Origin of the sequence: Nonomuraea sp. NPDC001636 (genome assembly GCF_040298265.1) — a bacterium.
Classification (GTDB): domain Bacteria; phylum Actinomycetota; class Actinomycetes; order Streptosporangiales; family Streptosporangiaceae; genus Nonomuraea.
The window spans coordinates 619,991-676,674 of record NZ_JBEOZT010000001.1 but is presented as its reverse complement, the minus strand read 5'-3'; the positions used below and the strand labels follow the sequence as shown (position 1 = coordinate 676,674).

55 protein-coding genes (2 of these 55 running past the window's edge) are annotated in these 56,684 nt (G+C 71.2%); 20 read left to right on the top strand and 35 right to left on the bottom strand.

Annotated features, from left to right (window positions below):
• The 3 genes in view from ABT158_RS03150 to ABT158_RS03140 are tightly spaced (each overlapping or abutting the next) and all read left to right on the top strand, a layout consistent with a single transcriptional unit that may run on beyond the window.
• Positions 1-458 carry the 3' portion of an ABC transporter substrate-binding protein gene (locus ABT158_RS03150; protein ID WP_352350286.1) on the top strand. The gene continues 418 nt to the left of window position 1, outside the view, so the window shows 458 of its 876 coding nt (coding positions 419-876); the start codon falls outside the window, past its left edge; the stop codon is at positions 456-458.
• Complete coding sequence (locus ABT158_RS03145; RefSeq protein ID WP_352350284.1) at positions 455-1,270, top strand: ABC transporter permease; 816 nt, start codon at positions 455-457, stop codon at positions 1,268-1,270. The genes ABT158_RS03150 and ABT158_RS03145 overlap by 4 nt, the downstream gene beginning before the upstream one ends.
• Entirely contained in the window at positions 1,267-2,097 is an 831-nt protein-coding gene (locus ABT158_RS03140) for an ABC transporter permease (RefSeq protein WP_352350282.1), read from the top strand. Before ABT158_RS03145 ends, ABT158_RS03140 begins: the two co-directional genes overlap by 4 nt.
• On the opposite strand, the gene ABT158_RS03135 is transcribed toward ABT158_RS03140, so the two are convergent.
• Positions 2,084-2,518, bottom strand: a complete 435-nt coding sequence (locus tag ABT158_RS03135; RefSeq protein WP_352350280.1) for a pyridoxamine 5'-phosphate oxidase family protein — start codon at positions 2,516-2,518, stop codon at positions 2,084-2,086. The genes ABT158_RS03140 and ABT158_RS03135 overlap by 14 nt on opposite strands.
• 82 nt (positions 2,519-2,600) lie before the next feature.
• On the opposite strand from ABT158_RS03135, the gene ABT158_RS03130 reads away from it, so the two are divergent.
• Together ABT158_RS03130 and ABT158_RS03125 are read left to right on the top strand one after the other, a co-directional pair.
• The gene (locus tag ABT158_RS03130) at positions 2,601-3,893 is read left to right on the top strand and encodes a flavin-dependent oxidoreductase (protein ID WP_352350278.1); all 1,293 of its coding nucleotides are present in this window, start codon (positions 2,601-2,603) and stop codon (positions 3,891-3,893) included.
• Between the two features lie 105 nt (positions 3,894-3,998).
• Entirely contained in the window at positions 3,999-4,772 is a 774-nt protein-coding gene (locus ABT158_RS03125) for an ABC transporter ATP-binding protein (protein WP_352350276.1), read from the top strand.
• A gap of 48 nt (positions 4,773-4,820) precedes the next feature.
• On the opposite strand, the gene ABT158_RS03120 is transcribed toward ABT158_RS03125, so the two are convergent.
• From ABT158_RS03120 to ABT158_RS03095, 6 genes are all read right to left on the bottom strand, one after another.
• Positions 4,821-5,372, bottom strand: coding sequence for a GTP-binding protein (locus ABT158_RS03120; RefSeq protein ID WP_352350489.1), 552 nt, complete (start codon positions 5,370-5,372; stop codon positions 4,821-4,823).
• A 7-nt stretch (positions 5,373-5,379) separates the two neighbouring features.
• Positions 5,380-5,784 (bottom strand): DUF742 domain-containing protein, encoded by a 405-nt coding sequence (locus ABT158_RS03115; protein ID WP_055507219.1) that lies wholly within the window; start codon positions 5,782-5,784, stop codon positions 5,380-5,382.
• 19 nt (positions 5,785-5,803) lie between these two features.
• A complete protein-coding gene (locus tag ABT158_RS03110; protein WP_090935862.1) occupies positions 5,804-6,226 on the bottom strand; it encodes a roadblock/LC7 domain-containing protein in 423 nt (140 codons plus the stop codon).
• Positions 6,223-9,510, bottom strand: a complete 3,288-nt coding sequence (locus tag ABT158_RS03105; protein ID WP_352350274.1) for a sensor histidine kinase — start codon at positions 9,508-9,510, stop codon at positions 6,223-6,225. The genes ABT158_RS03110 and ABT158_RS03105 overlap by 4 nt, the downstream gene beginning before the upstream one ends.
• Before the next feature lie 251 nt (positions 9,511-9,761).
• Entirely contained in the window at positions 9,762-11,159 is a 1,398-nt protein-coding gene (locus ABT158_RS03100) for an aminobutyraldehyde dehydrogenase (protein ID WP_352350272.1), read from the bottom strand.
• An 18-nt stretch (positions 11,160-11,177) separates the two neighbouring features.
• Positions 11,178-12,449 carry a glycosyltransferase gene (locus tag ABT158_RS03095; protein WP_352350270.1) on the bottom strand — a complete coding sequence of 424 codons (1,272 nt, stop codon included), beginning with the start codon at positions 12,447-12,449 and terminating at the stop codon, positions 11,178-11,180.
• A gap of 128 nt (positions 12,450-12,577) precedes the next feature.
• Here ABT158_RS03095 and ABT158_RS03090 point away from each other — a divergent pair, with 128 nt between their 5' ends.
• Positions 12,578-13,183, top strand: a complete 606-nt coding sequence (locus ABT158_RS03090; protein ID WP_352350268.1) for a TetR/AcrR family transcriptional regulator — start codon at positions 12,578-12,580, stop codon at positions 13,181-13,183.
• Here ABT158_RS03090 and ABT158_RS03085 read toward each other — a convergent pair.
• From ABT158_RS03085 to ABT158_RS03070, 4 genes are all read right to left on the bottom strand, one after another.
• Positions 13,177-14,226, bottom strand: a complete 1,050-nt coding sequence (locus ABT158_RS03085; RefSeq protein ID WP_352350266.1) for an ABC transporter ATP-binding protein — start codon at positions 14,224-14,226, stop codon at positions 13,177-13,179. The genes ABT158_RS03090 and ABT158_RS03085 overlap by 7 nt on opposite strands.
• Complete coding sequence (locus ABT158_RS03080; protein WP_352350264.1) at positions 14,213-15,019, bottom strand: ABC transporter permease; 807 nt, start codon at positions 15,017-15,019, stop codon at positions 14,213-14,215. Before ABT158_RS03080 ends, ABT158_RS03085 begins: the two co-directional genes overlap by 14 nt.
• The gene (locus tag ABT158_RS03075; RefSeq protein ID WP_352350262.1) at positions 15,012-15,770 is read right to left on the bottom strand and encodes an ABC transporter permease; all 759 of its coding nucleotides are present in this window, start codon (positions 15,768-15,770) and stop codon (positions 15,012-15,014) included. Before ABT158_RS03075 ends, ABT158_RS03080 begins: the two co-directional genes overlap by 8 nt.
• Positions 15,771-15,877: 107 nt before the next feature.
• Complete coding sequence (locus ABT158_RS03070; protein WP_352350260.1) at positions 15,878-16,999, bottom strand: polyamine ABC transporter substrate-binding protein; 1,122 nt, start codon at positions 16,997-16,999, stop codon at positions 15,878-15,880.
• A 545-nt stretch (positions 17,000-17,544) separates the two neighbouring features.
• Here ABT158_RS03070 and ABT158_RS03065 point away from each other — a divergent pair.
• Complete coding sequence (locus ABT158_RS03065) at positions 17,545-18,654, top strand: hypothetical protein (protein WP_352350258.1); 1,110 nt, start codon at positions 17,545-17,547, stop codon at positions 18,652-18,654.
• Positions 18,651-19,610: an SIS domain-containing protein gene (locus ABT158_RS03060; protein ID WP_352350256.1), complete on the top strand. Its 960-nt coding sequence runs from the start codon at positions 18,651-18,653 to the stop codon at positions 19,608-19,610. Before ABT158_RS03065 ends, ABT158_RS03060 begins: the two co-directional genes overlap by 4 nt.
• Here the strand turns inward: ABT158_RS03060 and ABT158_RS03055 are convergent.
• From ABT158_RS03055 to ABT158_RS03040, 4 genes are all read right to left on the bottom strand, one after another.
• Positions 19,604-20,173, bottom strand: coding sequence for a GTP-binding protein (locus tag ABT158_RS03055; RefSeq protein ID WP_352350254.1), 570 nt, complete (start codon positions 20,171-20,173; stop codon positions 19,604-19,606). The genes ABT158_RS03060 and ABT158_RS03055 overlap by 7 nt on opposite strands.
• The gene (locus ABT158_RS03050; RefSeq protein WP_229824241.1) at positions 20,154-20,468 is read right to left on the bottom strand and encodes a DUF742 domain-containing protein; all 315 of its coding nucleotides are present in this window, start codon (positions 20,466-20,468) and stop codon (positions 20,154-20,156) included. Before ABT158_RS03050 ends, ABT158_RS03055 begins: the two co-directional genes overlap by 20 nt.
• Positions 20,469-20,534: 66 nt before the next feature.
• Positions 20,535-20,957, bottom strand: coding sequence for a roadblock/LC7 domain-containing protein (locus ABT158_RS03045; RefSeq protein WP_352321436.1), 423 nt, complete (start codon positions 20,955-20,957; stop codon positions 20,535-20,537).
• Complete coding sequence (locus tag ABT158_RS03040; protein ID WP_352350251.1) at positions 20,957-23,689, bottom strand: nitrate- and nitrite sensing domain-containing protein; 2,733 nt, start codon at positions 23,687-23,689, stop codon at positions 20,957-20,959. The genes ABT158_RS03045 and ABT158_RS03040 overlap by 1 nt, the downstream gene beginning before the upstream one ends.
• A gap of 415 nt (positions 23,690-24,104) precedes the next feature.
• On the opposite strand from ABT158_RS03040, the gene ABT158_RS03035 reads away from it, so the two are divergent.
• From ABT158_RS03035 to betA, 5 genes are all read left to right on the top strand, one after another.
• Complete coding sequence (locus ABT158_RS03035) at positions 24,105-25,085, top strand: quaternary amine ABC transporter ATP-binding protein (protein ID WP_352350250.1); 981 nt, start codon at positions 24,105-24,107, stop codon at positions 25,083-25,085.
• Positions 25,082-26,995 (top strand): ABC transporter permease, encoded by a 1,914-nt coding sequence (locus tag ABT158_RS03030; RefSeq protein ID WP_352350248.1) that lies wholly within the window; start codon positions 25,082-25,084, stop codon positions 26,993-26,995. Before ABT158_RS03035 ends, ABT158_RS03030 begins: the two co-directional genes overlap by 4 nt.
• On the top strand, positions 26,992-27,969 hold the full coding sequence (locus tag ABT158_RS03025) for an ABC transporter substrate-binding protein (RefSeq protein ID WP_352350246.1): 978 nt from the start codon (positions 26,992-26,994) through the stop codon (positions 27,967-27,969). The genes ABT158_RS03030 and ABT158_RS03025 overlap by 4 nt, the downstream gene beginning before the upstream one ends.
• A 71-nt stretch (positions 27,970-28,040) precedes the next feature.
• Entirely contained in the window at positions 28,041-28,976 is a 936-nt protein-coding gene (locus ABT158_RS03020; protein WP_352350244.1) for an ABC transporter substrate-binding protein, read from the top strand.
• Complete coding sequence (gene betA, locus ABT158_RS03015; RefSeq protein WP_352350242.1) at positions 28,952-30,598, top strand: choline dehydrogenase; 1,647 nt, start codon at positions 28,952-28,954, stop codon at positions 30,596-30,598. Before ABT158_RS03020 ends, betA begins: the two co-directional genes overlap by 25 nt.
• 6 nt (positions 30,599-30,604) lie before the next feature.
• On the opposite strand, the gene ABT158_RS03010 is transcribed toward betA, so the two are convergent.
• Both ABT158_RS03010 and ABT158_RS03005 read right to left on the bottom strand, forming a co-directional pair.
• The gene (locus ABT158_RS03010) at positions 30,605-31,393 is read right to left on the bottom strand and encodes an ABC transporter permease (RefSeq protein ID WP_352350240.1); all 789 of its coding nucleotides are present in this window, start codon (positions 31,391-31,393) and stop codon (positions 30,605-30,607) included.
• Entirely contained in the window at positions 31,390-32,328 is a 939-nt protein-coding gene (locus tag ABT158_RS03005; protein WP_352350238.1) for an ATP-binding cassette domain-containing protein, read from the bottom strand. Before ABT158_RS03005 ends, ABT158_RS03010 begins: the two co-directional genes overlap by 4 nt.
• An 80-nt stretch (positions 32,329-32,408) precedes the next feature.
• On the opposite strand from ABT158_RS03005, the gene ABT158_RS03000 reads away from it, so the two are divergent.
• Positions 32,409-33,176, top strand: a complete 768-nt coding sequence (locus ABT158_RS03000) for a TetR/AcrR family transcriptional regulator (protein WP_352350236.1) — start codon at positions 32,409-32,411, stop codon at positions 33,174-33,176.
• Here ABT158_RS03000 and ABT158_RS02995 read toward each other — a convergent pair.
• Entirely contained in the window at positions 33,165-33,617 is a 453-nt protein-coding gene (locus ABT158_RS02995; protein WP_352350234.1) for a MarR family winged helix-turn-helix transcriptional regulator, read from the bottom strand. The two genes, ABT158_RS03000 and ABT158_RS02995, sit on opposite strands and share 12 nt — an antisense overlap.
• A 74-nt stretch (positions 33,618-33,691) precedes the next feature.
• Between ABT158_RS02995 and ABT158_RS02990 the strand changes: the two genes are divergently transcribed.
• Complete coding sequence (locus ABT158_RS02990; RefSeq protein ID WP_352350232.1) at positions 33,692-34,093, top strand: hemerythrin domain-containing protein; 402 nt, start codon at positions 33,692-33,694, stop codon at positions 34,091-34,093.
• Here the strand turns inward: ABT158_RS02990 and ABT158_RS02985 are convergent.
• From ABT158_RS02985 to ABT158_RS02955, 7 genes are all read right to left on the bottom strand, one after another.
• Positions 34,090-34,668, bottom strand: coding sequence for a GTP-binding protein (locus tag ABT158_RS02985; RefSeq protein WP_352321413.1), 579 nt, complete (start codon positions 34,666-34,668; stop codon positions 34,090-34,092). The genes ABT158_RS02990 and ABT158_RS02985 overlap by 4 nt on opposite strands.
• Entirely contained in the window at positions 34,649-35,011 is a 363-nt protein-coding gene (locus ABT158_RS02980) for a DUF742 domain-containing protein (RefSeq protein ID WP_125631446.1), read from the bottom strand. Before ABT158_RS02980 ends, ABT158_RS02985 begins: the two co-directional genes overlap by 20 nt.
• Before the next feature lie 26 nt (positions 35,012-35,037).
• Positions 35,038-35,460, bottom strand: a complete 423-nt coding sequence (locus ABT158_RS02975) for a roadblock/LC7 domain-containing protein (protein ID WP_185844483.1) — start codon at positions 35,458-35,460, stop codon at positions 35,038-35,040.
• Between the two features lie 21 nt (positions 35,461-35,481).
• The gene (locus ABT158_RS02970; protein WP_352350229.1) at positions 35,482-38,325 is read right to left on the bottom strand and encodes a sensor histidine kinase; all 2,844 of its coding nucleotides are present in this window, start codon (positions 38,323-38,325) and stop codon (positions 35,482-35,484) included.
• Positions 38,326-38,549: 224 nt separating this feature from the next.
• Positions 38,550-40,775 (bottom strand): [protein-PII] uridylyltransferase, encoded by a 2,226-nt coding sequence (locus ABT158_RS02965; protein ID WP_352350227.1) that lies wholly within the window; start codon positions 40,773-40,775, stop codon positions 38,550-38,552.
• Positions 40,772-41,110 carry a P-II family nitrogen regulator gene (locus ABT158_RS02960; protein ID WP_352321406.1) on the bottom strand — a complete coding sequence of 113 codons (339 nt, stop codon included), beginning with the start codon at positions 41,108-41,110 and terminating at the stop codon, positions 40,772-40,774. The genes ABT158_RS02965 and ABT158_RS02960 overlap by 4 nt, the downstream gene beginning before the upstream one ends.
• Entirely contained in the window at positions 41,107-42,423 is a 1,317-nt protein-coding gene (locus ABT158_RS02955; protein ID WP_352350225.1) for an ammonium transporter, read from the bottom strand. The genes ABT158_RS02960 and ABT158_RS02955 overlap by 4 nt, the downstream gene beginning before the upstream one ends.
• Positions 42,424-42,615: 192 nt before the next feature.
• Here ABT158_RS02955 and ABT158_RS02950 point away from each other — a divergent pair, with 192 nt between their 5' ends.
• Positions 42,616-43,536 carry an ABC transporter substrate-binding protein gene (locus ABT158_RS02950; protein WP_352350223.1) on the top strand — a complete coding sequence of 307 codons (921 nt, stop codon included), beginning with the start codon at positions 42,616-42,618 and terminating at the stop codon, positions 43,534-43,536.
• Here ABT158_RS02950 and ABT158_RS02945 read toward each other — a convergent pair.
• Positions 43,520-44,284: an MOSC domain-containing protein gene (locus ABT158_RS02945; RefSeq protein WP_352350221.1), complete on the bottom strand. Its 765-nt coding sequence runs from the start codon at positions 44,282-44,284 to the stop codon at positions 43,520-43,522. The two genes, ABT158_RS02950 and ABT158_RS02945, sit on opposite strands and share 17 nt — an antisense overlap.
• 10 nt (positions 44,285-44,294) lie before the next feature.
• A complete protein-coding gene (locus tag ABT158_RS02940; protein WP_352350219.1) occupies positions 44,295-45,098 on the bottom strand; it encodes an alpha/beta fold hydrolase in 804 nt (267 codons plus the stop codon).
• Between the two features lie 79 nt (positions 45,099-45,177).
• On the opposite strand from ABT158_RS02940, the gene ABT158_RS02935 reads away from it, so the two are divergent.
• Complete coding sequence (locus ABT158_RS02935) at positions 45,178-45,744, top strand: TetR/AcrR family transcriptional regulator (RefSeq protein WP_352350217.1); 567 nt, start codon at positions 45,178-45,180, stop codon at positions 45,742-45,744.
• Between the two features lie 120 nt (positions 45,745-45,864).
• On the opposite strand, the gene ABT158_RS02930 is transcribed toward ABT158_RS02935, so the two are convergent.
• The 5 genes from ABT158_RS02930 to ABT158_RS02910 all read right to left on the bottom strand — a co-directional run bounded on the left by ABT158_RS02930 (position 45,865) and on the right by ABT158_RS02910 (position 51,257).
• On the bottom strand, positions 45,865-46,806 hold the full coding sequence (locus tag ABT158_RS02930) for a sigma-70 family RNA polymerase sigma factor (RefSeq protein ID WP_352350215.1): 942 nt from the start codon (positions 46,804-46,806) through the stop codon (positions 45,865-45,867).
• Positions 46,807-46,912: 106 nt separating this feature from the next.
• Positions 46,913-48,058 (bottom strand): imidazolonepropionase, encoded by a 1,146-nt coding sequence (gene hutI, locus ABT158_RS02925; RefSeq protein WP_352350213.1) that lies wholly within the window; start codon positions 48,056-48,058, stop codon positions 46,913-46,915.
• Positions 48,055-49,377, bottom strand: a complete 1,323-nt coding sequence (locus ABT158_RS02920; protein ID WP_352326836.1) for a formimidoylglutamate deiminase — start codon at positions 49,375-49,377, stop codon at positions 48,055-48,057. The genes hutI and ABT158_RS02920 overlap by 4 nt, the downstream gene beginning before the upstream one ends.
• On the bottom strand, positions 49,368-50,537 hold the full coding sequence (locus tag ABT158_RS02915; RefSeq protein WP_352350210.1) for an allantoate amidohydrolase: 1,170 nt from the start codon (positions 50,535-50,537) through the stop codon (positions 49,368-49,370). The genes ABT158_RS02920 and ABT158_RS02915 overlap by 10 nt, the downstream gene beginning before the upstream one ends.
• A gap of 33 nt (positions 50,538-50,570) precedes the next feature.
• Positions 50,571-51,257: an SDR family oxidoreductase gene (locus ABT158_RS02910; RefSeq protein WP_352350208.1), complete on the bottom strand. Its 687-nt coding sequence runs from the start codon at positions 51,255-51,257 to the stop codon at positions 50,571-50,573.
• 55 nt (positions 51,258-51,312) lie between these two features.
• Between ABT158_RS02910 and ABT158_RS02905 the strand changes: the two genes are divergently transcribed.
• From ABT158_RS02905 to ABT158_RS02895, 3 genes are read left to right on the top strand one after another with little or no spacing between them, the layout of a single operon-like run.
• Positions 51,313-51,846 (top strand): PadR family transcriptional regulator, encoded by a 534-nt coding sequence (locus ABT158_RS02905; protein WP_352350206.1) that lies wholly within the window; start codon positions 51,313-51,315, stop codon positions 51,844-51,846.
• A gap of 11 nt (positions 51,847-51,857) precedes the next feature.
• Positions 51,858-52,808, top strand: a complete 951-nt coding sequence (locus tag ABT158_RS02900) for an ATP-binding cassette domain-containing protein (RefSeq protein WP_502911473.1) — start codon at positions 51,858-51,860, stop codon at positions 52,806-52,808.
• Positions 52,805-53,554: an ABC transporter permease gene (locus ABT158_RS02895; protein ID WP_352326831.1), complete on the top strand. Its 750-nt coding sequence runs from the start codon at positions 52,805-52,807 to the stop codon at positions 53,552-53,554. The genes ABT158_RS02900 and ABT158_RS02895 overlap by 4 nt, the downstream gene beginning before the upstream one ends.
• On the opposite strand, the gene ABT158_RS02890 is transcribed toward ABT158_RS02895, so the two are convergent.
• The 3 genes from ABT158_RS02890 to ABT158_RS02880 form a co-directional block, all read right to left on the bottom strand.
• Entirely contained in the window at positions 53,534-54,370 is an 837-nt protein-coding gene (locus ABT158_RS02890; protein WP_352350202.1) for a MurR/RpiR family transcriptional regulator, read from the bottom strand. The genes ABT158_RS02895 and ABT158_RS02890 overlap by 21 nt on opposite strands.
• Positions 54,371-54,438: 68 nt before the next feature.
• Entirely contained in the window at positions 54,439-56,088 is a 1,650-nt protein-coding gene (gene hutU / locus ABT158_RS02885; protein WP_352350200.1) for a urocanate hydratase, read from the bottom strand.
• 238 nt (positions 56,089-56,326) lie between these two features.
• Positions 56,327-56,684: the 3' end of an ABC transporter ATP-binding protein gene (locus tag ABT158_RS02880; protein ID WP_352350198.1), read on the bottom strand. 1,349 nt of this gene lie beyond the right edge of the window; only the last 358 of its 1,707 coding nucleotides appear in the window; its start codon lies off the right edge, out of view — the gene reads right to left on this strand; it ends in the stop codon at positions 56,327-56,329.

Sequence of the window (56,684 nt, the reverse complement as noted above, 5' to 3'; positions counted from 1 at the left end):
ACGTCCCCGTGACGTTCCAGAACATCATGGCCTCGTGGAAGAGCGGCCAGATCGACGCCGCCTACCTGGGCGAGCCGCTGGTCACCGCGGCGACCTCGTCGATGGGCGCGCGCAAGATCCTCGACCCGGCCTCCGGGCCGGCCGCGGAGTTCCCGATCTCGGGATACATCAGCACCCAGGACTGGTACGACAAGAACCCGCGCACGGCGGCGGCCTTCCAGCGGGCCATCCACAACGCGGCCAAGCTGATGGAGAACAACCGTGAGGTGGTGGCCAAGGTGCTGCCGAACTTCACGCAGATCGACGCGTCCACGGCGGCGACGGTCACCTTCCCCTACTTCTCCAGCTCCGACAACCCGGTGCGGCTGCAGCGGGTGGCCGACTGGATGTGGGAGGCCAAGTGGCTGGGCAAGGAGATCGACGTCAAGACGTTGATGTCGCCGACGACGTCGGGGTGAGCAGCACGACGACGGTCGTCCGCCGTCCGGCCGGCGCCGCCACGCGGTGGTCGCGCCGGGCGGCGGGGGCGGCCGGCTTCGCCGTCCTCGTCGAGCTGCTGAGCCGGTCGGGGCTGGTGGACGCCGAGGTGCTGCCGCCGGCCACCCGGATCGTCGGGCGCGGCCTGGCGCTGCTCGCCGATCCGGCCTTCCTGACCCACGCCCGCACCAGCCTGCTGGCCTGGGCCTTCGGGCTCGGCCTCGCGGTGCTGGTGGCGGTGCCGCTCGGCCTGCTGCTCGGCAGCGTGCCGGTGATCGACGCCGCCACCCGCTCGGTGGTGGAGTTCCTGCGGCCGATCCCGTCGGTGGCGCTGATCCCGCTGGTCGCCCTCGTGATCGGCACCGGCCTGCAGCTCCGCGTCACGCTCGTGCTCTACGCCGCCATGTGGCCCGTCCTCTACAACACCATGTACGGCCTGCGCGGCGTCGACCCCGTCGCCAAGGAGACCCTGCGCTCCTACGGCTTCGGCCCGCTGTCGGTGCTGCTGCGCGTCAGCCTGCCGTCGGCGGCGCCGTTCATCACCACGGGCGTGCGGCTGGCGGCGTCCGTGGCGCTCATCCTGACCGTCAGCACCGAGATCGTGGCCGGGCGCGGGGAGGGCATCGGCGTGTTCATCTTCTTCGCCGGGATCGCGGTCCCGGCCAGGATGACCGACATCCTGGCCGGGGTGTTCTGGGTGGGACTGTTCGGCGTGCTGGTCAACGCGCTGCTGGTGGCGGCCGAGCAGCGCGCCTTCCGCTGGCACCACGCCCGGCTGACGGAGGGGTCGTGACCGGGGCCCGGCGCGGGCCGTCGGCGCGCGACCGCACGCGCGGCACGGCGTTCCGGGTGGCCGTGCTGGCCGGGCTGGTCCTGGCCTGGGAGGCGGGCACGCAGCTGGCGGGCAGCTCGTTCTTCCCGCCGCCGACGACGATCGTGGCCCGGATGCACCAGATGTGGTTCTCCGGCCCGCCCGGCAGCCTGTTCCTGACCGGCGCGGCGATGGACGACGTCCTGCCGAGCCTGGGCCGGATGGCCGCCGGGTTCGCGGGCGGGGCGGTGGCCGGGGTGGTGCTCGGGCTGGCCTTCGGGCTGTCGGCGCGGGTCTACGACTATCTCGACGGCGTGCTGCAGTTCCTGCGCGCGATCCCGCCGCCCGCGCTGGTCACCGTGTTCCTGGTGGTGTTCGGGTTCGGGCTGCGCATGCAGCTGGCGTTCATCATGTTCAGCGTCGTGTGGCCGGTGCTGCTCAACACCGCCGACGGCGCGCGGGCGGTCGATCCGCTGCACCTGGACACCGGGCGGGTGTTCCGGCTGTCGGGGACCGAACGCCTGCTGCGGGTCGTCCTGCCGTCGGCGCTGCCGAAGATGTTCGCCGGGCTGCGGCTGTCGTTGTCGTTGTCGCTGATCGTCATGGTCTTCGCCGAGTTGCTGCCGGGGGCCTCCAACGGCATCGGGTTCCAGCTCACCACCGCGTACTCGACGTTCGACCTGCCCGCGATGTGGGCCGGGATCGTGCTGCTCGGCGTGCTGGGCTACCTGCTCAACGAGCTGTTCCTGGTGGCCGAGCGGCGGGTGCTGGCCTGGCACCTCGGCGCGCAGCGGCTCACGGAGCAGTGAACGTGCCGGCGGCGACCGGGCGGCTGCGCGGCGGCTCGTAGGCGCCCGAGTCGATGCCCCACGACGCGACGGCCAGCGGCATGATCTCCACCCATACGGGCTCGTACCCGGGTTTCAGCCGCTCGCCGCCCTTGGCGTGGACCCGCCCGACCCCCTGGACGAGGACGCCGCGCGGCCCGTCCTCGGTGAAGTCGTCCACGACGAGCGACACCTCGGGGTTGTCCCTGACGTCACGGCGGTACCGCCGGGGACGCACGCCGCCGGGCAGCAGGCGGGAGCCGACCGCGATCATGCCGCGGTCCGGCTGGAGATGGATCCGCACGGGCACGACGTGCGGCGTTCCCCCGGCTCCCGCCGTGGCGAGTCGCGCCAGGTCGTGCTCGACCAGGTAGGCGAACTCCCCGTCACTGAATCCGCGCATCACACACCTCACACCCAGATAGGAACGAGGTTAATGGGATAAGTCTGGTCTTCGGCCTGCAAAGGGCGAGAAACTTATCGTCATGTTCCCCGTCAGGGACACGTGGGACCGGATCGAGACCACTGGGGGCGACGTGAGGACGATGGTCGTGGGCGCCGGGATCGGCGGGCTCACCACCGCGCTCAGCCTGGCGGCGGCCGGGCTGGAGTGCGTGGTCGTGGAGGCGGCCGCCACGTTGAGGCCGCTCGGCGTCGGGATCAACCTGCAACCGCACGCCGTACGGGAGCTGACCGAGCTGGGGCTGGCCGGCGAGCTGGCCGCGCTCGGCGTGGAGACGACCTTCATGACCTTCGCCGACCGGCACGGCAACGTGATCCTGGCGCTGCCGCGCGGGCGCTCGGCCGGCTACCGCTGGCCGCAGTACAGCATCCACCGGGGCGAGCTGCAGATGGCGCTGCTGGCCGCGGTCGAGGAACGGGCCGTCCCGGTGCGGACGGGCGTCCGCCTGGAGGGCTTCGACCAGGACGGCGAGGAGGTCCTCGTCCGGCTCCGGCAGGGCGGCGAGCTCGTGGAGGAACGCGTGGACGTGCTCGTCGGCGCGGACGGCGTGCAGTCCACGGTACGGGCGCTGCTGCACCCGTCGGACGACCCGCTGCTGTGGTCCGGCATCAGGATGTGGCGCGGGGTGGCCGAGGCCGGCCCCGTCCTGGACGGCGCCACCGTGCTGGTGGGCGGCTCCAACCGGGCCGGGAAGTTCGTCACCTATCACATCTCGGCCCGCAACCCCCGGCTGGTCAACTGGGTGGCCGAGGTCAAGGTGGCCGAGCCCGGCGTCGCCGCGGAGGCCGACTGGTCGCGCGCGGGCCGGCTGGAGGAGGTGGCCGCGCACTTCGCCGGCTGGCGGTACCGGCCGGCCGACGTCCAGGGGTTGCTCGCGGCCTCCCCGCGCATCCTGGAGTACCCGATGGTGGACCGGGACCCGCTGCCCGTCTGGGGAGCGGGCCGGGTGACGCTGCTGGGCGACGCCGCGCACCCGATGTACCCGATCGGCTCGAACGGCGGCTCGCAGGCGGTGCTCGACGCGCGGGTGCTGGCCCGCTGCCTGGCGACGTCCGGGGACCCGGTCACGGCGCTCAAGGCGTACGAGGAGGAACGGCGTCCGCCCACGTCGGCGCTGGTGGTGGCGCATCGGGCGCTGCCCATCGAGGATACGATCGGGCTGGTGACCGAGCGCGCGCCCGACGGGTTCGCCGACATCGCCGACGTGCTGACGGAGGCCGAGCTGGCCGCCATGGCCGGGGCGCAGCGGCGCATCTCCGACGCTGACGTCCGGGCGCTGAACGAGCGGGAGTCGTGGAGCGTACGCATCCCATGACAGCCGCGAAGACTCAAGGGTAAGATCCGACACCGTAGAGCCATACCGACATTTCCGGCTTCCCGAGTCGGTCCTCCGCTCGCGGCCTCGCCCCCTAGGACATCCATGCTCGAGATAGAGAACCTCTCCCACGTGTACGGCGGCGGTGGCCCCAACGCTCACCACGCCATCGAAGGGCTGAACCTGAGCGTCGCCGCGGGCGAGCTGCTGTGCATCGTCGGGCCGTCGGGAGCCGGGAAGTCGACCCTGCTGCGCTCCATCGCCGGGCTGATCAGGCCGACCGGCGGCGAGGTCAGGGTCGAGGGCGAGCTGGTGCGGCAGACCCCTGACAACCTGGCGGTGGTCTTCCAGGACTACAGCCGCTCGCTGTTCCCATGGATGTCGGTGGCCGACAACGTGGCCCTGCCGCTGCGCCGCCGGGGCATGGACAAGCAGCAGCGCCGCGAGGCAGCCCAGGAGGCGCTGGAGTCGGTCGGGCTCCAGGGCGCCGAGAAGAAGTACCCGTTCCAGCTCTCCGGCGGCATGCAGCAGCGGGTGGCGATCGCGCGGGCGCTGGCCTACCGGCCCTCGCTCATGCTCATGGACGAGCCGTTCGGCTCGGTCGACGCCCAGACCCGCGAAGACCTGGAAGACCTCGTGCTGAAGGTGCGCGGCCACCACCAGATGACGATCGTGCTCATCACCCACGACATCGACGAGAGCGTCTACGTCGGCGACCGCGTCGTGGTGTTGTCGAAGGCGCCCGCGCACGTGGTCGGCGACCTCAAGGTCGACCTGCCCGCGCCGCGCGACCAGATCACCACCCGCGAGCACCCCGACTTCGTGCACCTCCGCGCCGAGGTCGGCCGCCTGGTGCGCGGCCACGCCGCCACCGTCTGACCCGCGGGCGGGCGCCCGGCCTCAGCCGGGCGCCCGGGGCGCGCCGGGCTATACCGGCGTGTGGGAGTGGCGGGTGAGCGCGTGCTCCACCAGCGTGATCAGGGTGGATTTCACCGCGTCGCGCTGGCGGGCGTCGAGGCGGACGATCGGGATGTGCCCGCCGACGGACAGCGCCTCGCGGATCTCGTCCTCCGCGTGGGCGAACTGGCCGTCCCAGCCGTTGATGCCGATGACGAAGGGCAGCTTGGCCTCTTCGAAGTAGTCGATGGCGGGGAAGCTGTCCGCCAGACGGCGCGTGTCCACCAGGACGACGGCGCCGATCGCGCCGCGCACGAGGTCGTCCCACATGAACCAGAACCGGTGCTGTCCGGGGGTGCCGAACAGGTAGAGGATCAGGTCGCGATCCAGCGACACACGTCCGAAGTCCATCGCCACGGTCGTGGTCGTCTTGTTCGGCGTGAGCGAGACATCGTCGACGTGGGCCGAGGCGTCCGTCATGACCGCTTCCGTGGTGAGCGGCAGGATCTCCGAGACCGCTCCCACGAACGTCGTCTTCCCCACGCCGAAGCCCCCGGCCACGACGATCTTCGTCGAGGTCAGACCGGGGCTAGAGCCTGCGAAGTCCACTGAGCACCCTTTCGAGCAAGTTGAGGTCCGGCTTTCCCGCGTCCAGCGCAGGCTGGTGCACGCGGATCAGGCCCTCCGACGCCATGTCGGCGATCAGCACCCGGACCACACCAAGGGGCTGGCGTAAAAGGGCGGAGATCTCGGCAACCGACCGGACGTTCCGGGTCAGCTGAATGATCGCCTGATACTCCGGACTCAGTAGGGAAATGTCTTGGTATTCCGACGTCACGGAGGACACCAAAGCCTCCATGGCGAACTTCATCCGCGGCGCGGTGCGCCCCCCGGTCACGGCATAGGGCCGTACCAGGGAACTCGGCTTCTGCGGACGAGGGGCCGCCGGATGCGGCGGAGTGCTATCACCAGCCCAACCCTGACCTGACACCATGATCTCCTGTCACCGCCCGCTAGCGGGGGCGGGCCGCTTGCAGCTCTGCGCGTACGGCCGGGGTGAGCACCTGACCGGCGCGCTCGACCAGCAGCGTCATCTGGTACGCCACGAGGCCCATGTCACAGTCGGGAGCCGCGAGGACGGCCAGACAGGACCCGTCGCTGATGGACATGATCATCAACAGCCCGCGCTGCATCTCGATGACGGTCTGGGTGACCATGCCGCCCTCGAAGACCCGCGCGGCGCCCTGCGTCAAACTGATCACGCCCGAGGCGACCGCGGCGAGCTGGTCGGCCCGGTCCTTGGGGAAACCCTCCGAGAAGGCCAGCGGCAGGCCGTCGGACGACACCACGACGGTGTGCGCGACGCCCGGCACGTTGTTCACGAAGTCGGTGATCAGCCAGCTGATGCCACGCGCTCCCTGGCTCATCTCTCTCATTTGTCCTCCTCATTCTCTTCTCCGCGGGTGAACGCGCGGCCTTGCCGCACTCCCTGCTGGAAGCTGGAGAGCCTGCTGCGCAACCGCTCGGGCGAGATCTGCGGCGGCGGTGACGTGGGCTGCGGCTCGGCGAGACTGGCCGTACCGGGCACGAGGTTGGCCTTGGGCACCCGGCGCGGCAGGCCCGAGGACGTCGTGCCGGCCTGGGCGGGCTGCGCGGCGGCCTGGGCCGCCTGGAAACCGGAGTCGGCGGGCGAGGACCACGACGCGCCGGCGCCCGACTGGCCGGGCCTGCGCTGCGGCAGCCCGGACCGGCCCAACGCCGGGGCGGCGGGCGGCGCGGCCGCCGGCGGGTCGGCGGGCACGGCCGGGTGCACGGCGGTGATCTCGTGCTCGGGCTCCTGCTCCTGCTGGCGCAGCTGCTCGGGGTCGGGCCTGCGGAACCAGTCCGAGCCGACGGACGAGAAGATCGGCAGGAACTCCTCGCTCTGCTCCTCCAGGGGCGAGGTGCGCACCACGGGGAGCGGGCCGGTCAGGTCCTGGGAGGAGTAGTCGCCCTGGCCGAACGGGCCATAGGCGCCCGGACGGCCCTGCTCGTACTGGTCGGCGGGCTTGGGCTCCTCCGCGCCGTACCCCGGCAGGTCGCCGAACGCCGCGCGGTAGGGCTCCTCGCCGAACGCCGAGGGGCGCGGCCGGTCGACCGACTCGAACAGGGACCGCCGCGGCGGCTCCTCGTTGAAGGCCGACTGGCCGAGCGAGGTGTCGCCGAAGGACGGCGAGCCGAAGGAGGACCAGCGGGGCTCCTCCGTCCCGCTCTGCGGCGGCTCGGTGGCGAAGGACGGCCAGCGGGGCTCGTCGTCCTGCAGCGGCGGCGGCTGCTCGGCGAAGGAGGGCCAGCGCTGCTCGCCCCACGGGGACTGGGCCTGCGGCTGCGGCTCGGGCTGGGCCGCGGGCGGCTCGTCGGCGAAGAACGGCTTGGGCTCGTCACCGAAGGACGGCTTGGGCCCGTCGGCGAAGGACGGCTTCGGCTCGTCGCTGAAGAACGGCTTCGGCTCGTCGGCGAAGAAGGGCTTGGGCTCGTCGCCGAAGGACGGCTTGGGCTCCTCGGCGAACGACGGCCAGCGCGGCTCGTCCCGGCCCGGCTCCTCGGCGAAGGATCCCCAGCGGGTCTCCTCCTGGGCCGACTCGTCGGCGAAGGACGGCCAGTTGCCGGTGCCCGGCGCGGGCAGCGAGCCCGGCCACTGGGTGTCCAGCACGCGGTCGGCCGCGTCGGGGGCGGAGACGGGGGCGCCGTTCTGGCTCGCCTCGGCGGGCGCGGCGGCGACGCCGAACTGGCTCGGGTCGAACGTGGTGAACGCCTCGTACTGGCTGCCGGCCTGCTGCGGCATGCCGGGGCCGCCGCTGATGAGCATGTCGGGCATCATCACCAGCGCGCTCAGGCCGCCGGTCTCCCGCATGCTGAGCTGGACGCGGATGCCGTGGCGCAGGGCCAGGCGGCCAACCACGAACAGGCCCATGCGGCGGGAGACGCCGACGTCCACGACGGGCGGGTTGGCCAGACGCCAGTTGGCCTCGGCGAGCTCCTCGGGGCTCATGCCGATGCCCAGGTCGTTGATGGAGATCATGACGCCGCCGTCGGCGGCCACGCTGGAGACCTCGACCTTGCTCTCGCGCGGCGAGAAGGAGATCGCGTTCTCGATCAGCTCGGCGAGCAGGTGGACGGCGTCGGTGACGGCCGGGCCGACGATCAGCGTGCCGGACGGGATCTTGATCTGGACCCGCTCGTAGTTCTCGACCTCCGACAGCGAGGCGCGGGCGATGTCGACCAGCGGCACCGGCTCGCTCCACTTGCGCGCGGCCTCCTGGCCGGCGAGGACCAGGAGGTTCTCGCTGTTGCGGCGCATGCGGGTGGCCAGGTGGTCGAGGCGGAAGAGGTTCGCGAGCCGCTGCTCGTCCTCCTCGCCCTGCTCCAGGCCCTCGATGAGCTGCAGCTGCCGTTCGACCAGCGTCTGGCTGCGGCGGGAGAGGTTGACGAACATGGCGTTGACGTTGGCGCGCAGCTTGGCCTCGTCGCCGGCCAGCCGGAGCGCCTCGCGGTGGACCTCGTCGAAGGCCCTCGCCACTTCACCGATCTCGTCGCGGGTGTTGACGCCGACCGAGGGCACCTCGGGCATCTGCGCGCCGTCGCCGGACTCGCGCAGGATGCGGACGGTCTCGGGCAGCCGGGTGGTGGCCACCTGGAGCGCCTCGGCGCGCAGCCGGCGCAGCGGGCGGACCAGCGAACCGGCCACCCGGGTGGTGATGATCAGGACCAGCAGCAGCAGGACGAGGATGGTCGCGCCGCTGATGATGGCGTTGCGCTGCTCGGTGTCGCTCAGCTCGCGGGCCCTGGCCACGATCTTGGTGGCCAGGGAGTCCTCGACCTTGCGCATGGTGTTGCCGGCCAGCGTGGTGCTGTCGTACCAGCGGCTCAGGTCGCGGGCGGAGGTGACGTCGAGGTCACGGATCCGGTTGTACTCGCGGACCTGGGCCAGGGCGCGCTGCCGCATGGCGTCGGCGCGGTCGATGTCCGGCCCGCGCATGCTCTTCTGGTACGCCCGCAGGTCCGCCGGGTCGGCCTCCCGCTCGAAGGCGGTCAGCTCGGCCTGCTGGCGGCTCCAGGAGCCGAGGAACTCCGACAGGTCGTCGTAGTCCAGCTCACGCTCGATGAGCGCGATCATGAGAATGGCCTGCTGCCTGGAGACTTCTTCCTTGACCCGCTGCAGCGAGCCGAGGGCGGCCACGTCACCCTGGAGGTCGTCGTCGTTCACGCCGTCGCCCAGGTCGCCCTGGATCGCGGAGAAGACGCCGATCATGGTGGTGTACGTGGTGATCGCGGCTCGCGGGGGCGTGCCCTCGGCCACCATCGACGTGCGAAGGCTGTCGAGGCCGGTGAGCCACCGGCGCATGTTCTCCACACCGTCGCGGATACGGGCCGAGTGCGCGGCGTCGATGGCGTTGGCCGAGGCCAGCACCTTCTTCTTGGCCGCGTCGACGGCCGCGCGCTGGGTCTTCAGCTGGACGAACCGCCCCGCCTTCGACTGGTCGGTCACGTACCACGCGGTGAGCGTGCGCTCCTTGGCCAGCTCGTGGTTGAGCCCGCCGATGCGCTGCACCAGCTCGGCGACCTGGGTCAGCCGGCGGTACTCGGAGCTCGTCCCGATGGCGTTGGCGAGCTGCACGCCCGCGAGGAGCACACCCACGATGGTGGGGATGAGGATCAGCGCGATCAACCTCGAGCGCACACGCCAGTTCCCCAGCCGGAACCTTCCGCCTGTGTACTCCCCTGACCTCGTGTGCCTGGGGTTTTCCGTCCTCACTGACTCTCGCTACCTCTCGCCGGTACGTGCTCGAAAGAAATCAGACACGCGTGTGGCGCATGGGATTCTGTCCGGCTGGGTAATTGGAACACAGTCCGTACCAGACGGCCAACCGCACATTTCCCACTAAATGCACCCAAAGCGACACTTTGGGCGTCATATCGCCGTACACGTTTTCAGGCGGGCCGGAACGAATCCCGCTCCACGGGCGCCGCGTGCTTGACCATGAGGTGACGCGTCACCGAATACTCCTGCACCGCCTCCTGGCTCATGTCCTTGCCGAACCCGCTGCCCTTCACGCCGCCGTGCGGCGCCTCGCTGGCGATCGGCAGGTGATCGTTCACCCAGGTCACGCCCACGTCGAGCCGATGGGACACGCGCATCGCCCGCGCGACGTCACGCGACCACACCGACGAGGCCAGCCCGTACGGGGTGTCGTTGGCCAGCCGGACGGCCTCGTCCTCGCCGTCGAACGGCAGCGCCACAAGGACCGGTCCGAAAAGTTCACCTTGGACGATCTCGCTGTCCTGTGCGACATCGGTCACAAGCGTCGGCGGGTAGAAGAACCCGGGCCCCTCGACGGGCGCGCCGCCGTGCACGATCCGGCCGCCCGAGCGCGCGACGAAGCCGTGCACGCGCTCGCGGTGGGCGGCCGAGATCAGCGGGCCGATGTCCGTCGCCGGGTCCCAGGGGTCGCCCACGGTGATCTCCGCGAGCGTCGCCCGGATGGCCTCCACGGCGTCGTCGTAGATCTCGCGGGCGACGTAGACCCGGGTGGCCGCGGTGCAGTCCTGGCCGGTGTTGTACGTGGCGCCCATGGCCACGCCGCGGGCCATCTCGGCCAGGTCGGCGTCCTGGAAGACCAGGGCGGGCGCCTTGCCGCCGAGTTCGAGGTGCACCCGCTTGAGCGTGGCCGCCGCGCCGGTCATGACCGCCCGGCCGGTGCCGGTCGAGCCGGTGACGCTGACCATGTCCACGCCCGGGTCGGTCACCAGCGCCTGGCCGACCTCGGCGTCGCCGGTGACCGCCTGGACGAGCCCCTCGGGCGCGCCCGCCTTGGCGAACAGCTCGGCCAGGCGCAGCGTCGTCCGCGGCGTCTGCGGCGCCGGCTTGATGACCACGGCGTTCCCGGCGGCCACGGCCGGGCCGACCTTCCACACCGCCATGACGAACGGGAAGTTCCACGGCGCGATCGACCCCACCACCCCGACCGGACGGCGCAGCAGCACCGAGGTGTAACCGGCGCTGAACACCCCGGCCCCCGACCCTTCGAGCGAACGGGCGGCGCCGGCGAAGAAGCGCAGGTTGTCGACGGCGAAGGGCAGCTCGCCGTCCCTGAACACGGCCGCCGGCTTGCCGGTCTCCTCCACCTCCAGCCGGGTCAGCTCCTCGGCGTCGGCCTCCACCAGGTCGGCCAGGCGCAGCAGCAGCCGCTGGCGCTCGGCGGGGGTGGTCTGCGCCCACTCCTCGAACGCGCCCCGGGCGGTCCGGACGGCCGCCGCCACGTCGGCCACCGGGGTGTCCGGGATCTCGGAGCACGGGAGGCCGGTGGCGGGGTTGATCAGTTCACGCATGGAAAGTCCTCGAAATCCCTACTGGCCGAGCTGTTCGATCAGGTCGGCGGCCTTGCGCAGGCCGTCGCGGCGGCGGATCTCCTCGCCGGCGGCGGCGAGCCTCGCGCGCATCTCGGTGTCGCCGAGCAGGCGCTCCACGGCGCCGGTCAGCTCCTCGTCGGTGAAGGTGTAGGTGGAGAGCCTGACACCGTAGCCCAGTTCGTCCACCCGCTGGGCGTTGTCGTACTGGTCCCAGAACAGCGGCAGCACGATCATCGGCTTGCCGAAGTGCGCCGCCTCGGTGGTGGTGTTGTTGCCGCCGTGCGTGATGACCAGGTCGCACAGGGGGATGATCTTCGTCTGCGGCAGGAACTCGGCGCCGTACATGTTGTCGGCGAGCTTGATCTCCTCGTGCAGCGGGCCCTTGGAGACGATGTACTGGTGCCGGGTGCCGGCCAGGATGTCGATCACGCGCTGCATCAGCTCCACGTCGGAGGAGCCGAGCGAGCCGAGCGAGAAGTAGATCAGCGAGCCGTCATTACGCTTGAAGGGCAGTGTGAAGTCCTCGTCGGTCTCGCGCACCGAAGAGTCGAGCCGGTGCCAGCTCGGGCCGAGCGGGCGGGCGTCGGTGTAGTCGAGGATCTCGGGGAAGACGTAGAGGTTCAGGTCGCCCTCGTGGATGAAGTCCAGGTCGGGCAGCGGGGCGGTGCCCTGCTCGACGCACCACTCGTTGAAGGCGGTCCAGATCTCGCGGTGGGTGCGGTCGTACTCGGCGCGGAAGGCGTCCCAGCCGGAGCGGTCATCGGCGGGCAGGCCGGAGAAGACCGGCGCGACGTTCTCGCCGCGCACCTCCAGCGGGTTGCAGGAGACGATCCGGACGAACTTCTTGCCCGCCGTGAGCAGCGCCGGGAACGTGATCACGTTGTCCTCGACGATCACGTCCGGGTTCACCCGCTCGATGATGGCCTTGAGCTGCGGCTCGCAGTACTTGGCGCCGTCGATGAGGGAGTCCCAGATGGGCTTGATGACGGTGTCGAGCTGCTCCTGCGTGCTCTTGCGGTACTCCGGCGCGGTCTCGCGGATGAAGTCCTTCCAGAACTGGCCGGCGTCCTGCTCCTCGGCGTTCTCGGGCGGCGGGGCCAGGTCGACGAGGTCCTCCTCGAAGCCGAGCGCTTCGAGCTTGCCCTTCCAGGACGACTCCGCGGCGAAGACGACGCGGTGCCCGCGACGGCGGAGAATGTCGCCGATGCCGATGCAGTTGTTCGTGGGGCCGTACGCGCTCTCTGGCATGAACAGGATGGTGAGGGACATCGTGAACTCCGGGGGAACTCGTCAAATTGAAGAGGAATTCAAATACTCATCTAGCGTGAAGCGCAAGTTAAGTGCACTATGGTCACGGCCGATCTGAATGGTGACCAAACGCACGGGGGGTGGTGGTCGTGGCCCAGCGCAAAAGCCGTAGTGACCGGCGCATCGACTTGATCGAGGCCGCGCGCCGAGCCATCATCCGCCATGGCATTGACGGAGTACAGCTCTCGCACGTCGCCGAGGAGGCCGGTCTGACCTCCGGCGCCGTGCTCTACCACTACCCCGACCTGGGCGAACTGCTGGTCGAGGCACAACACGCGGGCATGGAGCGGTTCTACGAGCTGCGCATGCGCCGCCTGGCCGACTTCACCGACCCGGTCGAGAAGCTGGTCGTCACGATCCGGTCGGGGTTGCCGACCGGGCCGCTCGACCCCGACGTCCGCCTGCTCAACGAGCTGGGCGGCGCCGCGGGCCGCAACCGGGTCTACGGCGTGCTGCTCACCTCGCTGTACGACCGCCAGGTGTCGATGTACCAGGCGATCCTGGACACCGGGGCCGCGCTCGGGGTCTTCCGGCTGACGGCCGACTCCGTGACCGTCGCGCGCAACCTGGTGGCCCTGGAGGACGCCTACGGCTACCGCATCACCGCCAGGCACCCGCTGATCGGCCCCGACGAGGCGGCCGAGCTGATCCTGTCGTACGCGCGGGCGGCGACGGGCAACGACCTGGCTCATTGATCGACCGCCATGATGACGGCGTCCTGGGCCTCCCAGCGCACCTTCACCTTGGCGCCGGGCTGCACCGTGCTCGCCCCCTGCACCGCGGCGAGCACGGGCTTGGCCCGTCCTGGCACGTCCACGGAGATGTGCGAGACGCCGCCGTAGAAGCTCACGTCCAGGACGCTGCCCTTCAGGCCCCGCGCCGCGTTCTCGTCGGCCAGCTCGATCTTCTCGGGCCGCACCGCGAGCAGCCCCTTGGTGTCGGCGGCCAGCTCTTCGAGCGGCGTGCCGGCCAGCATGCCGAACTCCTCGCTCTTGATCCCGTCCAGGCCGGTGCAGACGCCCTCGAACAGGTTGTTCGCCCCGACGAAGTCGGCCACGAACGGCGAGCGCGGGCGCTCGTACAGGGCCACGGGGGCGTCCACCTGGCGCACGCTGCCGCTGTCGAAGACCGCGATGCGGTCGGCCAGCGACATGGCCTCCTCCTGGTCGTGCGTGACGACCACGAAGGTGATGCCGACCTCGCTCTGCAGCCGCTTGAGCTCCAGCTGCATGTCCGCGCGGACCTTCTTGTCCAGGGCCGACAGCGGTTCGTCGAGCAGCAGCAGCCGCGGCCGCTTGACGATGGAGCGGGCCAGCGCGACCCGCTGCCGCTGGCCGCCGGACAGCTGCGCGGGCTTGCGCGAGGCGTGCGCCGACAGGCCCACGGTCTCCAGCACCTCGCCGACCCGCTGCTTGATCTCCTGCCGGGGCAGCTTCTCCCGCTCCAGGCCGTAGGCCACGTTCTTGGCCACGGTCATGTGCGGGAACAGCGCGTACGACTGGAACATGAGGCTGATCGGCCGCCGGTTGGGCTGCTTGGACAGCAGGTCCTCGCTGTCGAGCGTGACCGTGCCGGCGTCCGGCGTCTCGAACCCGGCGATGATGCGCAGCAGGGTGGTCTTGCCGCAGCCTGAGGGGCCGAGCAGGGCGAAGAACTCGCCCTGCTCGATCTCCAGCGAGACGCCGTCGAGCGCGGTGACGTCACCGAACCTGCGGGTGACCCCGTCAATCCTGAGCACGTGATTTCCCGATCTTGGTCATCCGCTGCCCGGCGATCACCGCCGTGAAGCTCACGAGGAGCAGGATCGCGGCCAGCGCGTTGATCTTCGGGGTCACCCCGAAACGAACCATTGAGTAGATGACGATCGGCAGCGTCGGCTCGGCGTTGCCGATCGTGAAGAAGGCGATCACGAACTCGTCCAGCGACAGCGTGAACGCCAGCAGCGCCCCGGCCACGATCCCGGGCACCAGCTGCGGCAGCGTGACCCTCATGAACGTGACCACCGGCCCGGCCCCCAGGTCGCGCGAGGCCTCCTCCAGCGAGGTGTCGGCGTTGGTGAGCCGGGTGCGCACCACCGCCGCCACGAACGCCATCGAGAACACGGCGTGCGCGATGGTCACCGTGGGCAGGCCGAGCGCGAACTGGGCGTCCCACTGGGCCAGGAAGGTGTTGATCAGGGCGTACAGGACCAGCAGCCCGATCCCGAGCACCAGGTCGGGCAGCACGGCCGGCATGAGCGAGATCGCGTCGAGGAGCTTCGACCTGGTGTACCGGGCCAGGCCGACGGCCAGCAGCGTGCCGAGCACCGTGGCGATCGCCGTCGAGCCCAGGGCCACGATCAGGGTGTTGACCAGGCCCTCCCTAATCTTCTCGTCGGCGGCCAGCTCGCCGTACCACTTGAGGCTGAAGCCCTCGTAGGTGTAGGCCGACTTGCCGGAGTTGAACGACATGACGACCAGGACGATGATCGGCACGTACAGGAAGGCGTAGGTCGCCCAGAACGGCACGTACAGCAGCTTGGGTCTACGCACGGCGGGCCGCCCACGCCTGCACGAGCAGCAGCAGGATCAGCACCGCGATCAGCGCCAGCACCAGCGCCGAGCCGAACGGCCAGTCGCGCGCGACCAGGAACTGGTTGCGGATCAGGTTCCCCACCATGATGGACTTGTTGCCGCCGAGCATCTCGGGGATGACGAAGTTGCCGAAGCTCGGCACGAACACGAACATCGCCCCGGTCAGCGCGCCGGGCAGGGTGAGCGGCAGCGTCACCTTCCGGAACGTGGTGAACGCCGAGGCGCCGAGGTTCGCCGACGCCTCGCGCAACTGCGGGTCGAGCTTCTCGATCGAGGAGTACAACGGCAGCACCATGAGCGGCAGGTAGGAGTAGAGCAGCCCGGTGACGATCGCGCCCTGGGTGTACAGCAGCTCCATCTCCTTGCCCAGCAGGGAGCTGAGCAGCCCCTGGCTGCTCAGCATGATGATCCACGCGTAGACGCGGATGATGAAGTTCGTCCAGAAGGGCAGCACGACCGCCACCAGGGCGATCGTCTTCCACTTCGACGGGAGCTGGGCGATCAGGTACGCCGTCGGGTAGCCGAGCAGCAACGCGATCAGCGTGGCGATCGTGGCCATCTTCAGCGAGTCGCCGACGACGTTCAGATAGAGCGAGTCGAACAGGCGCTGGAAGTTCTCCAGCGTGAACTCGTAGACGATGCCCCCGAAGCGCCCCCGCTGGAAGACGGTGTAGCTGAGCACCAGCGCCAGCGGCACGAGAAGCAGCACGACCAGGTACGTCAGACCTGGCGAAAGGAAAACGAACGCGCCCAGCCGGCGACCCCGCTTACGGGACACCGGCCGGGCCTTGACCTCGGATCTCACTGCACCAACGACTATCCGGCCGTGACTTCCTGCGACAGGCGGCTGAACTTGGTCGACGCCTGTCCCAGGTCGATGATCGACTCACCGTTGAGCAGTTCCGCCGGCTTGATGTCCAGCAGCGAGCCCTTGGGGATGGTCACCTTGTCCATGGCGGCCTTGTTGGGAACCTTGTAGTTGATGTTCTCGGCCGCCCAGCGGTGGATCTCCGGGTCGAGGATCATGTTGATGAAGGCGTGCGCCGCCTCCTTGTTCTTGGAGGACTTCATGATCACCATGGTGTCCACCCAGAGGTCGCTGCCCTCCTTCGGCACCACGAACTTGATGTTCTGCTTCTCGTCCGTGGTGGGGCACCAGCCGTCCCACGCCTCGACCATGATGGCCTCGCCGGACTTCAGCCGGTCGCCGAAGGTGGTGTCGTCGTAGCGCAGCAGGTGCGGCTTCTGCGAGACCAGGAGCTCCTTGGCCTTGGCGATCTCCTCGTCCTTCTCGGTGTTGACCGAGTAGCCGAGCGCCTTGAGCGCGGGCAGGACCAGCCAGCGCTCGGTGGTCATCATGGTGACCTTCTTCTCGGCCCAGGGCGCGGGCTTGAGGATGTCGTTCCAGCTCGTCGGCGGCGTCTTCACCAGGTCGCTGCGGTAGCAGATGCCGGTGGTGCCCCAGGTGTAGGGCACCGAGTACTTGTTGCCCTTGTCGTAGGAGAGCTGGGTGGCCTCGGGGTAGAGATTGGCCAGGTTGGGGATCAGCTCGGCGTGGATGGGCTCCAGCAGGCCCTGGGCGTTGAGCGCCTGGGCGTACTGGCCGGACACGAAGGCCACGTCGATGCCGCTGTCGCCGGAGGCGGTCAGCTTGGCCATCGCCAGCTCGTTCGTGTCGTGGTTGGTGATCCCCATCTCCTTGACCTTGAGCTGCTGCTTGACCTTCTCGGGCAGCTCCTCCGGGGTGTAGCCCGGCCAGACGGTCACCTGGAGCGACTGCTTGGTCAGGTCGGCGTTGGGCTGGAGCTGTTCGGCCTTGGCCGCGGTCGTGCCGTCTGAGCTGCTCGACGACCCACCGCCGCACGCCGCGACGGCTAGCGCGAGGCCGGCCACCGCCACGGCGGCCGGAAGACGACGGGTGAACCGGTTACGGGACACGGCCGCTACTCCTTCTGGTGCTGAGGATTGAGGGGTCGCGCGACCTTACTGGACACGGCAGACCAGAGCAGGAGTGTTGCAGCAGAAATCAACATGAGCAAGACTTTTCCCGACATTGCTACCAGGAAGTTTGATCAGAGTGTTGAATTGAGATTCAATAACGGAGTCGCCTCATCCCGGTCCGTGAGGGACCTCTCACCTCGCGTACGGACCGCCTTTGGGCCGCGCTCTTCGCGCCATCTCTCCCAGCCGTAATCTATCGGCTCCGGAGCGCGCGATCCCTGGCGGGTGCTCAGGAAACGGGCGAAGGATCCGGATCCGCTCAGGGCGGGTTGTCGGTCGGCGGTGACACCGCGCGGGCCCGCCCGCGCATGGAGGCAGGGGCGGCCCGGAGAGAGCACCTGGAGCGGGACCGTACCCTCCTGACCGGCGCAGGCGCTTTTCCCCTAATGCGCGGACGGGCTCCGAAGAGGGCGAAGTTGCAGCGGATATCAACATGAGCGAGACTTCCTTCCACACGTCGATCGGGAACCATGGTCAATCTGTTGAACTGGGATTCAATTGCGCCCCGGCTCGCCGCGCTCGCGGCGGAGCCCGTCTCCGACCGGGATCACGGCCTGTCCACGAGCCTGCTGCGGGCGCTCGCGCACGACCCGCCGCACCCGTTCGCCGTCCGCCGGTTCCATGAGCTTCCCGCCCTCGCGGCGACGGCCGCCGAGCGCGACTTCGGGCCGCACGTCGACCAGACCAACCACTCGGTCGTGGTGGACGAGCGGATGGTCGTGAAGTGGCTGGCCCCGCCGGTCCCGCTGCCCCACCCGACGCCCGAGATCTTCGCCCACCTCGTCGAGGTCGGCTTCACCGGCACCGCTCCCCCGTACCTGGCCCTGACCCGCGCCACCGACGCCGGCGAGGAGCTGCTCGCCCTGGTGACCGGCTACCTGCCCGAGGCGCGCGACGGCTGGGAGTGGTGCGTGGACGAGGCCGAGTCCGGCGGCACGCAGTTCGCCGGCGAGCTCGGCCGGCTGGCCGCCGACCTGCACGTCGCGCTGTCCACCCTGCCCGGCGGCTCGTCCGCGCGGCAGGCGGACCCGGCGGCGCGGGCCGCGGACGCGCTGGCCGAGGCGCTCGCCCTCACCGGCGGCGAAGACGGCGAGTGGCTGGCCACGCGGGCCGGCGCCCTGGCCGGCGAGCTGGAGCCGCTGCGCGCGGGCTTCGCCGGCCCGGTGATCAGGATCCACGGCGACCTGCACGTGGGCCAGATCCTGCGGTGGCGCGACGGCTACGCCGTGATCGACTTCGACGGCAACCCGACCGTGGCCGACACCGGCGTGCGCCAGCCGGCCGCCAGGGACGTCGCCCAGCTCACCACGAGCCTGGAGCACGTGGCCCAGATCGCCGTCAAACGCCGGGGCACCCCGCCCGCCCACGCCGCGGCCTGGGTGGCGCGGGCCCGGTCCGGCCTGCTGGACGCCTACCGCGACCGCCTGTCCGGCCTCGGCCGCTCCGACCTGCTGGACGAGACCCTGATCCGCCCGTTCGAGGTCGAGCAGGAGTGCCGCGAGCTGATCTACGCCGCCCGCCACCTGCCCCGCTGGCGCTACGCCCCCATGGGCGTGCTGCGCACCTGGTACCCCGAGGAGAGACTGCCGTGAATCCCGAGCTCTACCTGGCCGACCTGGAGGCCAAGCCCGCCGCCCTGGCCGCCCTCGCCGACGGGCTGCGCGCGGCCGACCCCTTCGCCGGGCTGCCCGAGGGCGTGCGCCGGGTGCTGTTCCTCGGCATGGGCAGCTCCCGGTACGCCGCCGGGGTGGCGGCCCTGCGCCTGCGCGCGGCCGGTGTGGACGCCTACGCCGACTACGCCTCGGCCGCGGCGACCTACCCGGCCGGGCCGGACACGCTGGTCGTGCCGATCTCGGCCACCGGCGGCAGCCGCGAGACCCTCGACGCCCTCGCCCGCTACGCCGGGGGCCCGTCGTACGTGGCCGCGATCACCAACGTGCCCGGCTCGCCCGTCACCGAGGCGGCCGACCTGGTCGTCCCCATGGGCGCGGGCGAGGAGCGCGGCGGCGTGGCCTGCCGGACGTTCCAGCACACGCTGGCCCTGCTGCTGGCGCTCGAAGCCCGGCTCACCGGGACGGGCGGCGACCTGCCCGCGCTGCTCACCCGGGCCGCCGAGGCCACCCGCGACCTCCTGGACCGCCGGGACGAATGGCTCCCGCTGACCATGGAGCTCCTCGACGGCCCCGACGGCGTCTACACGATCGCCCCCGCCGAGCGGCTGTCGTCGGCCGAGCAGTCGGCGCTGATGTTCCGCGAGGGCCCGCGCCGCGCGGCCGACGCCTGCGAGGCGGGCGACTGGTCGCACGTCGACGTCTACCTCACCAAGACCCTCGACTACCGGGCGCTGCTCTTCCCCGGCTCCCGCTACGACGAGCAGGCCATGGACTGGGTGCGCGAGCGCGGCTCCACGGTGATCTCCGTGGGCGGCGAGGTGAAGGACGCCGCGGCGGCGATCCGCTACGCGCACGACGACGACCCCGGCGTGGCGCTGCTCACCGAGACGCTGGTGGCCGAGCTGGTGGCCGCGTACTGGTGGAACGCTCAGTAGGGGCGGGCGCCGATCACGTGCTCAACCAGGGTGATCAGGGTGTTCTTGACCGACTGGCGGGCCCGCGCGTCCGTGCGCACGATGGGCACCTGGGGTGAGAGCGTGAGCGCCTCGCGCACCTCGCTCTCCACGTGCGGGAAGCGCCCGTCCCAGCCGTTCAGGCCGACGACGAACGGCAGCTGCGCCTCCTCGAAGTAGTCGATGGCGGGGAAGCTGTCGGCCAGGCGGCGGGTGTCCACCAGGACGACCGCGCCGATCGCGCCGCGCACCAGGTCGTCCCACATGAACCAGAACCGGTGCTGGCCGGGCGTGCCGAACAGGTAGAGGATCAGGTCGCGTTCGAGCGAGACGCGGCCGAAGTCCATGGCCACCGTGGTGGTGGACTTGCCGGGGGTGTGCGCGAGGTCGTCGATCCCCGCGGAGGCGTCGGTCATCACCGCCTCGGTGGTCAGCGGCACGATCTCCGACACCGCGCCGACGAAGGTGGTCTTCCCCACGCCGAACCCGCCCGCCACGACGATCTTCGTCGAGGTGAGCGCCGGGCTAGAGCCGGCGAAGTCCACTCAGGACCCTCTCCAGCAGCCTGCGGTCCGGCAGCCCGGCCTCCAGCTGCGGCTGGTAGACCTTGACCAGCCCGTCCGCCTCCATGTCGGCGACCAGCACCCGCGCCACGCCCAGCGGCACGGCCAGCAGCGCGGAGATCTCGGCCACCGAGCGCACCTGGCGGCACAGTTCGCTGATCGCGCGGTACTCGCGGGTGTAGGTCATGCCGAGCCGGGCCGAAGTCGCCGACGAGACCAGCGCCTCCATGGCCAGGCCGGTGCGCGGCGCCGTCCTGCCGCCGGTGACGGCGTACATGCGCACCAGCGAGCTGCGCTGGGGCTCCGGCTCCCCGTCATGCCACGATGCCAACGTCCACTCCCATCACCAGGGGCGCGCGGATGACAACTCCGCCCGTACGGCAGGGGTCAGCACCTGCCCCGTGCGTTCGACCAGAATCGTCATCTGGTACGCCACCAGGCCCATGTCACAGTCGGGCGCGGCCAGCACCGCCAGGCACGACCCGTCGCTGATCGACATCACCAGCAGCAGCCCGCGTTCCATCTCCACCAGGGTCTGCGTGACGCCGCCGCCCTCGAAGACCCGCGCCGACCCCTGCGTCAGGCTGACCAGCCCGGCCGCGATGGCGGCGAGCTGGTCGGCGCGGTCCTTGGGGAAGCCGCGGGAGAAGGCCATCGGCAGGCCGTCGGCGGAGACGACCACGGCGTGGGCCACGCCGGGCACCTCCTCGACGAACGCGCTCACCAGCCAGTTGATGTCCCTGGCCCCCTGGCTCAGTTCCTTCATCAGTCCTCCTCTAGCTCGGCTCGGCCCTTGCGCACGCCCTGCTGGTAGCTGGCCAGCCGGCTGCGCAGCCGGTCGGGGGACGGCGGCGGAACCGGCACGGGCGGCGGCTGGGGAACCGCGGTGCCCGGTACCAGATTCGCTCGCGGCGTGCGCTTGGGCAGGCCGGAGTTCGTGGTGCCGCCCCGGGCGGGCTCGGCGGTCGTGTTCGCCGCCTGCCAGCCCTGGTCGGCGGGCGATGACCAGGCCGGGTCCCGCCGGTCGGCGGTCGGCGCGGCCTTGCTGAACCAGCTGCTCTCCTCGACCGAGGCGAAGATCGGCAGGAACTCGTTCCCGGCCGCCGGCTCGGCCGGCTCGGGCCCCGTGGCGAACGACGGGTACGACGCGCCGGACGGCTCCGGCAGCTCGACCGACTGCGAGGAGGACGAGGTGAACCACGACGACTCGGCCGCGGACGGCATGGGGTCGAACGACGGGTGCCCGTAGGCGGGCATCGGGGCCGTGGGCGGCGCGTACGGCTCGGCGCCCTGGAAGGACTCGGCGCCCTGGAAGGGCTCGGCGCTCTGGAACGACTCGGCGCCACGGAAAGGCTCGGCGCCGCGGAAAGGCTCGGCGCTCCGGAACGAGTCGGCAGTCTGGAACGGGTCGGCGCTCGGGAAGGGCTCGGCACTCGGGAACGGCTCGGCGCGTCCCTGGTCCGGGCGGCCCATGGCGGACATGGCCGGGGTGTGCGCGGCCGCGGCCATCGAGCCGTGCAGGTTCCCGGGCAGCGAGCCGGGGACGGCGGCGAGCAGCATCTCCGGGATCAGCACCATCGCGGTCAGCCCGCCGATGTCCTGGCGGCGCAGCTGCACCTTGATGCTGTGCCGCAGCGCGAGCCGCCCGACCACGAACAGGCCCATCCGCCGCGACACGGACACGTCCACGACCGGCGGGTGGGCCAGCCGCCAGTTGGCCTCGGCCAGTTCCTCGGGGGTCATGCCGATGCCGTTGTCGGTCACCGAGACCATCAGCCCGCCGCCGTCGATGCGGCTGCTGGAGATGATCACCTTGGTGTCCTTGGAGGAGAACGAGACCGAGTTCTCGACCAGCTCGGCCAGCAGGTGCACCACGTCGGTGACGGCCTGCCCGGCGATGGCGACGTCCGACTGCGCCTGGACGCTGACCCGGTCGTAGCTCTCGACCTCGCCGAGCGCCGCGCGCACGATGTCCATGAGCTCGACCGGCTCGCTCCACTTGCGCGCGGCCTCCTGGCCGGCCAGGACCAGCAGGTTCTCGCTGTTGCGGCGCATGCGGGTGGCCAGATGGTCGAGCTTGAACAGGTCGCCGAGGCGCTCGTCGTCGCGCTCGCCGCGCTCCAGGCGCTCGATCAGGGTGAGCTGCCGTTCGACCAGGGTCTGGCTGCGCCGCGACAGGTTGACGAACATCGCGTTGACGTTGGAGCGCAGCCGCGCCTCGTCGCCCGCCAGCCGGACGGCCTCGCGGTGCACCTCGTCGAAGGCGCGGGCGACCTCGCCGACCTCGTCCCTGGAGAAGATGCCGATGGGCGGCACCTCGGCGTCGACCGCGCCGTCGCGCGACTCGCGCAGGTGCTGGACGAAGTCCGGCAGGCGGCGCCCGGCGATCTCCAGCGCCTCGCCGCGCAGCCTGCGCAGCGGCCGGACCAGCGATCTGGCCACGCCGGTGGTGATCAGCAGGACGGCGACCAGCAGCGCGAGCACCGCGCCCGCGATGACCAGCGCCCGCCGCTGCTCCTCGGCGCTGAGCGTGGCGCTGCGCGCCACGATCCCGGCGGCCTGGTGCTGCTCGACCTTGCGCATGGAGTCCACGACGACGTTGGAGGCGTCGAACCACTCCTTGGCGTCGTCGCGCTTGGCCAGGTCCAGCCCGCGCAGCGGCAGCGAGGCCGAGGCCCTGATGAGCACCAGCTCGCGCAGGAACAACATGCGGTCGGCGCTGCGGCCGTTGACGGTCTCGTCGAAGAAGCGGCGCTCGTCGGCGGTGGCCTCGGCGGCGAAGCCCCTGCGGTCGGCGGTCTCGGCGGACAGCTCGCCGAGGAAGCGCTTGAGCTGGTCCTGGCCGAAGGCGCCCTCGACCAGGACGGTGGTGAGCAGCGCCTGCTGGTAGGAGACGCTCTCCTTCGCCCTGGCCAGGCCGTCCAGCATGCGGGTCTGGCGGAACAGCTCGTCGTCGGAGCTGCCCTTGATCAGTTCGGTGTGGATGGAGAGGAGGTCGCCGATCACCGTCGTGTAGAGGTCGACGGCGGGGCCGGGCAGCAGGTCGGCGTCCATCGCCTGCTCGCGCAGCGAGGTCAGGTCGTCCAGGCGGGTGAGCATGTTCTCGATCTGGTCGGCGGTACGGCCCTCGACGTCGGCCAGGATCTGCTGGGCGGTGCCGCGTACCTCCCTGATGGCGACGTCCACCTGGTCCATCTGGGACCGGACGCCGCCGAGCCCGTTCACCGGCCGGTTCCTGGCGATGTACCAGGCGGTCTTGGCCCGTTCGCCGGCGAGCTGGTGGGTCAGGTCGCCCACCTGCTCCGACAGCACGGCTAATCGGTTCGTCCGGTCGTAGTCGGCGGCGGCGCCCGTCGAGGTCAGCACCTGGACGCCGCCCAGCAGCACGGCGGCGGCGGTCGGCACCAGGATGAGGGCGACCAGGCGCGCACGTACGCGCCAATTGCGCAGGCGCCAGTTGCCTTCGACGGCCTGCCGCTCGCCCAGCTGTGTTGTCACCGAACGCACCTCGCCCGAATCGGCGTATTTGTCAGGGCTGTGGCCCTTGAGAGAAATCAGCAAGTGCGGGTAATTGGAACACATCCTAAGCGGAGGTGGCCACCCGCACATATCGGTGCGAAATTCAACTTCTGTGCCCAGTGGGACGAAAGCTGGAGCCCCATCTCGCCGTCCGATCAACCAGAAATAGCCCTCTATACATTCATATGTCCGCGTATGGGCGTTTAGTGCGTTCCAAGCGCATAACACGGGAGGAGCAGCCAGGTCTCTCACAGGTCACAGCGTTGAGATTTGCGTTATTCACCGCATATGTTGAGCCCCGGCAATCGAGGAGGCGAGAGTGCGGGATTCTCCCGACAGCGCGGCTATCAGCGTCGAAGGGCTTTGGAAGATCTTCGGATCCAGGGCGCAAAAGGTGCTGGACAGCGAGGACAGACACCTCGACCCCGCCGCTCTGCGAGAGAAGACCGGTTGCACCGCCGCCGTCCGCGACGTGAGCTTCGAGGTGCGCCCCGGCGAGGTCTTCGTCGTCATGGGCCTGTCGGGAAGCGGCAAGTCCACCCTCGTACGCTGCCTGACCAGGCTCGTCGAGCCCACCGCCGGCCGCATCAGCATCGGCGGCGAGGACGTCGGCCGCGCCTCCCCCGCCCGGCTGCGCGAGCTGCGCCGCCACCGGGTGAGCATGGTCTTCCAGCACTTCGGCCTGCTGCCGCACCGCAAAGTCATCGACAACGTCGCCTACGGCCTGGAGATCCAGGGCACCCCCAGGGCCGCCAGGCACGCGCGGGCCGCCGAGATCCTCACCCTCGTCGGCCTCGACGGGTACGCCGGCTCCTACCCCGACCAGCTCTCCGGCGGCATGCAGCAACGCGTCGGCCTGGCCCGCGCACTGGCCGTCGATCCCCAGGTCATGCTGTTCGACGAGCCGTTCAGCGCGCTCGACCCGCTGATCCGGCGCGACATGCAGGCCGAGGTGATCCGGCTCCACCGCGAGGTCGGCAAGACGATGGTGTTCATCACCCACGACCTGTCCGAGGCGCTCAAGCTGGGCGAGCGCATCGCCATCATGCGGGCCGGCTCGATCGTGCAGCTGGGCACGGCCGAGGAGCTGGTGGGCGCGCCGGCCGACGACTACGTGGCCGACTTCGTCCGCGACGTGCCGCGCAGCCACGTGCTGACGCTGCGCTGGATCTGCCGCGCCCCCGAGCCCGGCGAGCCGCTGGACGGCCCCCAGCTCCCCGCCACCACCCTGGTCAAGGACGCCATCGCCGCGGCCTCGGCCTCCTCTCGCCCGATCCGGGTGATGGACGGCGACGAGCTGACCGGCGTCGTGGACCGCGTGGACCTGCTGTCCTTCCTCGCCGGTGCGGACGCCGCGGTGAGGACAGGCGCGTGAGCACCACCGCGGTCAGCGCCCCCACCAGGCTCAAGATCCCCAGATGGGCCGGTCCCGCCGGGGTCGCGGTCCTGTTCGCCGTGGCGTACCTGGTCTTCCGCGGCACCGGCACGCTGCCGCACGACAAGGAGGCGCCGCAGTTCCTGGCGGTCACCGAGCTGCGCGAATGGATCGACGACCACCGCAACGAGAGCCCGCTCTTCCTGTACTTCCTCAACTACATCCGGCTGTTCGTCGACGGCGTCTACACCTTCTTCCAGACCGTGCTCACCGCCCTCAACTGGCCCGGTCTCATCGGCGTCCTGGCCGCGCTGGCCTGGCTGGCCGGCGGCTGGCGCGTCGCGCTGCTCGCGGCGGCGGGCGTGGGCGCGTTCGGGGTGCTCGGCCTGTGGCAGTCGAGCGTGGACACGCTGGCGCTGGTGGCGGCCTCGGTGCTGCTGTCGCTGGCGGTCGGCGTGCCGCTCGGCGTCTGGGCCGGGCTGTCGGCGCGGGTGCGCCGGGTGCTGACGCCGGTGCTGGACGTCATGCAGATCATGCCGACGTTCGCCTACCTGGCGCCGCTCGTGCTGTTCTTCCACATCGGCGCGCCGGCCGGGGCGATCGCGACAATGATCTACTCGATCCCGCCCGCGATCCGGATCACGGCGCTGGCCGTCGAGGGGGTCTCCGCCACGGCGGTGGAGGCGTCGGCGTCGCTCGGCGCGACCCGCCGTCAGACGTTGTTCAAGGTGCAGCTGCCGCTGGCCCGCCCGACGATCGCGCTGGCGGTGAACCAGACCATCATGATGGCGCTGTCGATGGTCGTGATCGCGAACCTGATCTCGGCCCCCGGCCTGGGCGGCGACATCATCCGCGGCCTGTCGCGGGCCCAGGTCGGCATCATGCTCCCGGCGGGCCTGGCCATCGTGGTCATGGCCGTCGTGCTCGACCGCATGCTCATGTCGGTGGCCCGCCGCGAGGCGCACGCGTCGGTCGGCCGGACGGACCTGGCGGTCGCGGCGGCGCTGGCGGTCGCGGGCGTGGCGGCCGGGCTCGCGCTGCCCGCGGGCTGGCCCGGCGGCCTGACGGTCACCTTCGCCGGCGCGGTGAACGACGCCGTCCGCTGGGCGGAGACGACCTGGTACCCGGTCACGACGTTCGTCAAGGACCTGACCTCGGCCTTCCTGCTCAACCCGCTGGAGGGCCTGCTCACCTCCGCCCCCTGGTGGCTGGTCGCCCTCGCGGTGCTGGCCCTGGCCTGGCGGGTGAGCGGGGTACGCCCGGCGCTGACCGCGCTCGGCTGCCTGCTGGCGATCGCGCTGCTCGGCGTGTGGGAGCACGCCATGCAGACGATGACCACGGTCGCGGTGGCGGTGCTCGTCACCCTCGTCGTCGGCCTGCTGCTGGGGGTGGCCGCGGCCCGCTCGCCGCGCTGGTCGGCCGTTCAGCGCCCGCTGCTGGACGCCGCCCAGACCATGCCCGCGTTCGTCTACCTGCTGCCGGCGCTGGCCCTGTTCGAGACGACCCGGTTCACCGCGATCTTCGCCTCGGTGATCTACGCGGTGCCGCCCGTGGTCCGCCTGGTCGAGGACGGCATCAGAGGGGTGCCCGCCACGGTCGTCGAGGCGGCCGCGTCGGCCGGCTCGACCCCGGGCCAGCTCCTGTGGAAGGTGCAGCTGCCGATGGCGCGGCGGGCCATCCTGCTGGCCGCCAACCAGGGCATCGTGATGACGCTGGCCATGGTCGTCGTCGGCGGCCTGGTCGGGGCGGGCGCGCTCGGCTACGACGTGGTCGTCGGCTTCTCCCAGCGCACGGATTTCGGCATGGGCTTCGTGGCGGGCATCGCGACCGTTCTGCTCGGAGTCATGCTCGACCGCATCACGCAGGGCGCCGACAGGCGCCCTTCCCCCCGAAAGAGGAAGCGCACATGAAGATTCGCCTGCTCGCAGGCCTGCTCGTTGTCGGCCTCACCGCCGTGGGTTGCGGCGGTGGCGCCAAGGTGGAGACCTCCCCCAGCTCCGCCGCCCCGTCGGCCGGCGCCGCCTCCGGCGCGGCGACGACCGGCACCGTCAAGATCGCGATCAACCCGTGGGTCGGTTACGAGGCCAGCGCGAACGTCGTCGCCTACCTGCTGAAGAACGAGCTCAAGTACGACGTGCAGCTGCCCGAGATCAAGGAGCAGGTCGCCTGGGAGGGCTTCGAGACGGGCGACGTGGACGTCATCATCGAGAACTGGGGCCACCCGGACCTGAAGAAGAAGTTCATCGACGAGAAGAAGGTCGCGCTCTCGGCGGGCTCCACCGGCAACAAGGGCGTCATCGGCTGGTACGTGCCCAAGTGGATGGCCGACAAGTACCCCGACATCACCGACTACAAGAACCTGAACAAGTACGCCGACCTGTTCAAGACGTCGGAGTCCGGCGGCAAGGGCCAGCTCCTCGACGGCGACCCGAGCTACGTCACCAACGACGAGGCCCTGGTCAAGAACCTCAAGCTGAACTACAAGGTGGTGACCGGCGGCAGCGAGGCGGCCCTGCTCAAGGCGGCCGAGCAGGCCCAGGCGCAGAAGAAGGCGCTGCTGTTCTACTTCTGGACGCCCCACTGGCTGTTCGACAAGGTCGAGCTGACCCGGGTGAACCTGCCCCCGTACACCGAGGGCTGCGACGCCGACGCCAAGAAGGTCGCCTGCGACTACGCCGAGCTGGACCTCGACAAGATCGTCAGCAAGAAGTTCGCCGACACCGGCGGCAAGGCGTACGAGCTGGTCAAGAACTTCAGCTGGACCAACGAGGACCAGAACGCGGTCGCCAACGACATGACCAACAACGGCCTGACCGGCGAGCAGGCCGCCAAGAAGTGGGTCGAGGCCAACACCGCCAAGTGGCAGGCCTGGCTCCCCAAGTGACCCCTCTTGACCGCGTCCCCTCCGGCCGGGCGCCGGCGGGGACGGAGGAGGCGCGGTCGCGGAGACCTCTGATGCGAACCGAGAAGCTGGCCGGGCCGCTGCTCGCGGCCCTGCTCCTGACGTCCTGCTCCGGCGGCGCCCCCGAGACCGGGGTCGCCGCCAGGGGCACGGTCAACATCGACGTGCACGCCTGGGTCGGGTACGAGGCCCAGGCCGCCGTTCTGGCCTACCTGCTCGAACACGAGCTGGGTTACAAGGTCAACACGCGCAAGAACAACGAGAGCGATTCCTGGCGCGATTTCGAATCCGGCAAGGTCGACGTGATCGTCGAGAACTGGGGACACAACGACCTGAAGAAGGAGTACATCGAGCAGAAGAAGGTGGCGCTGTCGGCGGGGCTCACCGGCAACAAAGGCGTGATCGGTTGGTACGTCCCCGAGTGGATGACCAAGAAATATCCCGACATAACCGACTATCGGAACCTGAACAAGTACGCACACCTATTCCGGACCCCCAAAACCGGAAATTTAGGTCAGGTACTCGACGGGGACCCGACATTCGTCACCAACGACGAGGTTCTCATCAAGAACCTCGGCCTCGATTACAAGGTCGTCTACTCCGGCAGCGAGGACGCGCTGATCAAGGCCGCGCAGACGGCGGCGCGCACCCGCACGCCCCTGCTGATGTATTTCTACGAGCCGCAATGGCTGTTCACCAAGGTCAAACTGGTCAAGGTCAACCTGCCCCCGTACGCGGTCGGCTGCGACGACGTGCCCGCCAAGGTGGCCTGCGACTACCCGCCGTACCTGCTGGACAAGATCGTCAGCAGGCGGTTCGCCGAGCGCGGCGGGAAGGCGTACGAGCTGGTGCGCAACTTCACCTGGACCAACGACAACCAGAACGCCGTGGCCGCCGAGATGATCAACGGCAAGAAGTCCGCCGAGCAGGCCGCCCGGCAGTGGGTGGAGGAGAACAAGATCGTGTGGAAGGACTGGATCCCGCGTTGAGCTTCGACTTCGTCATCGTGGGCGGCGGCTCGGCCGGCTGCGCCCTGGCCAACCGGCTGAGCGCCGACCCGTCGGTGTCCGTGCTGGTGCTGGAGGCCGGTCGGCCGGACTACCTCTGGGACGTCTTCATCCACATGCCGGCCGCGCTGATGTTCCCCATCGGCAGCCGGTTCTACGACTGGAAGTACGAGTCCGAGCCCGAGCCGCACATGAACAACCGGCACATCTACCACGCGCGCGGCAAGGTGCTGGGCGGCTCCAGCAGCATCAACGGGATGATCTTCCAGCGCGGCAACCCGCTCGACTACGAGCGCTGGGCCGCCGATCCCGGCATGGAGACCTGGGACTACGCCCACTGCCTGCCCTACTTCAGGCGCATGGAGAACTGCCTGGCCGACCCCGGCTCGCCCTTCCGCGGCGACGACGGCCCGCTGAAGCTGGAGCGCGGCCCGGCCCGCGGCCCGCTGTTCGAGGCGTTCTTCGAGGCCGTCCAGCAGGCCGGCCATCCCCTCACCGACGACGTGAACGGCTACCGCCAGGAGGGCTTCGCCGCCTTCGACCGCAACGTCCACCGGGGCCGCCGGCTCAGCGCGGCCCGCGCGTACCTGCATCCGGTGCGCCGCCGTCCCAACCTCACGGTCAGGACGCGGGCCCACGTGGAGAAGGTGCTCTTCGAGGGGACGCGGGCGGTGGGCGTCCAGTGCGGCGGCGAGCGCATCGAGGCGCGCGAGGTCGTCCTGTGCGGCGGCGCGATCAACACCCCGCAGCTCCTCCAGCTGTCCGGGGTCGGGCCGAAGGCGCTCCTGGAGTCCGTGGGCGTCCGGGTGGTGCACGACCTGCCGGGCGTCGGCGAGAACCTCCAGGACCACCTGGAGGTCTACGTCCAGCACGCCTGCACGCAGCCGGTCTCCCAGCAGCCGTCGCTGGCGATGTGGCGGCGGCCGTTCATCGGCGCCGACTGGCTGTTCCTGCGGCGCGGCCCCGGCGCCACGAACCACTTCGAGGCGGGCGGGTTCATCCGCTCCAACGACGACGTCGCGTACCCGAACCTGATGTTCCACTTCCTGCCGATCGCCGTGCGCTACGACGGCTCGGCGCCGGCCGGCGGCCACGGCTACCAGGTGCACATCGGCCCGATGTACTCCGACGCCCGCGGCTCGGTGCGGATCAGGTCGGCCGACCCCCGCGACAAGCCCGCGCTGCGCTTCAACTACCTCTCCACCGAGCAGGACCGCCGCGAGTGGGTGGAGGCGATCAGGCACGCCCGCGCCATCCTGTCCCAGCCCGCCTGGGCCGGCCTGGACGGCGGCGAGATCTCCCCCGGCCCGGACGTCAGGACCGACGAGGAGATCCTGGCCTGGGTGGCCAAGGACGGCGAGACCGCCCTGCACCCGTCGTGCACCTGCAAGATGGGCGTGGACGACCTGGCCGTGGTCGACCCCGCCACCATGCGCGTGCACGGCCTGGACGGCCTGCGCGTCGTGGACGCCTCCGCCATGCCGTACGTCACCAACGGCAACATCTACGCCCCGGTCATGATGCTCGCCGAGAAGTCCGCGGACCTGATCCTCGGCAACACCCCCCTCGCCCCCGACACCACGGCCTTCCACCGGCACGCCTGAGCCGGTCTAACGGTCCAGGCGCTGGTACAGGCGGACGGACAGGACGAAGAAGACGACGGTGATCGCCACCGGCCACAGCACCGCCATCGTCACGGCGTGCTGGGCCACCCACGAGTCGCCGCCCCAGCCCGGGTTGCCGAACAGCTGCCTGGCGGCGGCGACCGTGGAGGAGAGCGGGTTCCACTCCGAGATCGCGCCCAGCCAGCCGGGCATGGTGCCGGGCGCGACGAAGGCGTTGGACAGGAAGCCGATCGGGAACTCCAGCGTCTGGATGGCGACCACCGCGCCCGGCTCGCGGGTGAGCAGGCCGAGGTACATGCCCGCCCACAGCAGGGCGAAGCGCAGGAGCAGCAGCAGGCCGATCGCGCCCAGCGCGCCCCCGGCCGAGGCGGGCCGCCAGCCCACCGCCAGGCCGCACAGCAGCAGCCCGCCCAGGATCAGGACCGAGTTGAGCAGGTCGGCCACGGCCCGCCCGATCAGCACGGCCGAGGGCGCCATGGGCATCGACCGGAACCGGTCGGTGACGCCCTTGGCGACGTCGGAGGACACGGCCATCATGGTGGAGCTCAGGCCGAAGAGCATCGTCATGCCGTACATGCCGGGCATGAGGAAGGCGAAGTAGCCGGCGCCCGCGGGCACCTCGACCGCGCCGCCGAACAGGTAGCCGAAGGCCAGGGTGATCACCACGGGGAAGAGCACCCCGAAGACCACCGTCATGGGCTGGTTGGCCCAGTGGATCAGGTCGCGGCGGGCGACGGTCCAGCCGTCGGCCAGCGCCCATCTGAGTGCGGTCATCGATCGCCTCCCGCGGTCGTCAGGTTCAGGAAGACCTCGTCGAGGGTCGGCCGGCGCAGCGTGACGTCGGCGGCCTCGATGCCGGCCGCCGCCAGCGCGGGCAGGACGCGGGTGAGCGCGCCCACCCGGTCCGCCACGGGGGCGCTGACGTGCCGGGTGTCCCGGTCGATCTCGACCGGGCCCGCGGCGGCCGCCGAGAGGATCGCTGCCGCCTCGTCGAGCCGCGCCAGGTCGTTGATCATCACGTCCAGCCGGTCGCCGCCGAGCTTGGACTTCAGCTCCTCCGGCGTGCCCTCGGCCACCAGCCGGCCGGAGTCGATCACCGCGACGCGGTCGGCCAGCTGGTCGGCCTCCTCCAGGTACTGGGTGGTCAGCAGCACGGTCGTGCCGCCCGCGACCAGCTCGCGCACCGCGTTCCAGATCCCGGCGCGGCTGCGCGGGTCGAGGCCGGTGGTGGGCTCGTCGAGGAAGAGCACGGGCGGCGCCAGGATCATGCTCGCGGCCAGGTCGAGCCGCCTGCGCAGGCCGCCGGACAGCTCCTTGGCCGGGCCGTCGTGCCCGGTCAGGCCGAAGCGCTCCAGCAGCTCGGCGGCCCGGGCGCGGGCGGCCGGCGCGCTCAGGTGGTGGAGGCGGCCGAACAGCTCCAGGTTCTGCCGGCCGGTCAGGACCTCGTCCACGGCCGTCTGCTGGCCGACCAGGCCGATGGCGGCGCGGACCCGGCGGGGCTCGGCCGTCACGTCGAACCCGGCCACCTCCGCCCGGCCAGCCGAGGGGCGAAGGAGCGTGGTGAGGATGCGGACGGCGGTGGTCTTCCCGGCGCCGTTGGGCCCGAGCAGGCCGTAGACGGTGCCGGCGGGCACGTCGAGATCGATGCCGTCGAGCGCCGTCGTCGAGCCGTAGGTCTTGCGCAGGCCCTGGGCGAGCACTGCGGACATGGCCACCTCCCTATCGAATCGTACGGCGTACCGTACAACATACGATCGAGGCATGCAACCGTACGGTGTACCGTACGAGGGTGACTGTTGAGTACCCGGGCAAAGGCGACCCGGCCCGCAGCCTCGCGCTGCTGTGGCGGACGAGCGAACGGGCCAGCCGCAAGGGCAAGCCGGAGCTGAGCGTCGAGCGCATCGTCCGCGCCGCCATCGACGTGGCCGACGCCGAGGGGCTGGCGGCGCTGTCCATGCGCCGGGTGGCCGAGAAGCTGGGCGTGGGCACGATGTCGCTCTACACGTACGTGCCGGGCAAACCCGAACTGCTCGACGTCATGCTCGACACCGTCTACGGCGAGACCGCCCGCCCCGAGGACGTGCCGGGCGGCTGGCGGGCCCGGCTGGAGCTGATCGCCCGCGAGAACTTCGCCCTCTACCTGCGCCACCCGTGGCTGCTCCAGGTGGCCGCGAGCCGCCCGGTCCTCGGCCCCAACGTCACCGCCAAGTACGACTACGAGCTGCGCGCCGTCGACGGCATCGGCCTGACCGACCTGGAGATGGACTCGGTGATCACGCTGGTCACCGGCTTCGTGCACGGCACCGCGAGGGGCGCGGTTGAGGCCGCGCAGGCCGAGAGCCAGACCGGCATGACGGACATGCAGTGGTGGGCCGCGCACGCGCCCTTCCTCAGCCGGATCTCCGACCCCGCCATGTTCCCCACGGCCTCACGCGTCGGGCAGGCGGCCGGGGAGGCGCTGCAGGCCGCCTACAGCCCCGAGCACGCCTTCGAGTTCGGCCTCCAGCGCGTGCTCGACGGCGTCGAGGTGCTGGTCGACAGCCGGTCAGCGGGCTGACAACGCCTGCTCGTAGGCCAGCAGCGTGCGCACGAACGTCTGCCGCTCCTGCGGCGTGAGCGGGTCGAGGGCGGCCCGCCAGGCCGTGGCGCCGTAGCCGAGCCATTCGGTGATCGCCTCCTGGTGGGCCGGGGCGATGCTGACGATCGTGCGGCGCCGGTCGGCGTCGTCCTCGCGGCGCTCCAGCACGCCCTTCCTGCTCAGCTCGCCCACCATCAGGCTCACGGTGGCCGGCGCCACCTCCAGGCGCCCGGCCAGCTCGTTGACCGTCGTCGGGCCGTCGAACAGCAGGTAGGCCAGCAACGACAGGTGCCGGGGGGCCAGCGACAACGACCGCAGCGCCTCGGGCACCTTGAGCCGCTTGGCCCGGCCCACCATGCGCGGCATCAGGAGCAGCAGCGTCCTGATGCCTTCGTCCACGCTCAAGCCGTCGGTTGACATCGCCAATACCTTGCTGTCTAAATTAGCTTTGTTCACATAGCTAATTGGCCGTCGTCTGGGCAAAGGATAGTGACATGGACGAGCGGGTGCGGGCCTTCGGGGACGAGCTGGTCAAGGTGCACGACTGGTTCAGGGGCGAGCTGGCGAAGCTGCGCGCGGGCGGGGCCGTCACCGACGACCTGCGGGCACACTGCCTGACCTTCTGCGACGCGCTGAGCTTCCACCACTCCGGCGAGGACCGGGTGGCGTTCCCCTACCTGGAGGGCACGCGCCCGGAGCTGAAGGAGGCGCTCGACCGGCTGCGCCGCGAGCACGAGGTGATCGCGGCGCTGGTCGAGGAGCTGCGCGCGGCGAGCGACCCGGCGGCGATCGAACGCGTCGCCGCCGAGCTGGAGAGCCACTTCGACGTCGAGGAGCGGGCGCTGGTGCCCGTGCTCAACTCGCTGGACAGCGTCCCGTGGGCGGTCGGCGGCTAGCGGACGGGGGCCGCGCGCAGCCGTACGACGTGCTCGACCAGCGAGATCAGCGTCGTCTTGACCGACTCGCGGTTGCGCGCGTCGGTGCGCACGATCGGCACGTGCGAGCCCAGCGCCAGCGCCTCGCGCACCTCGTCGTCGGTGTGCGGGAACTGCCCGTCCCAGCCGTTGATGCCCACCACGAACGGCAGCTTGGCCTCTTCGAAGTAGTCGATGGCGGGGAAGCTGTCGGCCAGGCGGCGGGTGTCGAGCAGCACGACCGCGCCGATGGCGCCGCGGACCAGGTCGTCCCACATGAACCAGAACCGGTGCTGTCCGGGCGTGCCGAACAGGTACAGGATCAGGTCGCGGTCGAGCGAGAGCCGGCCGAAGTCCATGGCGACGGTCGTGGTCTGCTTGTTCGGCGTCAACCCGAGGTCGTCGATGCCCGCGGACGCGTCGGTCATCACCGCTTCCGTGGTGAGCGGGAGGATCTCGGACACCGCCCCCACGAACGTCGTCTTGCCGACGCCGAACCCACCAGCGACGACGATCTTCGTCGAAGTGAGGCCGGGGCTAGAGCCTGCGAAGTCCACTGAGCACCCTTTCGAGCATGTTGAGGTCTGGCTGTCCCTGGCTGAGGCGTGGCTGGTGCAGGCGGACGAGACCTTCGTCTGACATGTCCGCCACTAGCACTCTCGCCACGCCCAGCGGGACGCGGAGCAGGGCCGAGATCTCGGCGACCGACCGGAACGTCCTGCAGAGCTGCATGATGGCCTCCTGCTCGGGGGTGAGCATGGCCATCTCGTCGTCCGGGATCGACATCGACGAGATCAGCGTCTCCATCGCGAGGTGATACCGCGGCTCGGAACGGCCGCCGGTCACCGCGTAAGGACGGAACAGGGGCTCGTCGTCCCCGGTCCCGTCACTGCCGTACACGGCCCTCTCCCATCAGTTCCATCACATCACCGGGTCCTGGCGGCCTGGAGTTCGGCGCGCAGGGCCGGCGTGAGCGCCTGTCCCGCCCTGTCTACCAGCAGCGTCATCTGGTACGCCACCAGCCCCATGTCACAATCAGGACCCGCCAGCACCGTGAGCACGGAGCCGTCGCTGATCGCCATGACCAGGAGCAGCCCGCGCTGCATCTCGACGACGGTCTGCGACACCGCGCCGCCCTCGAACACCCTGGACGCGCCCACCGTCAGGCTCAGCAGACCGGCGGAGACCGCCGCGAGCTGGTCGGCCCGGTCCGGCGGGAAACCCTCGGAGGCGGCCAGGCACAGGCCGTCCGCCGAGACGACGACGGCGTGCGCGACCCCCGGAGTGTTGCGCACGAAGTCGGTGATCAGCCAGTCGAAGCGGTGCGCCTCATGGCTCAGCGTTGTCACGCATCCTCCCCAGCGGGACGCTTACTCACTCTGTTCCTCCTGTCCACGTACTTCCTGGCGGCCCCGTCGCACACCCTTCTGGAAGCTGGCCATGCGGCTGCGCATCCGGTCGGCTGAGACCGGTGGCGCCGGCGGCGACGACTGCTGAGCCTGCTGCTGAGCGGGCTGGCTGGCCGTGCCGGGGACCAGATTGGCCTTGGGGGTGCGCTTGGGGAGCCCCGCGGCGGTCACGCCGCCGAGGCTGGGCTCGCTGGCTTTGGCCGCCGCACGCCAACCGGCGTCCGCGGCCGTCTGCCACGCTTCCTCCCCAGAGGGTACGGCTTGCGCGGGCCTCGCCTCACCGCCGTTCTCGCCGGACGAGGACGCCTCGGGCGCCGACTCCCCCGGCGGCCTGCGGAACCACGCGGACTCCACCGACGCGAAGATCGGCAGAAACTCCTCCTGCTCCGGCTCCATCGGCGAGACGTCCACCGAGGGCGCCGGATCGGGACGGCGTACGTCGTTCGTCCCGTAGTTCGTCGCGTACGGCGGCGGCGTCGGGAACGTCCCGCCGCTCGCCGGGTACGACGGGAACGAGCCGTTGCCCGACGACAACGACGGGTAGGCCCCGGAGTCGAACGAGGACGGCTGCCGCCGGTAGGAACCGCCGTCGGTGTCGGCCGTGAAGCCGTTGACCGGACGGCCCGGGTCGGAGTTGAACGCCCCAAGCCCGTGCCTGGGCACAGGCGGCGGCGGGTTGTCGAAGGACGGCGGCCCGGAGGGAGCGCTGTCGAAGGTCGCCGGGGGCGCCGAGGGCGCCGGGGACGCCGGGGCCGCCGACGGCCCGGTGCCGAACCTGGCCGGGTCGCCCGGAGCCGGCCTGGCCCCGTTCGCCTCGACCGAGTCGAAGCTGCCGAACGACCGGAACGAGCCGTTCGGCGTGGGCGGCGGCACGGTCCCGCCGCCGAACGCCGGGCGCTGCGGCAGCGGCTGCTGCATGTTGTCGGCGATCAGCGTGGGCGGCAGCAGCACCATGGCGATCAGGCCCTCGCCCTCGCCCTTGCGCAGCTGCACCCGGATGCCGTGGCGCAGCGCCAGGCGGCCGACCACGAACAGGCCCATGCGGCGGGAGACCGACACGTCCACGACCGGCGGCTCGGCCAGGCGGCGGTTGGCCTCGGCCAGCTCCTCCTCGGTCATGCTGATGCCGGAGTCGCTCACCGACAGCAGCGCGCCGCCGCCCTCGATGAGGCTGCTGGAGACCAGGACCTGGGAGTTGCTCGGGGAGAACTGGATCGCGTTCTCGACCAGCTCGGCCACCAGGTGGACGAGGTCGTTGGCGGCGCTGCCCTGCACGGACGTGGCCCGGTGGACCTTGACCTGGACCCGCTCGTAACCCTCGACCTCCGACAGCGCGGCGCGCACGACGTCGACCAGCTTGGCCGGCTGGCTGCGCCGGCGGGTGGCCTCGTGGCCGGCGAGGACCAGCAGGTTCTCGGAGTTGCGGCGCATGCGGGTGGCCAGGTGGTCGAGCTTGAACAGGTCGGCCAGGCGGCCGCCGTCCTGCTCGCCCTTCTCCAGGCCGTCGATCAGCGAGATCTGCCGCTCGACCAGCGTCTGGGTGCGGCGGGAGAGGTTGACGAACATCGAGCTGATGTTGCTGCGGAGCTCGGCCTCCTCGCCGGCCAGGCGCACGGCCTGGCGGTGGACCTGGTCGAAGGCCCGCGCGACCTCGCCGATCTCGTCCTGGCCCTCGACCTCGATCGGGCGCACCTCGGTGCTGGCCTCGCCCGAGACGCGCAGCTGGCGGACCACGTCGGGGAGCCGGAAACCGGCGATCTCCAGGGCCTCCGTGCGCAGCCGGCGCAGCGGGCCGACCATCGAACGGGCGATGGCCACGGTCAGCAGCAGCACGACCAGCAGCAGCGCAAGGATCAGCACACCGGCGATGATGGCGTTGCGGATCTCGGCCTCGCGCAGCTCCTGGCTGCGCAGGTTCACCTTGTCGGCGAGGTCCTTCTCGATCTCGTGCAGGACGCCGATCGCGACCTTGTTGTCGTTGAACCACTGCTCGCGGGCGTTGGACCGGGAGGAGATCAGGTTGTCGGCGATGCGCACGCCCGGGGCCCGGCCGCTGGCCAGGGTGACCGCGCGGGCCTTGGTGAGCTGGACGTTGACGTACTCGTTCTTGCCGGTCAGCAGCTTGGACAGCTGCAGGCCGATCTCGACGCCGGCCTCGGCGCCCACGGTGGCGATGTCGCTCTGCTCGCGGGCGTTGGAGGCGATGAACCGCTCGACCTCCTTGGCGTCGACGCGCTCGACGTTGTAGGAGTTCTTCAGCAGCTGCCCGCGCTGGCGGGACATCTCCTCCTTGGCCTGCGCGAGCGCGCTCAGGGCGCGGAAGTGGCCGATGATCTGGGAGTCGTCCGACAGCAGCGCGAGCTCGTCGTGCAGCTTGAGCAGGGTGTCGGTCAGGAAGTCGTACCGGATGGTGTCGGCCTGGCCCTCGGCGCGGATCTTGGCCAGCCGGTTGAGGTCGTACTTGGCCTGGCCGGCGGCCTTGACGACGCGTTCGCCGTAGGACTCGTCCATGGTGTCGAGGTCCGCGCGGACGCTGGTGACCAGCTTGTCCACCGCGGCCTTGTACTCGGCGAGTTCGCCGGCCTTCGACTTGCGCAACTTGGGGTAGGCGCCGATCCAGCCCCCCGTGTCACGCTCCAGGCCGAGTGCCTGCACCAGGTCGCGGATCCGGCCGGCCTGCTCGGCCGCGGCGGCCGTGCGGTCGTAGTCGCCGATGCTCTGGACCGAGCCGACCACACGTGCTCCCCCGAGCACGACGCCGGCGATGGTGGGCACGAGGATGAGCGCCGTCAGACGCCATCTCACGCGCCAGTTCCGCAGGCCGAGGCGAGGCAGCGACCGCTTCCCGCGGTCCCGCCTCGCGGCATGGCCGCTGTCGGAGTTCCCCGTGATCACTGCTTTCGCTACCCCTCAATCGTCCCGTTCAACGACGGGTGTTCAAGCCGTCCACAAGGTATCCGCAGCATCCGACTTAACAGGCATTTCGGACACAATCGTTACATATGTGACCGACAGTTGTTCACTGTTGGTTATCGCAGTGCGGCCAGCACCTGATCGCGGACTTGAGCTCGCTGCGCGCTGTCGCTGAGGGGGCGACCGGCGCGGTCCACGACATAGAAGACGTCCACCGCCTCCGCGCCGAGAGTCTCCACGCGGGCGGCTCTCACGTCAAGACCGCACTCCCCGAACGCCCGTCCGATGCGCCACAGGAGCCCCGGCCTGTCATGGGCCCTGACTTCGACCACGGTGGCCGTCGCGGAGGCGTCGTCGACCAGTGTCACCCGAGGTGGAGCCACAGGTACCCGCGGCGCCCGCACGGACCTGGTCCGGCGGGCCAGCCGCTGCTCGATGTCAAGACGGCCGGCAAGGACGAGACGGAGGTCGGCCTCCAGGGTGGCGGGGTCGGGCGGCGAGCCGTACTCGGGCACGACGGCGAAGTCGATCACCGCCGTGCCGCCCGCCGAGGCGGCCGACGCCGAGCGCACGACCATCCGGTGGGCGGCCAGCACCCCGGCGGCGCTCCACAACAGCCCGGCCCGGTCGGGCGCGACGACGGTGACCGCCCCGCCGTTGACGCGCACCGCGCCGCCCCCGTGCCGGGCCAGCGCCGCCTGCTCGGGCGGGATCGACGGCGCCTTGGGCGGCGGCGCGCCCGACAACACGGACCTGACCCGGCGGACGAGATCGGCGACCAGCCCGGCCTTCCAGGCGTTCCAGGCGGCCGGCCCGGTCGCGTTGCCGTCGGCGACGGCCAGCGCCGCCAGCAGGTCGAGCACCTCGCGGGAGCCGACCGTGGCGGCGACCTTCTCGATCGTGACCGGGTCGTCGAGGTCCCTGCGGGTGGCGGTCTCGGGCAGCAGCAGGTGGTGGCGTACGACGGTGGCCAGCGTCTCGACGTCGCGGGCGGGCAGCCCCATGCGCCGGGCGATGTCGCGGACCACGACCTCGCCCGTCGCCGAGTGGTCGCCCGGCCAGCCCTTGCCGATGTCGTGCAGGAGCGCGCCGATCAGCAGCAGGTCGGGACGGGAGACCTCGCGGGCGTGGCCGGCGGCGTTCGCGGCGGCCTCGATCAGGTGCCGGTCGACGGTGAAGCGGTGGATGGGGTTGCGCTGCGGACGGTGCCGTACGCGCTCCCAGTCAGGAAGCAGCTTGACAAGCACGCCCGCCTGGTCGAGCTCCTCCCACACCGGCACGGCGGCCCGTCCGGCGCCGAGGATCGAAACCAGCGCGTCGCGCGCCTCCTCCGGCCACGGCACCGGCATCGGAGCCGACTGAGCAGCCAGGACGGACACCGTGGCGGGCGCCAGCGGCAGCCCCGAGCCGGCCGCCGCGGCGGCGGCCCGCAGCACCAGGACGGGGTCCTTGCGCGGGTCGGCGCCCCTGGCCAGCACCACCTCGCCGCCGTGCTCGACCACGCCGTCGGCCAGCGGGCGGCGCCCGCGCGGGACCGGTCCTGACAGCAGCCTGTCAACCGTGCGCCAGGTGGCGTCGAAGGCGTGGGAGACGGTCCGGCCCGCCTCGGCGAGCCGGCGCATGAGGGCCTCGGCGTCCAGCAGGCCGAGCAGCCCGGCCACCGCGTCCTGCTCCTGGAGCACCAGCCGGTCGGCGCCGCGCGCGGTGACGACGTGCAGCGCGTGCCGGACGTCGAGGATGAACTCGTGGGCCTCGCGGGCCCGCGGGCCCGGGGCCGAGGCGACCCACGCCGCCGCCACGGCCTGCATCGCCTGGACGTCGCGCAGCCCGCCGCGGCCGTCCTTGAGATCGGGTTCGAGGAGGAAGGCCAGCTCGCCGCTGACCTGGGCCCGCCGGTCGGCCGACGCGCGCAGCTCGCCCAGCCTGCGCCGCGAGTCGGCCCGCCACTCGGCCAGCACCGCCTCCCTGGCCCTCCTGGTCAGCTCGGGGTCGCCGGCGACGTGCCTGGCCTGGATGAGGCCGAGCACGGCCTTGAGGTCCTGCCTGGCCACGGCCACGGCCTCCGCCACGGTCCGCACGGAGTGGTCGAGGCCGACGCTGGAGTCCCAGATCGGGTACCAGATGCGGTCCGCGATCCGCGCCACGTCGGCCCGCCCGTCGTGCAGCAGGACCAGGTCCAGGTCGCTGCCGGGGGCCGGCTCGCCGCGGCCGAGGCTGCCGACGGCGACCAGGGAGACCTGGTCGCCGTCGCTCGCCGTCCTGAAGAGGTCCTTGAGCCAGCGGTCGGTGTCCGCGGTCCGCTCCTTGCGGGCCGCGGCGTACGAGCGCGCCTCTCCTCTCACAGGGCCTCCGGCCCTCGCTCTCCGGTGCGTACGCGCACGGCCGTGTCGACGGGCACGGACCAGACCTTGCCGTCACCGATCTTGCCGGTGTGCGCCGCCTTGACGATGACGTCGATGACGTCCTCGGCGTCGTCCTCCTCGGTCAGCACCTCCAGGCGCACCTTCGGCACCAGGTCCACCTGGTACTCGGCGCCGCGGTAGACCTCGGTGTGGCCGCGCTGGCGGCCGTAGCCGCTGGCCTCGCTGACCGTCATGCCCTTGATGCCGAACTGCTCCAGCGCCGCCTTGACGTCGTCGAGCTTGAACGGCTTGATGATCGCGGTGATGAGCCTCATGCCTCCACCTTCTTGGGAGCCGGTGCCGGGGTGAGGGGACCGTTCGGGGTGGTCACGCCGGAGGCGTAGACCGTGCCGAGGTCGTACCCGGTCTCGGCGTGCGTGGTGACGTCGATGCCGGTGAGCTCGTCCTCGGCGGAGATGCGGAAGCCCATCATCCTGTCGATGAGCTTGCCGATGATCCAGGTGGCGACGAACGAGTAGCCGCCGATCGCGACCGGGCCGAGCACCTGCAGCCCGAGCTGGCCGAGGCCGCCACCGTAGAACAGGCCCTTGCTCTGCTGGTCGAGGAAGGGATAGGCGGCCAGGAAGCCGAGCGAGACGGCGCCGATGACGCCGCCGACCAGGTGCACGCCGACCACGTCGAGCGAGTCGTCGAAGCCCAGCCGGTACTTCAGGCCCACGGCGTAGGCGCAGACGGCCCCGGCGACCAGGCCGATGACCATCGCGGCCCACGGGTCCACGAAGCCGCAGGCCGGCGTGATGGCGACCAGGCCGGCGACCGCGCCGGAGGCGACGCCGAGGCTGGTGGCGTGGCCGTCGCGCAGCTTCTCCACGACGAGCCAGGCCCCCGCGGCGACCGCCGTGGCGATCTGGGTGTTCATGAACGCCAGCCCGGCGGTGCCGTCCACGGCCAGCTCCGAGCCGGCATTGAAGCCGAACCAGCCGAACCACAGCAGGCCGGCGCCGAGCAGGACCAGCGTGAGGTTGTGCGGCCGCATGGGCTCCTTGCGCCAGCCCTGGCGCTTGCCGATCACGAGGGCCAGGGCCAGCGCCGCGGCGCCGGCGTTGATGTGGACGACGGTTCCGCCGGCGAAGTCCTCGATGCCCATGGTGTTGAGCCAGCCGGTGCCCCACACCCAGTGGGCGACCGGGAAGTAGACCACGGTGGCCCAGATGACGCTGAACAGGATCCACGCGCCGAACTTCGCCCGGTCCGCGATCGCGCCGCTGATCAGGGCGACGGTGATGATGGCGAACGTCAGCTGGAAGGCCGAGAAGACCAGGCTCGGCATGCCGGTGCCGTCGTCCTTGGTGGCCGTCTCCACCAGGCTCTGCAGGCCCAGGGCGTCGAAGCCGCCGACGACGTTGTTCAGCAGCGAGCTGCCGTTGTCGGTGAAGGCGAGCGAGTGCCCGAACAGCACCCAGGCCACGGTGACCGTGATGATGGCGCCGAAGGACATCATCATCATGTTCAGGACGCTCTTGGCCCTGGTCATGCCCCCGTAGAAGAACGCGAGACCCGGAGTCATCAGCAACACCAGCGCGGTGGCCGCGAGCATCCAGGCTGTGGTGCCGCTATCGATCTTCACGACGCGACCCTCCTTACGTGTGACGTGTTGCCACAGCGTGTTCGGCCGGGGTTTCGTGGCTCGACCTGCGATGTTTCGCGCCGGTGAATCTCGTCGGCACGGTGTTTCGGGTACGTTTCGGCCCCTTCACACGCGCCGATCCGGTCATGAGATACTTAGGATTGCCTAACCTAATAGATCAAGGAATCCCTCATGCGTCTCCGGCTTCTGGCCCTGCTCCCCGTCCTCGCCCTGGCCGCCTGCGGCACCTCGACCGGCACGGAGGACGCCGGCCCCACCCGGACCGTCAAGCACGCCATGGGCGAGACCAAGGTGCCGATGACCCCCAAGCGGGTCGTCGTGCTCGACACCGACAAGCTGGACACGATGGTCTCCCTGGGGATGGCCCCCATCGGCGCGGCCCAGGCGGGCGAGAACCAGACCTGGCCGGAGTACCTCGGCTCGGCGCTGTCGGCCACCAAGCCGGTCGGCACGCTCCAGCAGCCCAACATCGAGGCGATCATGGCGCTCAAGCCGGACCTCATCCTCGGCTCGAAGTTCCGCCAGGCCGCCTTCTACGACAAGCTCAGCAAGATCGCGCCGACCGTGTTCACCGAGAAGGTGGGCGTCACCTGGAAGGAGAACTTCCTGCTGGACGCCGAGGCCCTGGGCAAGAAGGAGCAGGCGTCCGGCCTGCTGTCGGCCTACGAGCAGCGGGCCAAGGCGCTGGGCGGGAAGTTCGGCAAGCTGTCGGTGAGCATCGTGCGCTTCATGCCCACCGAGATCCGCATGTACGGCCCCGAGTCGTTCAGCGGCATCGTGGTCGGCGACGCCGGCGTCCAGCGGCCCGAGGCCCAGCGCCTAGCCGACCAGGACGACAAGCGCTTCGGCAAGCTGAGCCAGGAGAACATCGCCAAGGCCGACGGCGACGCCGTCTTCTACAGCGCCTACGGCGAGGCCGCCGCCAAGTCGCAGGCCACGGTGACCGGCGGCCCGCTGTGGAAGAACCTGGCCGCGGTGCAGGCCGGCCACGCCCACGACGTGGACGACGAGATCTGGATGACCGGCATCGGCGTCACCGCCGCAGGCAAGATCCTCGACGACCTGGAGAAGTACCTCAGCCCGCTGGCCTGACCCGGTCACCCCGGGCGATCCGGCCGGGGCGCAGCACCCGCGCGTAGACGCCCGCGCACGCCTGGAGCCCGGCCTCCAGCACCTGGACCCGGTTGTGCCGGGCCACCACGCGCAGCGCCTCGGTGTCGCGGCCGAGCGCGCCGTGGGCGAGCGTCGGCACCGCGCAGCGCGGGCTGGCCACGATGACCTGGAGCACGACCTCGTCCCCGACGTGCAGCTCGCGCCCCACCCAGTCGTTCTCCACGAAGCCCGCCGCCTCCGTCCTGATGATCAGGTTGGGCCGGTAGCGGAGGGCTTCGACGTGCCCCCGCGGGCTGAGCTCGCCGATGCGGCCGATCGTCGAGGTGGAGATCAGGTGCAGGGGCGCGAAGTCGAAGAAGGTGCCCGCCGGCGAGGCCCCGCCGAGCGTGCCTGCCGTGTACGGCACCTCCGCCTCGATGCCCTCGGCCAGCACCCGCTCGGGCACCGACCGCTCCAGCTCGGCCCCCTCCGGGGGCACGTCGATCAGCCGGACCTCGCGGCCGAGCAGCTTCGACAGCTCCTCGTCGCCCGGCGCGCGGGCGCCTTCGACGGTCAGCAGGTCGCGCCAGAGCCGCGGGTTCTTGGCGCTGGCGATCTTCCCCGTGGCGACGTCGAGCACCGCCCGGACCCGGTCGCCGGCCAGGCCGCGCTCGGTCACCTCGCTCTCGGCGACCTCCTCACCCAGCATCGACTTCACCGGATAGCGGCGCAACGTCTCGACATGCATGATCGCGAGCCTAGGCCCGGCCCCAGAAGCGGCGCAGGTGGGGGACCAGCTCGGCGGCCCGCTCGTCGGGGAAGAACAGCCGCCCGCCCTCGATCTCGACGACCTCCCGCACGCCGGGGATCGTGTCGCGCAGCCAGCGGGCCCAGCTCACGTCGAAGAACACGTCGCCGGTGCCCCACACGACCAGCGTCGGCACGGTGAGCACGGTGAGCTGCGGCTCGATGGCGACCATGTCCGCGGCGTCGATCGAGGCCAGCAGGCGTTCGAAGGCGCGTCCGCCGTCCGGCTTGGCCAGGATCGGGCGCAGGTAGGCGTCCACCAGCTCGGCGGGGTCGTCGATGTGCTCGTAACCGGCGCCCAGGGCGGTTCCGGCCAGCAGCTCGGGGTGGTCCAGCACGGCGGCCACCAGCCCGGCCAGCTCGCCTCTGGCGGCCAGCTCCACGGTGTCCTTGAACGCCTCCGGCGGGGTGTTGGTGTGCACGTCGCAGTTGGTGAGGGTGAGCGAGCGCAGACGTCGGGGGTGGCGCACCGCGAAGATCTGGGCGACGGCGCCGCCGGTATCGTTGGCCACGAGGTCCACCTCGTCCAGGCCGAGCCCGGCGCACAGCTCCTCCACGGCCTCGGCCAGCGCGGGGATGGACAGGTCCGCGCGCGGCTCGCTGCCGCCGTGCGCGGGCAGGTCCAGGGCCACGCAGCGGCGCTCGTCGCGCAGCTCGGCGATGACGTTGCGCCACAGGTACGAGCTGGTGCCCACACCGTGCACGAACAGGGTCACCGGGCCCTGGCCCACGTCCACGTAGTTGATGCCGTCCATGCCGGCTCCCTCTCGATTACAGACCGACTGTCGGTCTAGGAAATTACCGACCGTTGGTCGGTTTGTCTAGAGTGAGGGCATGAACCTCAAGGCGGAGCGCGGCGCGGCCACCCGCGAGAAGGTCCTGGCCATCGCCACGCGGCTGTTCGCCGAGCGGGGCTACGACGACACGTCGATCGAGACCGTGCTCCAGGAGTCGGGGCTGAGCCGCGGGGCCCTCTACCACCACTACGCGGGCAAGGACGCGCTGTTCGAGGCGGTGCTGGAGGCCACGGAGTCGGCCATCGGCGTCAAGATCGCCAAGGCGGTGCGCGGCATCGCCGACCCGGCGGCGGCGCTCCTGGCGGGCGCGCTGGCCTGGGTCAGGCTGGCGGGCGATCCGGTGATCCGGCGCATCGTGCTCATCGACGCGCCCGCGGTGCTGGGCTGGGAGAGCTGGCGGGCCATGGAGGAGCGGTACTCGTTCGGCATGCTGAAGGCGGCCCTGCAGGCGACCGGCGCGGTCCCCGACGACTTCGTCGACCTGCACGCCCACATGCTGCTGGCGGCCGTCAACGAGAGCGCCCTGCTGGTCGCCAGGGGCGGCGACACGGCGACGGCGGAGGCCGCCGTGGCGGAGTTCCTGCGCCGCGTGCTCAAGCCGTAGCAGGCGCTCGGAGCCCGGAGACGGCCCCGGAGACGGCCCCGGAAACGGCCCCGGAAACGGCCCCGGAAACGGCGCTGCCGCCCGGAAGCCGGGCGGCAGGGCCGAAAACGTGCAGAAAGGTCAGGCGGCGGCGTTGGCCATGCGGCGCAGCCGGGCCAGGGCGTCGCGCTCGATGCGGCGGGCGCGGTCGCGGCCGATGCCGTAGCGCTCCCCCACCTCGGTCAGCGTGTGCTCGCGCCCGTCGACCAGCCCGTAGCGCCAGCGCAGCATTTCGCTGGTGTCGCCCTCCAGGCCGGTGAGCCACTGGTCGAGCCGCTCGCGCTCAAGGATGTCGATGGCCTGCTGCTCGGGATCGGCCCACGTCTCGTCGGCGATCATGTCACCGAGCTCGGTCTCGTCCTCGTCACCCACGCCGAGCTGCAACGACACCGGGTCGGACGCCCAGCGGCGCAGCTCGCGCACCCGCTCGATCGGCAGGTCGAGGATCTCGGCGAGGTCGCCGTCGGTCGGCTCGGCGTCGAACTCGGCCAGCATGTCGCGGCGCACCCGCATCAGCCGGGTCATCTGCTCGCCGGCGTGCGTCGGCAGCCGGACCGGACGGGCCTGCTCGTGGATGGCCCGTCCGACCGACTGCCTGATCCACCAGGTCGCGTAGGTGGAGAACTTGTACCCCCGGCGGTAGTCGAACTTCTCGACCGCTCGAACCAGGCCCAGGTTCCCCTCCTGGACCAGGTCGATGAGCGGCATCCCCCGGCCCGAGTACTTCCGGGCCACCGCCACCACGAGGCGCAGGTTGGCCTGGATGAACTCGTCCTTCGCGCGCTGGCCGGAGACGGCCAGGCGCTCCAGCTCCTCGTCCGCCGCGTCCCCGATCCGCGGCTCGGAGCCTCCGCTGTCAAGAAGCTGCTCGGCGAACAGGCCCGCCTCGATGCGTTTGGCGAGCTCCACCTCTTCCTCCGCCGTGAGCAGCGGGACCCGGCCGATCTCGGCCAGATACGTCCCCAGCAGGTCGCGGTCAGCGACGTGCTGCTCCTGCGTGCGACTCCCCGTAGGCCTTGCCATCCCCTGGCACCTCGTTCCGCAGCTGCGTCCTATATCCGGCCAACGTCCGGCCGGAAGCAAAGATTCCCTAAACAGCTACGCCAGAGGGAGGGTCTTGGACGTCCTCCTAAAGGAGGAGACCGGCCTGAAACACCTGGTGGACAAGGGGAACACCGGGTCGGTACGCCAGATGGACGTAGGAGGGGGCATCGAGCACGACCAGGTCCGCGCGGGCTCCCCGACGCAGCCACCCCACGTCCGTGCGGCGCAGCGCGCGGGCGCCGCCGTACGTGGCCGCGCGCACCGCCTCCAGCGGCGTCATCCCCATCTCGCGCACCGCCAGCGCCACGCAGAACGGCATCGACGAGGTGAACGACGAGCCCGGGTTGCAGTCGGTGGCCAGCGCGACCGTGACGCCCGCGTCGATGAGCCGCCGCGCGTCGGGATAGGGCGAACGCGTGGAGAACTCGGCTCCCGGCAGCAACGTCGCCACCGTCCCGCTCGACGCGAGGGCGTCGACGTCGGCCGCCGACAGGTGGGTGCAGTGGTCGGCCGAGGCCGCGCCCAGCTCGCAGGCGATGCGCACGCCGGGCCCCTCGGTGAGCTGGTTGGCGTGCACCCGCGGCTGCAGCCCGGCCTTGATCCCGGCGTTCAGGATCTCCCTGGTCTGGTCGCCGTCGAACGCGCCGCGCTCGCAGAAGACGTCCACCCATTTGGCGTAGGGGGCGCAGGCGTCGAGCATCTCGCCCGTCACCAGCCGGACGTAGTCGTCGGCGTCGGCGCCCTCGGGGACGACGTGCGCGCCCAGGTAGGTCGTCTCGTCGGTGAGGGTGGTGGCGATCTCCAGCGAGCGGCGCTCGTGCTCGGCGGACAGGCCGTAGCCGCTCTTGATCTCCACGGTGGTGGTGCCCTGGGCGAGCATCTCCTCCACCAGGGCGCGGGCGTGCGTGGCCAGGTCGGCGTCGCTCGCCGCGCGGGTGGCGGCGACGGTCGTCCTGATGCCCCCGCCGGTGTACGGCTGCCCCGACATGCGGGCCTGGAACTCGGCCGTGCGGTCGCCGGCGAACACCAGGTGGGCGTGGCTGTCCACGAACCCGGGCAGCACGGCCCGGCCGCCGGCGTGCAGGCGCTCGTCGGCGTCGGGCGCCTGGGCGGCGGGGCCGACCCAGGCCACCAGGCCGTCCTCGACGACCAGCGCCGCGTCGGTGATCTCCTCGCGCTCGGGGTCGCCGGTGTAGAGCAGCCCGATCCCGTCGATCAGCGTGGTGGTCATCGCACCTTTCCTATCGCCTCGGAGAGCATGTGCCCGACGTCGCCCAGCTCGTGACGGCCCTGCGCGACCACCCTGCGGCCGCCGGAGACCACGGAGTGCACGTCGGAGGCCGTGGCCGCGAACACCACGGCCTCCAGCCCGCCGATGCCCGCCGTGCGCACCGAGTCGAGCCGGACCGACACCAGGTCGGCCCACGCCCCGGGGATGAGCCGGCCGGCGTCGGCGAAGCCGAGCGAGGTGTGCCCGGCGCCGGTGGCGGCGGTGAGCAGGTCGGCGGCGCTCCAGTGGCCGCGCCGCTCGCTGGTCAGCCGCTCGTCCAGCTCGACCGCGCGGGCCTCCTCGAACAGGTCGATCACGGCGTGGCCGTCGGAGCCGAGCGTGATCGGGGTGCCGCGGTCGGCCGCCGCCCTGGCCGGGCCGACGCCGTCGGCGAGGTCGCGCTCGGTGGTGGGGCACATGCAGATGTACGTGCCCGACTGGCCGAGCAGCTCCACGTCGGAGTCGGTCAGATGGGTGGCGTGCACCGCGGTCGAGCGCGGGCCCAGCACGCCGCGCTCGTGCAGGATCTGGACCGGCGTGGCGGCGTACGTCTCGGCGCAGGCGGCGTTCTCGGCGCGCTGCTCGGAGACGTGCGCGTGCAGCGGGGCGCCGTGCCGGTGGGAGAACTCCGCCACCACCGGCATCTGGTCCGGCGGCACCGCGCGCACCGAGTGGACGGCGGCCCCGATCTCCACGTCGTGCTGCCCCTCGTAGGCGGCGGCCAGCTCGTCGGCCCTGGCCGCCCAGCCGTCGGCGCTGCCGTCGCTGAAGCGCAGCTGCGTGCCCGACAGCGGCACGCCGATGCCGCCGGACAGGTAGCAGGTGTCGAGCAGCGTGATGCGCAGCCCGGCCTCGCGCGCGGCCTGGACGAGCGCGTGGCTCATCACGTTCCTGTCCTCGTACGGGCGGCCGCCGGGACCGTGGTGCAGGTAGTGGAACTCGCCCACGCAGGTGACCCCGGCCAGCGCCATCTCGGCGTAGACGGCCCTGGCGAGCTGGAAGTAGGTGTCGGGGTCGAGCTTGCCCGCGACCTCGTACATCTGGTCGCGCCAGGTCCAGAAGTCGCCCTTGCCGCGCTGGGTGGCGCCGCGCAGGGCCCGGTGGAAGGCGTGGGAATGGGCGTTGGCCAGGCCGGGGATGGTCAGGCCGGGCAGCCGCTCGGCCGAGCCGGGCTCACCCCGTCCGATCCGGGCGATCCGGGCGCCCTCGACCTCGATGAGGACGCCGTGGGCGACCCCGTCGGGCAACCAGGCCTGCTCGCACCAGTAGGTCAGCGACACAGATCCTCCAGCACGTCCGCGAGTGCCACCACTCCCGCATGGCAGTCTGCCTGGTCGGCGTGCTCCTCGGGGGAATGGGACACGCCGGTGGGGTTGCGTACGAACAACATCGCGCTCGGGACGCCCGCCGTGGCCAGGATTCCGGCGTCGTGGCCCGCTCCGGTCGGCAGGATCGGCGCGGGCGTGTCGCCGCCCGCCACGCGGGCCAGCCGGTCCCTCAGCGCCGCGCCGAAGGCGACCTCGGGGGTCCACGACTCCTCGCGCACGTCGGCGCCGGCCCCCGCGGACAGCTCCTCGACCAGGGCGCGGACCGCGGGCTCGGCCGGGCCTCGGGCGTCCAGCCAGGCCGTGACCAGGCCGGGGACGGCGTTGGCGTTGCCGGGCGAGACGCGGGTCTTGCCGACCGTGGCCACCACGTCGTGCCGCTCGGCCGCCTCGCGGGCGGCCAGCACCAGGCGGGCGAAGGGCAGCATCGGGTCGTCGCGGTCGGCCAGCCGGGTGGTGCCCGCGTGGTCGGCCCTGCCGTGGAAGTCGAACCGCCACCGGCCGTGCGGCCAGATGGCGCTGGCCACGCCCACCGGGCGGCCCTCGTGCACCAGGCCGCGGCCCTGCTCGACGTGGAGCTCGACGAACGTGCCGACGGTGGCCAGGGTCTCGGCGTCGTGGCCGACGTCCGCGGGCTTGCGGCCGGCCCGGGTCATGACGTCGGCCAGCGTGTCGCCGTCGTCGTCGGTGAGCGCGAGCGCGCGTTCCGGCGTGAGGGCGCCGGTGAGCAGCCGGGAGCCCATGCACGGCACGCCGAACCTGGCCCCCTCCTCGTCGGTGAAGCAGGCGACGCCGAGCGGCCGGCCCGGCGTGACCTGCCGTTCGCGCAGCAGGTCGAGGGCGGCGAAGGCGGACACCACGCCGAGCGGGCCGTCGTAGGCCCCGCCGTGGCGCACGGAGTCGAGGTGGCTGCCGGTGACCACGCCGGGCCGCCGCGACGGGTCGCCCCACCAGGCCCAGAGGTTGCCGTTGCGGTCTTCCCGCAGGTCGAGCCCGCGGCGCGCGGCCTCGCCCGCGAACCACCCGCGTAGCTCCATGTCGGCGGCCGACCAGGCGTCTCTCACGTATCCGCCGGAGCGGGGATCTCGTCCTATGTGCGCGAGTGGTTCAAGCATGGGTCCACTGTAGTGAATGGATCCATTCAGATGTCAGCTGGCCGGGCCCGCGCTCGGTCTGATGGTCAGTTCGGTGAGGTGGGCGTCGGGTCCGGCGTTGATCGTGGCGAGCACGGCCCGCGCGACGCTCTCCGGGGTGAGGTACTTGTCCGGCTCGTACGCGCCGCCCTCCTGGGCGCGTACGCCGCGCTGCATGTCGGTGGCCACCCGGCCCGGGTAGACGGTGGTGACCCGCAGCTCGGGCTCCTCCAGGCGCAGCGCGTCGGCGAAGGCGCGCAGGGCGAACTTGCTGGCCGCGTACGAGGCCCACTCGGGGTTGGCCCGCTGCCCCGCGCCGGAGTTCACGCAGACGACGTGCCCCCGGGCGCGGCGCAGCGCGGGCAGCAGCAGCCGGGTCAGCTCGGCGACCGCGACGACGTTGAGCTCCATGGTCGTGCGCCAGTTGCCGACGGGCTGGTCGGCGATCCGGCCGAGCAGCGCGATCCCGGCGCTGTGCACGAGCACGTCGAGCCGCTCGACCCCGCTGACGTCGGCCTCGGTGAGCCGGGTCAGCTCGACGGGCCAGGGCCGCGCGTCGGGCAGCTCGCCGGCCAGCTCGGCGAGCGCGGACTCGTCCCTGCCGCCGAGGATGACGTGATGCGTGGGGCCCAGCGCCCGCGCCACGGCCTCGCCCACACCACGGGAAGCGCCGGTGACCAGCGCAGTCGGTCGTTCAGTCATGGTGCCGAGTTTATGACCTTGACGGTTATACAAATTTGAGTACAAACTTGAGCACATGTCGGTGTCCACGCGCATCCTGATCCTCGGTTCCCTGCTCGACGGCCCCATGAACGGCTACGGCGTACGCCGCCGGCTGGAGATGATGGGCGCCGACACCTGGGCCAACGTCGCCTTCGGCTCGATCTACCACGGCCTGGGCAAGATGGCCGACGAGGGGCTGCTCGCGGTCGTCGAGGCCGGCAAGGGCGGCAAGGTCGTCTACGAGCTGACCGAGGCCGGCCGCTTCGAGTTCCACCGGCTGCTCATGCACAGCTGGTCCGAGGTGAGACCCGTCGTCGACCCCTTCCAGGTCGCGCTGACGTTCATGCACCGGATGAAAAAGCAGGAGATTCTCGACGCCCTGCATGGCAGGATTCGGCAACTGCGACTGAACATCGAGACCATCGACCACGCGTACGGCACCAAGCAGCGCTATGGCGAGCCCCGCCACCTCGACGAGAACCTCCGCCTGACCCAAGCCATGCTCCAGGCCCAGCTCGACTGGGTCGAAGGCGCGATCGGCCGGGTCGAGAAGGACGAACTGCCCTGAGGAGAGAAATGATCATTGAGGCACGTGAGTTACGCAAGACGTTCACCACCAGGAGCCGCAAGGGCTCGCAGACCGTCGAGGCCGTGCGCGGCATCGACCTCGACGTCGAGAAGGGCGAGATCTTCGGCGTGCTCGGCCCCAACGGCGCCGGCAAGACCACGACGATCCGCATGCTGGCCACGCTGATCACGCCCGACTCCGGCACCGCCGTCGTCGCCGGCCACGACCTGCGCAAGGAGCCCGAGGCCGTGCGCCGCCGGCTCGGCTACGTCAGCCAGGCGGGCGGCGTGGAGGACACCACGAGCGCCCGCGCCCAGATCATGATGGCCGCGAAGATCCACGGCGTGGCCGACCCGAAGCAGGCCACGGCCGACGTGCTCGACCGCTTCGACCTGACCGAGATGGCCGACCGGCCCGGCCGCACGCTCTCCGGCGGCCAGAAACGGCGGGTGGCCATCGCGCTGGGGCTGGTGCACGCCCCGCCGCTGCTCTTCCTCGACGAGCCCACCACCGGCCTCGACCCGCAGAACCGCGCCAACCTCTGGGACCGCATCAGGCAGCTCCGCGAGGCCGGCACGAGCGTGCTGCTCAGCACCCACTACCTCGACGAGGCCGACGCGCTCTGCGACCGGCTGGTGATCGTCGACCACGGGCGCATCGTGGCCGAGGGCACGCCCGGCGAGCTCAAGCGCGAGGTCTCCGGCGACGTCGTCACGCTGCGGCTGGCCGAGCCCGAGCGGGCCGCCGAGGCGCTCAGGCCCCTGGCCCGCGAGGTCCGCCCGGACGAGGACGCCCTGCGCGTCTACGTCGACGACGGCGAGCACACGCTGCCCGCGCTGCTGCGCGTCCTTGAGGAGCAGGGCATCGGCCTGCGCTCGATCGCCCTCGACCGCTCCACCCTCGACGACGTCTTCCTGGCCAAGACCGGCCGGTCCCTGCGCGACACCGGAGCCGCCGCATGATCCGCCACATCGCCCTGTTCACCGGCTACGAGCTGAAGAAGTCCTTCAGCAACCCCGTCTGGCCGCTGTTCGGCATCCTGCAGCCGGTGCTCTACCTGCTGATGTTCGCGCCGCTGCTCAAGGACCTGACGCCGGGCCACAGCACGGTCGACGCCCTGCGCATGTTCACGCCCGCGTCGATGATGATGATCGCCGTGTTCGGCTCGCTGTTCTCCGGGTTCGGCCTGATCGCCGAGCTGCGCAACGGCTCGCTCGAACGGTACGCCGTCAGCCCCGCCTGGCGGCCGGCCATCGTGCTCGGGCGGGTGGCCAAGGACATGGTCGTGCTGGTGTGCCAGGCGGTCCTGGTGCTGGTCGTGGCCGTGGCCATGGGCGTGCGGATCGGCGGCGTCGAGCTGGTGCTGGTGCTGGCGCTCATGGCGGCCACCGGGCTGTTCGCGTCCGGGCTGTCGCAGGGGCTGGCGTTGACCGTGCGCGACGAGAACGGCATGTCGCAGACGCTCAACCTGTTCATGCTGCCGATCATGCTGCTGGCCGGGCTGTTCATCCCGATCTCGTTCGCGCCCGGCTGGATGCGGGCGATCGCGCCGGTCAACCCGCTCTACCACGCGGTCGAGGCCGGGCGGGCGCTGTTCGCCGGGCGGCTGGGCGACTCGTCGATCCCGATCGCGTTCGCGCTGTTCATCGTGCTCGCGGTGCTCACGACGCTGTGGTCGATGCGGTCGCTACGCAGGATCGCCGGGTAGGAACGTGCCGGCCTCGTCGGTCATCCGCTCGTACTCCTCCAGCCTGGCCCTGGTACGCAGCGGCGCGGCGTCGGCCATGGCCTCGACCAGGGCCATGGCCAGGGCCAGGGGGGCCGCGTGGGAGTCGAACACCAGGCGGTCCCCGACCGGGCCGTCGAGCACGACCTCGGCCGGGAAGCCGGGCTTGTCGGTGATGGCGGCGACGCGCAGGCCGAGCTTCCCGGCGTACTCCAGCGCCTGCACGACCTCGGCCGGATAACGCGGGAGCACCACCGCCACCACCCACTCCGCGCCCGCCCGCCGCGCCGCGTGCAGCCCCTCGACCAGCTCGGAGCCGCCGTGGGTGAGCAGGCGCACGTCGGGGTGGATGCGCCTGGCGTAGTAGGCGAAGGTGGTGGCCAGGCCGCAGGAGACCCGCAGGCCCAGCACCGGCAGCGGCTCGGTGGCGGCGAGTTGCTCGCCCAGCTCCTTGAGCGGGAGGGCGGCCAGCCGCTCGCGGACCACGGCGAGGTTGCGGATCTCGCTGTCGATCGCGTTGCGCAGCAGGCTCTCCTGGGGCGCGACCACGCCGCCGCCGCCGAGCACCAGCGGGCGCAGCGCCTGGCGCAGCTCGGGATAGCCGGCGAAGCCGAGCACCATGGCGAACCTGGTCACCGACGGCTGGCTGACCCCGGCCCGCTCGGCCAGCTCGACGCTGGACAGGAAGATCGCCTCGTCGAGGTGCTCGCCCAGGTAATGGGCGATCCTGCGCTGCACCGGCGACAACCTCCGGCCGTCGAGCAGCACGCCGAGCCCACCGTGATATCCGTCAGCCACGCCACCTCCAACGTTCCGCCACCGGCATTCTCATCCCCCGCGCCGCGCGGGGGACGGCGACGACGGGGTCAGGACTCGCGCATGGGGATGCGCACGCCACGGGCCTCGGCCACCTCGGCGGCCTCCTCGTAACCCGCGTCGACGTGCCGCATCACGCCCGTGCCCGGGTCGTTGGTCAGGACGCGGTTGAGCTTCTCCCCGGCCAGCGCGGTGCCGTCGGCGACCGTGACCTGCCCGGCGTGGATGGACCGGCCGATCCCCACGCCGCCGCCGTGGTGGATGGACACCCAGGCCGCGCCGGAGGCGGTGTTGAGCATGGCGTTGAGCAGCGGCCAGTCGGCGATGGCGTCCGAGCCGTCGGCCATGGCCTCGGTCTCCCGGTACGGCGAGGCCACCGATCCGCTGTCCAGGTGGTCGCGGCCGATCACGATCGGCGCCTGGAGCTCGCCGGAGGCCACCATGTCGTTGAACCGCTCGCCCGCGACGTTGCGCTCGCCGTAGCCGAGCCAGCAGATGCGCGCGGGCAGGCCCTGGAAGTGCACCTTCTCGCCGGCCTGCGCGATCCACCTGGCCAGCGGCTCGTTGTCGGGGAACAGCTCCAGGATCGCGCGGTCGGTCGCGGCGATGTCGGCCGGGTCGCCGCTCAGCGCGGCCCACCGGAACGGCCCCTTGCCCTCGCAGAACAGCGGCCTGATGTACGCCGGCACGAAGCCGGGGAAGTCGAAGGCCCGCGTGTACCCCGCCAGCTGGGCCTCCCCGCGGATGGAGTTGCCGTAGTCGAACACCTCGGCCCCGGCGTCCTTGAAGCCGACCATGGCCTCGACGTGCCGGGCCATCGACGTGCGCGCCCGCTCGGTGAAGCCGGCCGGGTCCTTGTCGCGTTCGGCGCCCATGTCCTCGAAGGCGACGCCGACCGGCAGGTACATCAGCGGGTCGTGCGCGGAGGTCTGGTCGGTGACGATGTCGATCTCGGCGCCCCCGGCCAGCAGCTCGGGCAGGGCCTCGGCGGCGTTGGCCACGACGCCGATGGACAGCGGGCGGCGCGCGTCGCGGGCCTCGTAGGCCAGCCGCAGCGCCTCCTCCAGGGAGTCCGCCTGCACGTCGAGGTAGCGGTGCTCGATGCGGCGGGTGACCGAGCGGGGGTCGCAGTCGATGCAGATCGCGACGCCGCCGTTCATGGTGACGGCCAGCGGCTGGGCGCCGCCCATGCCGCCGAGGCCGGCCGTGAGGGTGATGGTGCCGGCCAGCGAGCCGCCGAACCGCTTCGCGGCGACCGCGGCGAACGTCTCGTACGTGCCCTGGAGGATGCCCTGGGTGCCGATGTAGATCCACGAACCGGCGGTCATCTGGCCGTACATGGTGAGGCCGGCCGCCTCCAGACGGCGGAACTCCTCCCAGTTGGCCCAGTCGGGGACCAGGTTGGAGTTGGCGATGAGCACCCGGGGGGCCCATTCGTGGGTGCGGAAGACGCCCACCGGGCGGCCCGACTGGACCAGCAGCGTCTCGTCGCCCTCCAGCGTGGTCAGGGTCCTGACCATGGCGTCGAAGGAGGGCCAGTCGCGGGCGGCCCGGCCGGAGCCGCCGTAGACGACCAGCTGCTCGGGGTGCTCGGCGACCTCGGGGTCCAGGTTGTTCTGGAGCATGCGGAGCGCCGCCTCCTGCGGCCACCCCTTCGCGGTGATCGTGGTGCCTCGCGGTGCGCGCACGCTGCGGCTCATGGTGACCCTCCTGAATGAACACATTCACCTTTGTCACCCGAAGACTACGGTGGACCGCGTCCAGCGGTCCACCGCAGGCAGCAGGCAAAGCCTGCGCCTACGGTCCCCGTAGCGTCCAGCGGTCCACCGCAGGCACCAGGCGCAGCCTGCGCCTACGGTCCCCGAAGCGTCCAGCGGTCCACCGCAGGCAGCAGGCGAAGCCTGCGCCTACGGTGGACAAACGCCCGCCTTGCGGCCTTCAGCTGGTGAGGAACTGGGTGGCGGCCAGTTCGCGGTAGAGGTCGTCGTCCGCCACCAGTTCGGCGTGGGTGCCGACCGCCCGTACGCCGCCCGCCTCCATCACCACGATCCGGTCGGCGTTCGTGACGGTGGACAGCCGGTGGGCGATGACCAGGACGGTCGTCTCGGCCGCCACCTCGGCGATCACCTCGCGCAGCCGCAGCTCGTTGACCGCGTCCAGCTGGGACGTGGCCTCGTCGAGCAGCAGCAGCCTGGGCTTCCGCAGCAGGGCCCGGGCGATGGCGACCCGCTGCCGCTCGCCGCCGGACAGCAGCACGCCGCGGTGGCCCACCGCCGTGTCGAGCCCTTCGGGCAGC

What these genes read in the sequence shown, in the direction of transcription:
- ABT158_RS03010 (WP_352350240.1), bottom strand. Translation starts at nt 31,393, where the DNA reads ATGACCGCACTCAGATGGGCGCTGGCCGACGGCTGGACCGTCGCCCGC.
- ABT158_RS02950 (WP_352350223.1), top strand. Translation starts at nt 42,616, where the DNA reads ATGCGTCTCCGGCTTCTGGCCCTGCTCCCCGTCCTCGCCCTGGCCGCC.
- ABT158_RS03130 (WP_352350278.1), top strand. Translation starts at nt 2,601, where the DNA reads ATGTTCCCCGTCAGGGACACGTGGGACCGGATCGAGACCACTGGGGGC.
- ABT158_RS02930 (WP_352350215.1), bottom strand. Translation starts at nt 46,806, where the DNA reads ATGGCAAGGCCTACGGGGAGTCGCACGCAGGAGCAGCACGTCGCTGAC.
- ABT158_RS03095 (WP_352350270.1), bottom strand. Translation starts at nt 12,449, where the DNA reads ATGTCCCTCACCATCCTGTTCATGCCAGAGAGCGCGTACGGCCCCACG.
- ABT158_RS02905 (WP_352350206.1), top strand. Translation starts at nt 51,313, where the DNA reads ATGTCGGTGTCCACGCGCATCCTGATCCTCGGTTCCCTGCTCGACGGC.
- ABT158_RS02895 (WP_352326831.1), top strand. Translation starts at nt 52,805, where the DNA reads ATGATCCGCCACATCGCCCTGTTCACCGGCTACGAGCTGAAGAAGTCC.
- ABT158_RS03045 (WP_352321436.1), bottom strand. Translation starts at nt 20,957, where the DNA reads ATGAAGGAACTGAGCCAGGGGGCCAGGGACATCAACTGGCTGGTGAGC.
- ABT158_RS03125 (WP_352350276.1), top strand. Translation starts at nt 3,999, where the DNA reads ATGCTCGAGATAGAGAACCTCTCCCACGTGTACGGCGGCGGTGGCCCC.
- ABT158_RS02935 (WP_352350217.1), top strand. Translation starts at nt 45,178, where the DNA reads ATGAACCTCAAGGCGGAGCGCGGCGCGGCCACCCGCGAGAAGGTCCTG.
- ABT158_RS02940 (WP_352350219.1), bottom strand. Translation starts at nt 45,098, where the DNA reads ATGGACGGCATCAACTACGTGGACGTGGGCCAGGGCCCGGTGACCCTG.
- hutI (WP_352350213.1), bottom strand. Translation starts at nt 48,058, where the DNA reads ATGACCACCACGCTGATCGACGGGATCGGGCTGCTCTACACCGGCGAC.
- ABT158_RS03135 (WP_352350280.1), bottom strand. Translation starts at nt 2,518, where the DNA reads ATGCGCGGATTCAGTGACGGGGAGTTCGCCTACCTGGTCGAGCACGAC.
- ABT158_RS02995 (WP_352350234.1), bottom strand. Translation starts at nt 33,617, where the DNA reads ATGTCAACCGACGGCTTGAGCGTGGACGAAGGCATCAGGACGCTGCTG.
- ABT158_RS03020 (WP_352350244.1), top strand. Translation starts at nt 28,041, where the DNA reads ATGCGAACCGAGAAGCTGGCCGGGCCGCTGCTCGCGGCCCTGCTCCTG.
- ABT158_RS02990 (WP_352350232.1), top strand. Translation starts at nt 33,692, where the DNA reads ATGGACGAGCGGGTGCGGGCCTTCGGGGACGAGCTGGTCAAGGTGCAC.
- ABT158_RS02915 (WP_352350210.1), bottom strand. Translation starts at nt 50,537, where the DNA reads ATGCTTGAACCACTCGCGCACATAGGACGAGATCCCCGCTCCGGCGGA.
- ABT158_RS02945 (WP_352350221.1), bottom strand. Translation starts at nt 44,284, where the DNA reads ATGCATGTCGAGACGTTGCGCCGCTATCCGGTGAAGTCGATGCTGGGT.
- ABT158_RS02910 (WP_352350208.1), bottom strand. Translation starts at nt 51,257, where the DNA reads ATGACTGAACGACCGACTGCGCTGGTCACCGGCGCTTCCCGTGGTGTG.
- ABT158_RS03025 (WP_352350246.1), top strand. Translation starts at nt 26,992, where the DNA reads ATGAAGATTCGCCTGCTCGCAGGCCTGCTCGTTGTCGGCCTCACCGCC.
- ABT158_RS03110 (WP_090935862.1), bottom strand. Translation starts at nt 6,226, where the DNA reads ATGAGAGAGATGAGCCAGGGAGCGCGTGGCATCAGCTGGCTGATCACC.
- ABT158_RS03100 (WP_352350272.1), bottom strand. Translation starts at nt 11,159, where the DNA reads ATGCGTGAACTGATCAACCCCGCCACCGGCCTCCCGTGCTCCGAGATC.
- ABT158_RS02960 (WP_352321406.1), bottom strand. Translation starts at nt 41,110, where the DNA reads ATGAGGCTCATCACCGCGATCATCAAGCCGTTCAAGCTCGACGACGTC.
- hutU (WP_352350200.1), bottom strand. Translation starts at nt 56,088, where the DNA reads ATGAGCCGCAGCGTGCGCGCACCGCGAGGCACCACGATCACCGCGAAG.
- ABT158_RS03005 (WP_352350238.1), bottom strand. Translation starts at nt 32,328, where the DNA reads ATGTCCGCAGTGCTCGCCCAGGGCCTGCGCAAGACCTACGGCTCGACG.
- ABT158_RS03050 (WP_229824241.1), bottom strand. Translation starts at nt 20,468, where the DNA reads ATGTACGCCGTCACCGGCGGCAGGACGGCGCCGCGCACCGGCCTGGCC.
- ABT158_RS03115 (WP_055507219.1), bottom strand. Translation starts at nt 5,784, where the DNA reads ATGGTGTCAGGTCAGGGTTGGGCTGGTGATAGCACTCCGCCGCATCCG.